Raw genomic sequence first — 55,296 nt, 5'->3', positions numbered from 1 at the left:
TTGCTGTGGTGCAGATACTGCGAAACAAGCGGAGCAGCCTGTGTCATCTGCGTCTGGCTCAAAGGCTTTCCGAGTCGAGTGATTGCGCGGCAGATTGCTTCGCTATCGTCCTGTGCCGTAGCGGATGCAAGAAACGAATATGCGTTTTGCCACGTCACGCTGCTCTCGCTACCGGGGCTTGTCCAGATTTTGCGTAATTGATCGAGCCACATCGGCATGAATAGCATTCCTTTCATCGGTAGTGATCGTAGTCTCGGTGAGGTACGACGTGATGAGGATGGGTTTGGCTGTATCTCCCGGAGGGTAGAGGACGCCGATGTCGTTGTTGGAGCCGTGGTCGCCGGAGCCGGTCTTGTCGGCTACCTTCCAGGTGGCGGGGAGGCCGGCGACGAACTTGGCTTTGCCGGTGGTGTTGGCGAGCATCCATCGCGTGAGGTGATCGCGGGAGGCGGGCTTGAGGACGTTGCCGAAGAGGATTTTCTGGAGGTTGGCGAGCATGGCGGTGGGGGTGGTGGTGTCGCGGGGGTCGCCGGGGGTGGACTCGTTGAGGGTGGTCTCGGTGCGGTCGAGACGGGTGACGGGGTCGCCGAGGGAGCGGGCGAAGGCGGTGATGGCGGGCGGGCCTCCGAAGCTGGCGAGGAGGAGGTTGGCGGCGGTGTTGTCGCTGAGGGTGAGGGAGGCTTGGCAGAGGGAGGCGACGGTCATGCTGGTGTGCTTCTCGGTCTCGGGGGAGTAGGTGACGAGGTCGGATTTGGAGTAGGTGATGGTGCGGTTGAGGCGTTCTTTGTTCTGGTCGACGCGCTGGAGGGTGAGGGCGGCGGCGAGGAACTTGAAGGTGCTGCACATGGGGAAGCGCTCGTCGGCGCGGTAGGTGGCGCGGCGGCCGTCGGGGAAGAGGATGGCTACTCCGAGGCGGCCTTTGCTCTTCTGCTCGAGGGCGGCGAGGGTGGCGGCCAGGTCGCCGGTTTGGGCGAGGAGGGCGCGCGGGCTTGCGGCTGCGGCGGCGATGGCGATGATGGCGGTCCGGCGGGTGACCATGGGTGCGATTGTAAGGAGGACGGCCTGTGGACGAGGTGTGGAAGGACGTGATGGCTGTGATACTCCCTCCCGGTCAATTGTGTGCAAAGTATTCAAATGATTCATGTTAAGTCCGTACTTCCTCTCTGGATGATGCGCAAAGTACTAAAATTGCTGGGATGGTGTTTGCAAAGTATTGAAGGCAAAGGGAAAGGCTCCCGGTGGGAGCCCTGGCCCTTTTTCCCCTGATGATTTAAGTCTAGCAGGCTGGGGATAATTAATCGGCAACTGGACCGAGTGACATAACCAATTTGTTTGTAGGTGTTTGCAGGGATTTTCGTGCTTGAAGGGCCCTTGACAGGATTTTTGGGAAGATCAGGCCGAAGGCATACCCTGAAGCCCATTGTTTTGCTGAGGAGGATGAGAGCGCCAAGCCTGAAGAGGGTGCTGAAAATGGTGCTCGCGGGCGAAAAAGCCTGACCTCAGCGGCTAAAACCGCATTCATAACAGGACGATTTACGGCACGGCTGAAGCCGTGCCGTAAAGCAGGACGGGGTTTTTCAGCACCCTCTGAAGGCTTGGCGTACCCAGAGGCATTCGCGTCCTTGCGAATGAACCCACATCTCAGACCCGAGATGTGGGGCACCCGTCACGAATGAAATGAACTTGTTCAGCGGTGAGACTGGGTTTCGTTCGTACGGCTGTGAGCCAGCCAGTTGGAGGGGGACATTCCGAGGCGCTGGGTGAAGACCCGGGTGAGAGCGGTGGCGTTGGTGTACCCGATGGCGGTGGCGATGAGTTTGAGCGAGTTGCCCTTGCGCAGCATGGTTTGGGCGATGCCGAGGCGCCAGCTGGTGAGGTAGTCGAAGGGCGTTATGCCGACGATCTTGCGAAAGTGGGCGGCGAAGCGGGCGCGTGACATCCCTGCCCGTTGCGCCAACTCTTCCAGCGACCAGGAGGTTTCCGGATGCTTGTGCATGGCCTCGATGGCCTTGCTGAGGCGAGGGTCGCTGAGGCCGAGTAAGACTCCAGAGTCGACGAGGTGCGCGTTCATGGCTGAGCGGAAGAGGAGCACTAGGACATATTCGAAGAGGTGATCGAGGGCGGTCTGGCGGCCGGGGAGGTCGGAGGAGGACTCGGAGAAGAGGAGCTGAAGGGTGGGGGCGAGTTCGGGGAGGGCGTCGAGGGGGGTGACGAATGGCTCGGGGAAGGAGGCGGTGAGGGGGTTCAACATGCCGGTACCGAATTCGACGGTTGCGCAGACGAGCTCGGTGCCATCGTCCTCTGAGGCGTGAAGGCGATGCTGGTGAGGGCGTGGAAGGAAGACGATGCTCGGGGTATCGACGACGATCGGTCGAGCGTTGGGGCGAGTGATCGTCAGGGTTCCTTTTTTGAGGACATGAAGGTAACCGACCTGTTCGTCGAGGTTGGGGGAGATGCCGCAGAAGGCTCCGGAGTAGAACATCCGGGCGGAGAGGGTGAACTGCTCGAAAAATGGGGCGAGGCGGTCCATGTGGTCTTGATGAGACTATAAGGTATATCAACGATACTCTAAACAACAATACGTATCATATTATCCGGATGGCTCTTTTTCCAGAAGAGAGGAAGCCTTCGGATACATCAGGCTAAAGGGGAATACATGATGATCAAAGGGGTAACGGTCTGTGGATAAGAGGAATACTGACCTTATGAAGCGTAGGAGTTTTCTCTCGCTTGGTGCAATGACTGCAGCAGCGACTCTCACACCGCATGTAGCCTCTGCGACAACAAAAGACATCAAGCTGCCCTCGGCGGATACGGTGCACGTCGGCGGCTCAAGACGAATCGAGATTGGCGGAGGTCATTGGGTCTGGACCAAAAAGGTCGGCTCTGGAAGCACCAAGGTGTTGCTTCTGCATGGCGGTCCCGGTGCGGATCATAGGTATTTCGAGGGATTCGAAGACTTTCTTCCACCCAATGGAATTGAGTTTTACTACTACGACCAGCTTGACTCAACCAATTCAGAGAAGACCAACGACCCTAGTCTTTGGACGATCGAACGGTACACAGACGAGGTGGAAGCAGTGCGTCAAGGCCTTGGTCTGGATCAGTTCTATTTGCTCGGGCATTCCTGGGGTGGCCTCCTTGCGATTGAGTATGCCTTGAAATATCAACAGCACTTAAAGGGCCTGGTGATTTCGAACATGGCCGCGAGCAGCGAGTCGTTCGTAAAGCATGTATCGAAGATCCGGGCGGGGTTCCCAGAAAGTGTGCGCGCTGAACTGGAACACTATGAGAACGCCAATAAGACCGACGATCCTGCGTATCAGAAGCTGCTCTTCGAGAAACTATATAAGGTCTTCATCTGCCGACTCGATCCCTGGCCTGATCCAGTGCAGCGCAGTTTGGATGGATGGAATCAACATGTCTATAACGTTCTGCAGGGACGAAGTGAATTCGAAGCCAGTGGCCGGATGAAAGGTTGGGATCGTTGGGCCGATCTGCCGAAGATCAAGGTTCGAACCCTAACCATGGGTGCACGCTACGATGAGATGGATCCGGAAGACATGCGAAAGATGGCAACACTGGTAGCGCATGGACAATCGTGGATCTCCGAGACCGGTAGCCACTTCGCCATGTATGACGATCAACAGAACTACTTCCGTGCGTTGCTCACTTTTTTACAAGGCTAAATCCGGACGGTGGTCCTGATGAGACTATAAGGTATATCAACGATATTCTATGCAACAATACGTACCATCTTATCTCTAGATGGTTCCTGATGGGCGCTGAGGCGCCACAGGAGATTGGAGAAAGAAGATGTCACGTATTGCCCCTGTTGTTTCGTCCAACGTAGACGCTAAGGTTGCCGCCACCCTCAAGCAGGTGAAGGCGAGCGTGGGGATGGTCCCGAACCTCTTTGCCACGCTTGCACATTCTCCCGCGGCTCTGGATGGATACCTGTCGCTGTCGAAGGTGCTTTCGCATGGCCGCCTTTCCGGCCGTCAGCGCGAGCTTGTGGCCCTGGCCGTGGCGCAGGAGAACGAGTGCCGGTACTGCCTCTCGGCGCATACGGGCTTGGCGAAGGCTGTCGGTGTGAGCGAGGCGGAGGCGCTGAAGGCGCGTGGAGGAGATGGCGACGATCCATTTGAGCGCGCTCTGGCGTCGTTGGCGAAGACGATCGTTCGTCAGCGTGGTCATGTTCTGGACAAGGATATTGAGCGCGCGCGGAAGGCGGGGATTGACGATGGCCTGATGATGGAGGTTGTTGCCAATGTCGTTGTGAATACGTTCACCAACTATGCCAACGAAGTTGCCGGCACGGAGATCGACTTCCCAGTGGTTGAGGTGAAGCTATGACCCGTGTGTACAGCGTTGCGGTCCCGCAGCGAATGGAGAGAACGATGGACAGGCTTATTAAGTATCTATCGAAGACAACGGCGTTTCAGGGAGACCTGGACTACAAGCTGGTTCGCGCATCGATGGTGATCATCTACTTCTTCTTTGGGTATCAGAAGTGGTTTGATTATGAGGCGCAGGGGCTGATCCCATTCTTTACCCATGGACCTCTGATCTCCTGGATGTATCCGGTCTTCGGCATCAAAGGGTCCAGCTACTTCCTCGGAGTCTCCGAGTGGCTGTTTGGAGGTTTGTTGTTCGCTGGCTTCTGGAACAAGAAAGTTAGCGTGTTGGGTTCTCTCGGGTCAGTGCTGACGTTTATCACGACAGTCACGATCATTCCGTTTATGCCGGATGGCTGGGCTCCGTCGGCGGGCGGGTTTCCTGCGATGGTTGGGAACGTTGCCTTCCTGATGAAAGACGTGGTGCTGCTGGCGGTGTCGTTCTATCTGCTGAAGCAGGATGTTGCCAGAGCGTCGGTAGCTACTGAGCTAGCTACTGAGACGGCGTGATGAGTGGGGGCCGCGCCACGCTCCCGGAGATGTGTCGGGGCGTGGCGCGGCCTGCAGTTTGGTTGCTATGGGGGTAGCGGTGAGACCGCGCCATGAATGGGCACCCGGGGGTTTGGCGCTGCGCTCGGAATGATCGTTTTGGCGGGATGAACACACATCTCAGAGTCGAGATGTGGGGCGCCCGGCGAGGGTCCTGAGCATGAGGGGATTGTTATCGCTTGTAGTTACAGGGGAGTGAGCCGCGCTTAGCTGTTATCGCTGCGCTGGAAGAATGGCTTCTTCTTTCGTGTTGAAGGTAAAGTTGATCAGAACCCAGCCATGCTCTGTTTTGTAAACGGTAAACTTGGCAAAGAGCGGCCCCTTTTCATAGTTAAGAGTTAGATAGATAACCTGAGTATGTTGCGACACATCTCGAGTCGAGACGATGTCGTATGACTGGTAAACTCCATAGAAATCCTGAACCTGTCGCAAGCTATTCGACTGGCTAAGGGCGTCCCTGCTGCCATCGATCGGACTGTCCTTGATCCACGTCCGTACCGCTTCCCCTGGACCTTTGGCCTTATACGCCTCCAGGCCAGCGACGATGACCGACGGCACACTCTCGTTGCCGTTTCTCTTGTGTGGATTTGGGTCGGCGGTCTGGGCTAGAGCGGAGCTGACGAGCAGAAGGGCGGATAGATACAAGAACATCAAGCGTTTCATGATTTGGGGGTCTTTCCTCGGAGATCAAGCTTGCCATTGGGACCTCACTCTTGCAATGAAAATCGCTGAAGTCTGGGCGGAGACGGGCAGGGCTGCGGCGAGCAGCAGGGCGGCGGCCAGGTTCTTGAGTATGAATGCGATTGTGATTGCTTGTAGTTACTGGGGGATGAAGTTACTAGGACGAATTAGTTGGGCGCATGCGCCGGCGGGCGCGGTGTACGATGTTTTCGCTCGAGATACGGGTGTTTGGTATGCACACGCCGCCTCTTTGCCGCATCGTGTCCTTCGCGCTAGCGCTCGGTATCGAGTTGCTGATTCCGGTTTGCGTTCGTGCCTTCCAGCACGAAGGCCACATGGGCGCGATGCCCGGTACGCCTGGAATGAGCAGGAACTCCGCCGGCCATGCGTGTGATGACATGAGCGGCATGGGCAACATGAACGTGATGGGCCAGAGCATGGCGGCCATGGCGAATCACATGTGCATCACGCCACTGCGGCCAAAGCAGCCCGGCGACGACGAGAAGGTGAAGGCCCTGATCGCGCAGGTGAAGGCGGCCATCGAAAAGTACAAGGACTACAAGAAGGCGCTGGCGGACGGATATGTGATCGCGAATCCGAAGCTCGAGCAGCCGCAGTATCACTTCAACAACCACGAGAATGTGCGCCTGGCGGAGAGCCGGTTCGATCCTACGAGGCCTTCTTCGCTGCTCTACCGGAGGACCCCGACGCAGCGATACAAGCTGGAGGGAGTGATGTTTACGGATCGCGTCGATGCGAGTGAAGACGAGTTGAATGAGCGGATTCCGCTGAGCATTGTGAGGTGGCACCAGCATACAAACTTCTGCGCGGCGCCCGCCGACAAGGTGAAGGAGTACCACGGCGACAAGCCGAAGTTCGGCATGTTCGGGTCGATCCACACGAAAGAGGCCTGCCATGCAGAAGGCGGAACGTTCTATCCCGTGATGTTCAATTGGATGATCCATGTCTTTCCGTATGAGGAGAATCTGAAAGATGTCTTTTCCCTGAACGACGACGTGGCCCATGTGCGTTGAGCCTGATGCGTCAGAAGAGAGACGAAGAAACTGAGAAAACCCAAGGGAAGTGCTGGAAGCTTTCCCGTCGTCGAATCGAGGAAAAGGCGGTCTCTGACGGTAAAATAGAAGGGTTGCGAAAAACGCGAAGAAGGAACGGAGTCAGATGAGCACAGTGGCGCAGACGGTTTTGGCAGGACAGGTTGAGGCGGCAGCGAAGTCGGCCGGGCTGGTTGTAGTGGCGAGCGAGGAGGGCAAGGACTTCTCGGGCGGGCCGACGGCGCGGTTTACGCTGGGGCTGGCTGCGAAGACGCAGACGCTGGAGCTGAGCGCGGCGTTTGATTTTTCGCCGGGGCCGCTGAAGAGTGTGGTGGAGAGCTATCTGCAGGAGACGGCGGTGCGGATGAAGAATCCGCGGCCGGAGTGTTATATGACGCTGCATGGATTGCCGCTGAGCTTCGGGAAGTTTGAGTGGCCGTTCCATGCTTCGACGTCTGGCGCGGACACGTACATTGTGCACGGCGAGACGCGGCTCGAGGACGGTAACGAGAGCGTGCTGCACGCGAAGGTGGCGGCGTCGATGACGGTGACGTTTGCCGAGGTGGTGGCGGCGCTGGAGCAGCCGTTTGCGGAGAGCTTTATCTATAACGCTGTGCGCAAGACGATGGATCAGGGGCAGCTGGAGCTGGTGAAGAGCGGGAATCGGCAGCCGGTTCCGGTGACGACGCGATACTACAGCTCGAAGCAGAAGAAGTTTATCTTCAACGACACGACGGAGGCGCAACGGGAGGGGTTTCTGATGGCGAAGGTGTTCTGGCTGTCGGGCGTGCTGGGCGGGGGCGAGCCGGTGTGGCTCGTGGATCCGCGCGATGCGCAGTACCTGAACACGACGGTGGAGGAGCTGAGGAAGACGGCGGCGGCGGTCGCGGGCGAGGGGATGATTCGGCTGGCGGCAGACACGGAGTTCGGGACGCCGACGGAGGCGCTGATGGGGCTGCGCGATCGCTACGAGCAGGAGCTGGCGGATGCTCTGAAGTTCATCAAGCCGAGCTTCAACGAGGAGATGCGGGCCGGGCACACCAATATGTAGGTTGTAAGGAACGGACTGCTCATCGGGAGCTGCCGATGCGACGTTTTCTGTTGCTTGTTGCTGCGATGATTGCGTTTGCCGGCGCGGCAACAGGCCACTCCGTGGCGCAGAGCTCGACGGCTCCCGATGCGAAGGCACAAGTGCTCTTTGTCTGCCAGCATGGCAATGTGAAGAGCTTGATGGCCGCCTCATACTTCAACCAGCAGGCAGAGAAGCAGGGTCTGCCCTACCGTGCGGTCGCTCGCGGGGTTGCTCCAGACTCGACTACGGTGCCGGAGCCGATTGCGGAGGGTTTGCGCGCCGACGGCGTCGACATCAGCGGATTCCACCCTGCGGCAGTCAAGGCCTCAGAGACGGCCGCTTCTCAACGTGTGGTGACAATTGGTACGACCCTGCCGGTGGAGGCCCAGAAGGCTGCTGGCACACGGATAGAGCAATGGAATGATGTGCCTCCGGCGAGCGAGAACTTTGCCGCGACGCGGGATTCGATCAAAGCGCATGTCCGCCGGCTGATAGAAGAACTTGATAAGCATTGAAGAGAAACTCGATAAGCGTTTCAGGGACTTCAACATGTAACTGCTCCAGCAACAAACGTCGCTTAGCGCCAATGTGGTAGCGCAAGTTATTTGCAACCTTTCGGGGGATTCGGCGTATCCTATCTGGCGGCTGAGAGAAGGCACACCAGGATGTGTGTCTTGGGATTCCTGAAGCCAAGAGGGATTCTGCCCTAGAGGAAGCGATGAAGATTAACCGCATGGCAATGCCACTGATGGCAGTGGCTCTGATGGGCGCGCCGGTGTTGGCGATGGCTCAGAACAACAACTCCCAGTCGGCGCAGGCGCAGGACTGGAACACTCCTCCGGCCGGTACCGAGCAGGCGCAGGGCTACAAGGATGGCATCGAGGCGGCAAAGCTGGACAAGGCTGCGAAGCGCAAGATCGACGCGAAGTCGTCGCACCTGTACAAGAATCCCCCGGTGAAGGGCCAGCAGAAGGACGCCTATCGCAACAGCTTCGAGAAGGGCTATCAGGCGCAGCTGGATCACGACAAGCCGGGCATGTAAATGCGAGTTGTTAGTTGTTGGTTGCAGGTTGAGAAGCGGAACTGACTGACAACGGCTTTCGATGCTGTTACAAAGGAATGGAAGAGAAGGGTCCCTGAAGGGGGCCTTTTTCTTTGCCTTTGGTGTGGTCGAGAGTCTTGGAGGCTTTCAGTGCGGACGGTCAGGAGTTTTTCTACAGCGGTGGTGTTGGGGATGTTTGCGGCGGGCGCGTGGGCCCAGGATGTTTCGCCTTCGGCGCAGGCGCCGGCGGCGAGGACGGCGGAGGCTCCGGTGGAGGGGCTGGTCCGGAGAAATGCGAGCACGATTGCTTTGACTGTGCCGGGGAAGCATATGGCGCAGGGGATTGAGCCGGGGCCGGAGTTGCTGCTGGGGGACTTTGAGTTTGAGGGCTCGGTGGTGCCCACCGACAAGGTGCATCTGAAGCAGCTGGCGCCGGGGGTGTTTGAGGTGTCGAGCGTGGCGTACATGGTGGGGTACTGGCGGTTTCGTGTGCGCGATGCGGGGAATTATTACGGGCTGGGGGAGCACTTCGATGCGCTGAACCATACGCACACGGTGGTGCGGAACTCGTCGACGGATAATGCGCGGGCGAAGGGCGGAGCGACGTACAAGCCGATGCCGTTCTTCATGAGCACGACGGGGTATGGGCTGTGGTTGGATACGACATCGGATGCGACGTTCGATATGAATGCCTCGAGCGAGCACGAGGTGATCGTTGATCTGGCGGCGGAGAAGCTGCGGATCGTGCTGTTCACGGGGCCGGAGTTTCCGAAGATTCTCGACCATTTCACCGCGCAGGCGGGGAGGTCGATTCTGCCGCCGTACTGGGCGTTTGCGCCGTGGATTGGGCGGGACTATCACCAGAACGACGCGCAGGTGAAGGAGGACGTGGACAAGGCTCGGGCGCTGGGGCTGCCGGCGAGCGTGATCCTGATCGATTCGCCGTGGACGACGGCCTATAACAGTTACAAATTCAACCCCACGCAGTTTGACGATGCTCCGGCGATGGTGAAGTATGTGCACGACAACGGCTACAAGCTGGTGTTGTGGCATACGTCGTGGATCAACTCGAAGTCGGACCCGCCGCGGGAGAAGGGCTTTGAGGGGAAGATGGCGGAGAAGTCGGAGAACTACGATGAGGCGGCGGGCGATGGGTTTTTCGTGAAGGGACTCGACGGCAAGCCGTATGTGGGGCGGTGGTGGAAGGGCGAGGGGTCGCTGATCGACTTCACGAATCCGCTGGCGAAGCGGTGGTGGCAGGATCAGGTGCGGAAGGCGATTCAGGCGGGGGCGGACGGCTTCAAGGACGATGACGCGGAGGGCAGCTTTGTGAGCGGGCCGGTGAAGTTTGCCGACGGCACGGACCCGCGCGTGATGCGGAACAGGTATGCGGTGCTCTACAACAATGCGATGGAGGAACTGATCCAGAAGGACCTGAAGGGCAACGGCATCTTGTACTGCCGCAGCGTGACGCAGGGTGCGAACGGGCTGGGGATGCTGTGGGGCGGGGATAACGAGGCGAGCTTCTCGGAGGAGAACGGGCTGCCGACGGTGGTGACGGCGGGGCTGGGCGCGGGGATGAGCGGGATGCCGCTGTGGACGGCGGACCTGGGTGGATATGAGAGCACGCCTTCGACGCCGGATGCGGTGGTGTTTCAGCGATGGACGGAGTATGCGGCGTTCTCGCCGGTGATGGAGGTGCTGTCGCAGCGGAATGTTGGGCCGTGGAGTTATGGGGAAGAAGCTCTTGCTACGTATCGGAAGTTTGCGGTGCTGCACATGAGTCTGTTTTTCCGTATCGCTATGCGGCGGCGCAGGAGGCGGCGAAGACGGGGATGCCGTTGATGCGTGCGCTGGCGCTGATGGACCAGAACGACGAGCGGGCGCGGCAGGTGAAGGATGAGTATCTGTTCGGGCCGGATTTGCTGGTGGCTCCGGTGGTGACGGAGGGGACGCAGCGTAGTGTCTATCTGCCGCAGGGCGAGTGGGTGGACTACTGGACGGGCTCGTATGTGACGGGAGGACGGACGGTGATTGCGGATGTGCCGGTGGACCAGATTCCGGTGTATGCGCGGGCTGGGGCGGTGATCGCGAAGATCCCTGAGGACGTGATGACGCTGGTTCCGCAGTCGGAGAGTGGGAACACGCAGGTGAAATCGATGGATGACCGGCGGGTGTATGAGTTGATCGATGGCGGCGGCGGGGCTTCGATTACAGACTTCGAGGGGAGGAGGGTGGAGCGTGGGGAGCACTCGCTGAAGATCGCGGGGGACTCGGCGGCGCATATGATTCTGCGGTGGCGGTCAGGGAAGCCATCGAAGGTGACGGTGAATGGGGCGGAGGTGAAGGTGGAGTCAGGTGAGAGTGGGGCGTTTGTGGAGTTCGATCATTTGAAGGAGAGTCTGGTGGGGTGGGAGTAGAGTTCGAGCTTCGCTCGAATGAATCCATTCATGTCGCGATGAGACCGCGCCATGAATGGGGCACCCGGCGCAGTAAAGGACTGTAGCGCTTGTATGGCTCGGTGAGAAAAATGAGTTCAACGTTGAGGTTCAGGGGCGCGAGCAGAAGGACCGGGCTGTGGGTCGGTCTTTGCGGTTCGCTAGTCTATGCTCTATTCGCACTCCAAGGAAAGATGGGCTTGGCCCGAGCCGGAAGTGTTTCTGTGGCAGTACTGCTCGTTGTGGGGTACGGGGCATGGAACTTCCGGCACCTTCGGGTGTTCTGGTATGTCATGGTGGCTCTGGCGGTCGCCCATCTTGCTCTGGTTGCGTTCGTGCAATGGGGAGATCAGCGACTACCAGGCTTCGTGCTTGTCCCGTCGGCATCCTCGATTTTGCTCTGAGTCTGTTCTGTGCTCATACGGCGCTCAAGCGGTACGCCAACTGAGTGACAGCGCTGACCGGGAAACGAGCCATGGGCGGGTGGCCCACACATAAACACACTCATACCTCGGGTGCCCCATTCATGCGGTCTCATCGCATGAGTGGGGCATTCGCGCCAAAGCGCGAACCGCTTTTCCAACGCCATCCGGCTAGGTGGCCCACATCTGGCTTCAACCACCAGTCGGGGTGACCCACGGTAACGACGGTGAACAGTGAGCCACAGATCATCGCATTCCTGAAATCAATGGTTTCCCCTCCTGCAATGCTCTCACGATCCATTCAGGCTTTGCGGCTAAGCGCCGACACTCGGCGCAGCAGCCTTTGAGCAGCTTCCTGTTTTCATCCGTGACTTCGTCGGCTGCCAAGATGGGATCGTTGAAGGTCACGGTTTCTGTACTACGTCGATGTGCGTTAGACGGCGGGTTGGATGGGGGCTATGGCGATTCCGCAGTGGGGGCAGAAGACGGCTCCGGTTTCGATGGGGCCTCCGCAGGCGGGGCAGGGGGTGGTGGGGGCGGAGGTTGGCTGCCAGGAGTAGCTGTTGGCGCGGATCTGACCGGAGATGTATGCGGCCTGCGCGGCGTTGTAGCGGCGGACGCGGGAGGGCATGAAGAAGGCCTCGATGAGGCCGAGGATGGCGGGGATTACGGTCCAGGAGAAGAGCAGGTAGAGAAATCCGAGGCCGTTGCGGCGGAGGTAGAAGTGGTGGATGCCGAAGGTTCCGAGGAAGATGGCGAGGAGAACTCCGACGATCTCGTCGCGGCGGGCGTGCTCGTACTCGGCGTAGAACCAGGCTCGCTGGTGGTCGTTCATTCCGGCGGTGTAAATGGGATCGTTGAAGGTCACGGTGTGTGCTCCCGAGTGCTGGTGAACGATACGGAGGGGCGGCGGTTGCGGTTCCGTTGTGTGTGTTGGCTCGGCTGGCTGCTTCAAAATACAGGGGTTTCTCCACTGCGCATCTCACGATGATGCTGTGAGATGCTTCGGTCGAAATGACGTTTCTTCTATTTGAATGAGATGGCGCTTGTGCGGTCGAGATGATGTTTGTTCTTCAATCCGGACGACGTTTGGCGGGAGTGATTGGGTTCTCGCGGACTAAGTTGGTCGCGATTTACAGCGGACGAGGGAGAGGCTAGAGTGTGGTCATCATGGCGGCACGAGGCAACATCGCTTGCCGTGATCGAACTCAGAACGAGCACAGGAGACGGCGATGGAACATCTTGAAAACGGTCAATGTGGACTTTGTACTCACTTCGGTGAGAGCCATCACTCGGCGCCGGCGCTGGTGACGATTCTGAAGAGTCACGAGGCTCCTCTAAACATGGTGGATGAATGCGGGCATCCGAAGCACGCCGATCTGCACCTGAAGGTGACGCCGATCAGCGGGTGTGATGGGTTTACTCCTGCGGCTGCAGCCTAGCAAGGAAACTGACAAGCGCCTCTGCTGCCGGGTGCGGCGCAGAGGCGTTTGTCATTTAACGAACAGCTACCGCGGCTAACCAACAGCTGCGGCGACTAGCGGCGTCGCTTCATGCCGAGGAGGCTGAGGAAGAAGCTTCCGAAGATGGCCTCGACGCCTAGCATGAAGCAGGTGGCGGAGGGCAGGGTGAGGCGGAGCATACGCTGGGGCGAGAGGTCGCCGAAGCTGGCGGCGTGCCAGATGTGGAGGGCGTAGGCGAAGATTCCTGCGCCGAGCAGAAGCAGGAAGCAGCCGAAGAGGAGGCCGGTCTCGAGGGTGATGTACTCGAAGACGCGCTCGAACTTCGGGTTGGGTGGGAGGAAGCCTTCCTGAGTTCCGAAGACCTTGGCGCTGACCGCGAAGACGGAGATGTGTGCGCCGATGAGGACGAGGCCGAGCGCGTAGGTGAGGGTGTCGACGTCGAAGGTGTAGGGGCCGATGGTGCGGGGTCCGGCGATGAGCGAGAGAGAGATGATGAGGCCGATGAAGAAGGTAATGACTCCGGGGAGAAGGAAGAGCCAGCGCGGGCTGTAGAGGAGAAGGAAGCGGAGGTGACGCCAGCCGTCGCGCCAGGTGCGCAGGTGCGGGGCGCGGCTGCGGCCGTCGGGCGAGAGGGTGGTGGGGACCTCGGTGATGCGGAGGCCGCCGAGGGAGGAGCGGACGACCATCTCGCTGGCGTACTCCATGCCGGTGGTGTGGAGGTCGAGGGCGAGGATGGCGTCGCGGCGCATGGCGCGGATGCCGCAGTGGAAGTCGCCGACGGGGATGCGGAAGAAGAGGCGGCCGATGAAGCTGAGGACGGGGTTGCCGAGGTACTTGTGGAGCGGCGGCATGGCTCCGGGCTTGATCTCGCCGCGGAAACGGTTGCCCATGACGAGGTCGTAGCCGTCGTTGAGTTTGGCGAGGAAGCGCGGGAGGTGGCCGAAGTCGTAGCTGGCGTCGGCGTCGGCCATCAGGACGTACTTGCCGCGTGCGTCGGCGATGCCGGCCATGAGGGCGGCTCCGTAGCCGCGGGTGGGGACGTTGAGGACGCGCGCGCCTTCTTTGCAGGCGATCTGCTGGGAGCCGTCGGTCGAGCCGTTGTCGGCGATGAGGACCTCACCGGAGATGTTGTTGTCGCGCAGTGCGGCGACGGCCTGGCGGACGCAGAAGGCCAGGGTCTCGGCCTCGTTCAGGCAGGGCATCAGGATGGTGACGGTGAGATCGCTCATTGCGGGCGAGGTGCTCCTTTTTGTTGCGTGCCGCTTTGCGTGGCGGGCTGCGTGGCGGCGGTGTTCTCGGGGGGCGTTGCGGGGTTGAGGGGGAGAGCGTAGAAGGGGGTTCCGTCGAGCTCGTGCCAGCCGGCGGTCTCGGGGGTGGTTCCGGTCATGGCGCCGGGGTTGAAGTAGCCGACGAGGACGCGCGCGCCTTCGCGGCGGACGGCTTCGACGGCCTGGTCGCGATGAGGGATGATGGCGAGCGAGGCGTCGGGGTGGGGCTCGGGCTGATAGATCTCGGAGAGGATGCGGACGCCGGCGATGCGCGCCCAGTAGTGGTCGTAGACGCAGGCGCGGGTTCCGACACAGGCGATGGTGTCGCCGGGGCCGACGCCGAGGTCGTTGAGGGCTGCGGCTGCTTTGTAGGTCTCGGGGTCGTACCATCCGCCGGGGTAGCCTGAGGGGATGTGGCGGCGAAGGTCGAGGACGATGCGTCCGGACTCACCGACGGCGAGGAGAGCGGTGAACAGGACGAGTGCGGGGGCGGTGGCGTGGAGGAGCGCGGCGGAGTGCGCTGGGCGTAGCGAGGCCACGAGCGGAAGGACGACGGCGAGGAAGCCGATGGTGACGTAGCGCTCCTCAATATTGACCATGCCGTAGATGCACCAGACGGCGATGCCGAGGAGCATGGGGGCGACCCAGAATCCGTTGCCGGAGAGGCGGCGGCAGAGGTCGGGGCGCGCGCCGAGGAGGAGGAGAACGGCGAAGAGGGCGAGGATCTCGGGGTGGTTGAGGAGGTAGCGGACGGTGAGTTCGGTGTCGCGGACGATGGCGTGGATCTGGCCGCCGGGGTTCATGTGGGGCTTGACCTGGTCGTTCCAGAAGGAGGTGTCGAACCAGTCGGGGTAGGTTCCGTAGGGGAGTTGCTTGTAGCTGACGACGAGGGGCGCGGTCATCAGGACCTGGTTGGGGTGCTTGAGGTGGACGTCGGCGGAGCCGTAGAGCTGGGGCTGGCCGTTCTGGAGGTGAAACTTCTCGGTTCCGCCGACATACCAGGCGTAGTTGAGGCCGCCGGAGTCTCCGAAGTCGAAGTGGCCTTTCTGGCGAGAGAGCGCGGCGATGTAGGGTCCGGCGACGGCGGCGAAGCAGGCGAGGGCGAGCGCGGCGGCGGGGGCGATGCGCGCGAGGGAGTGCCTCTGCCAGAGCCAGCGGAAGGCGACGAGCGCGGCGAAGCAGAGAAGGCTGAAGAGGAAGGCGAAAGACTTGGTGAGGTAGGCGAGGCCGAGCGCGAGGCCCATCAGCGCGGCGTAGTGGAGGCGCGCGGTGGCGAGGTGGCGGAGGAGAGCGGCGAGGCCGAAGAGGAGCATGGCCTGGAGGAGCGCGTCGGGGCGCACCTTGCCGAGGCTGAGCTCGCGCTGCGAGGCGACGACGAGGAGGGCGAGGCCGAGATAGCGGAGGGTGTACTTGTCCAGAATGAAGGCGCTTGCGGTGCTGCCGGTGGACGCGACACGCTCGTCGCGCAGGCGGATGATGGAGTCGGTGAAGGCGACGACGGCGAGCATCTCGAGAGCGAAGATGCCGAAGTTGACCATGTAATAGGCGTGGAGCTCGGTGAATCGCGTGGGGTGGAAGAGGCGATGGCCGAGGGCAAGGGTGGCGGGATAGAGCGGATGCCAGTAGGCGTTGACGATGCCGGCCCAGTGGTGCGAGCCGATGAGGTCGCCGATGTCCATGTAGGCGACGGCGTCGCCGTCGATCTGGTAGGGGTCCCAGAGCGCGTAGCCGAAGGTGACGAGGAGGACGAGCAGACAGTAGAGCGGCCAGAGACGTCGCAGACAGGCTTCGGGCAGCCAGCGTTGGAGCGGGGAGGACTCCGGCTGTGTTTGGGTCATACGGTAATGTCGTGTCCTTAAAAGACGCTTTCCTTTCATCATCGCAGATGAGGTTTGCATCTGGAGCAAAAAGAGGGGAAATCCGTCAGTTGTGAATGGGACAAAAGAGAATGGAGGGAGAGCCTGAATTTTCAATAGGGTTGTGTGCTTCAGGAGCGATTGCGGGAGAGAGGTCGGTGCGGGGTGGTGATGAGGTCGGCAGTGGTCACGATATGAAAAGCCCGGACCGACTGTGGAGGGTCAGTCCGGGCCAGGCATTCGGGTTGCTCTGCAGAAGGGATTAGCGAGGTGTTCTGGGTATTGTTCCGGCGATCCGATCCTGTTCGAGTGGGCGGTCGGGTGCGGTATCGGTGCCGGAGAGATCGCCATAGGTTGTGCGTGCGCCGGCTTTGGATGCCATGGGAGCCTCGGTGGAGAGTGGGACGTCGCGGCCGGCAGCTTTCGCGGACGAGCTGGCCTCGCCGGCGGAGGAGATGTCGCTGGCTCCGGTCTCCTTGAGAGCACGTTTCGCAGCGTCGATCTGATCGGAGGTGTCGCAGTGGATGGAGAGGAGGACTCCTCCGTCTTTGACGGCGCCTTCATAACGCTTGGCTTCGTACTCAGGGATTCCCATTCCTACGAGGGCTCCGACGAGTCCGCCGACTGCTCCGCCGACGCCGGCTCCGGCAAGGGTTGCCATGATGGGGCCTGCTGCGATGAAGGGGCCGACGCCGGGAATGGCGAGAGCACCGATGCCGGCGAGAAGGCCGAGCGTTCCGCCGAGAACTCCGCCGGTGGCTGCGCCGGTGGTGGTGCCTTCAGGAGCCTTGGTGGCCTTCTCGTGCGCGAAGGCGCGGGTGCTTTCGTTATCGGGGAGGAGGACGGAGATGGCCGAATTGGTGAAACCGCGCTGAATGAGGAAATCGACTGCCGTCTCTGCGATTCCGGGAGTTGCGTAGATGCCATAGACTGCTGTGTTTTTGCTGGACATTGAGTTGCTCCTTCGCCGCCTCGGCAGCGTATGGGGTAATTACTTCGCGATGGTGATTTCGTTGGTGACCTTGTCGGCAGAGACGACGTTGGCTGCGATTTCAGCGACCTTCGCTTTCTCGTCGTCCGATTTGACGGGGCCCTTGAGGGTGACTGCGCCATTCTTCGTGACGATCTTCACGTTGTGCGCGTAGGTGGAGAGATCTTTGTTGGCCATGATCTCTTTGCGGATCTTTGCGGTTATGTCGCGGTCGGATTTGGTGTTGCTCTGCGTGTCCGCGCTCTGCGTCTGGTTGTCCTGGTTCTTGTTATGGGCGGAGTTATCTGGTGCTTGTGCCATTGCGCCTGGTGCGGCGGCTGCAAGACACACGACGAGGGTTGCGGCCGAGGCCGCATGTTTCCAATGTTTCGAAATCATGTCTGTGTTGGACCTTTCCAGAAGACTGAAGCCTTCGGTTTACCGGGCCGCAAAGGTCGATAAATAGCGGCTCCGTCGAGCTGTTCTAGATAAGTGTGATGGTTTGGGGTACGAGGGAGTTGTCTTTCATCCGGAGGGGTTGCGTAATGGTTCTGTAATGAGGTGCCCTTTGCGCAAGGGAGGGCTCAGGAGAGGCGCTTTTCGCTATCGGCTTTACTCTTCGCGAACAACGCGTTATGGTCCACGGCAGAAGTATTTGCGTTTGAAAATCAGGAGCGCAACTCCTTTCTCTATGAAAGCTCTCGAAGCCGATTCGCCAGCCTTCCACACAGCGTTGCTTGAGAGTGAGCGACGCCGCATCTATGGCATCACTGCGTTTCTGTTGGTGTTTGCGATAGCGATTGCGGTTCGCATCGTGATCTTCGGGTCGCGCATGAGCCCGTGGGGCGTGTTCGTTCTGCTGGCAGTGGTGGCGTATGAGCTGTGGACGCTGGGGGCGGTGACGAGGGCGCTGAAGGGTGGAGGCGATCTCTCGAACGGGCTGCTGCTGTTCAACATCCTTCTGGAGATCGCGGTTCCTGCGCTGGGGGTTGGCTTGTTTTCAAGTCCCCGGCTGGAGTTTGAGTACAGGCCGATCGCAACGCCGTGGGTGCTGGCGTTCTTTCCGCTGATCATGCTCTCGGTGTTGCGGCTGAATCCACGGGTCTCACGGCTTGCGGGAGTTGCGGCCGTGGTGGGGTACCTGGCGAGCGCGTATTTTCTGGGATGGCGGCCGAGCCTCGAGAATCTGCAACAGCACACGGTGCAGCAGACGGCGGTGGCTTTCTACGCGGCGATCCTGCTGGCGAGCGGCTTTATCGCGGGTATGGTGAGCGGCGAGATTCGAAAGCACGTCGAGGCGGCGCTTCGCGATGCGGAGACGCAACGTCAACTGAAGCAGGTGGAGCATGACCTGGAGATCGCGCGATCGATTCAACAGTCGTTGATGCCGAGCATTCGTCCCACGATCAATGGGATGGAGATCAGCGGGTGGAATCTGCCTGCCGATGCTACGGGCGGCGATTATTTTGATTGGAAGAAGCTACGGGATGGCCGCTTCGTCGTGACGCTGGCGGACGTCACCGGTCATGGCATTGGTCCTGCGCTGCTGGCCTCGGTGTGCCGCGCTTATGCGAGGTCGAGCTTCGATACGCACGATGATGTTGTGGAGGCGATGCAACACATCAACCGGTTCTTCGGAGAGGACCTGACCCCTGGTCGTTTTGCGACGTTTGCGGCTGCGGTGTGTTCGGAGGACGGGAGCAAGGTGGAGCTGCTCTCTGCGGGACACGGGCCGCTGTTTGTGTACTCCTCGACCCGCGATGCGTTTGAGGAGCTGGCGGCGCAGGCGATTCCGCTGGGGCTGCTGCCTGAGCTGAACTCCGCAGCTCCGGTCGTCCTGAACATGGAGCCCGGCGACATGATTGTGCTGGCGACGGACGGGTTCTTCGAGTGGGAGAACGCAGAGGGTGAGCAGTTCGGCGTGGAGAGGCTGACGCAGGTTGTGCGGGAGTCGCGACAGAGATCTCCTGAGGAGATTATTGCGGAGCTTTACAACTCTGTGCGCACGTTTGCGAATGGCGCAAAGCAGATGGACGATCTGACGGCGGTGGTGATCAAGCGAGTCGCGAACGCAGCCTGAGCGACGTTGCCGGTGCGAATGGTCAGCAGGACGGACTCAGATGCCGGCGTACCACGCGTAGCCGGCTTCGGTAGCGGCGGATCCCAGACCTTTGCCGAAGTGTTTGAGCGTGTCGGTGACGGGCATCGCAAGGCCGGTCCAGATGACCAGCGGAAACAGGACGAAGATCACGGCAATATACGCGCTGCGCTGCACGACGTTGTAGGAGTGGGCTTCGGCCTCCTGTGGGGGCGCGCGGCGAAGATATCTGGCGAAGACGTCGCGGACCGCTCGCCACGTTGTGTCGGACTTCGCCGGCAGCAGGTTTTTGCGCAGATGGCCGCTCCACAGAATGAAGATTCCGTAGACGAGGCCAGTCAACACGATGACCCATGCAGCCTGGAATTGGAGGTATCGGCTCCAGCTGTTCTGATCGGGCAGCACGGTGCTGTAGCCGGTGGGAACTGTAGCTCTCGATGAAGGGATCGGGATGCTGAAGAGCGGAGAGGTGTTCACATTGCCGATCTCACCCCAGTAAAAGCGCGGATGAGAGATCACGATCTCAGCGCCGGTGACGAGCAAGGCAAGGAAGGAGAGTACGGTAAGCCAGTGGGTCACGCGGACGATGGCGGCATGACGTGGTGTCTCCGGATTGGACGCAACAGCCATGACCGAACCTCATTGCTTGCTCAAAGGTCTCAAGGCAAGACGCATGCCAGGTGCGGCTTCGAGTTCCGATGATTGGAGATCATAGTCCCGCAGATTCAGCCATTTCTATTCATTTTTTAGCCAATTGCGAGGAAGAATCGACAACGAAGGAAGCGACTGCCTCTCAGCGGGTTGCGTACTTGAGGTGGCCTTCGCGCCAGGGGACGGCGGTGCGGGCGTTTAGGTCGAAGAGGACGCGGCCGGCGCGGATGGTCATCTCGGGGACGATGCGCTGGGTTCCGGTGACCTTGCCGGCGAGGTCGGCGTAGCCGAAGGTGCCGGTGTCGACGCGGAGGACGGCGATGTCGGCGACGGAGCCGATGGCGAGCTGGCCGAGCTCGGGGTGGCCGATCTCGGTGGCTGGGTTGGTGGTGGACTCGCGGATGACCTCGTTGAGTGGAACGCCGAGGGCGAGGATCTTATTCATGACGTTGGGCAGATTGAGCATCACGCCGGTGGCGGAGCCGACGTGGAGGTCAGTGGAGATGGAGTCGGGGAAGAAGCCGCCTTTGACCATGGGCTCGGCGAGCGCGAAGGTGAAGGAGCCGCCGCCGTGGCCGACGTCGAACTTGATGCCGCGACGGCGCGCGTCGAGCATGTAGGGCGCGGGCTTGCCGTCAGGGCCGAGCAGAGGTGCGGGCATGCGGAAGACGTGGGTGCTGATGTCGCCGGGGCGCAGGACGGTTTCGATCATCTCCTTGTAACTCTTGTTGTCGAACCAGCCGAAGTCGACCATGACGGGAAGGTGGTTGCGGTTGCCGGCCTCGACGGCTTTCTGAACGGAGATGAAGTTGGGCTGCTGCCAGTGCGCGGTCTTGACGCCGACGATGATGTCGCGGTTGTCGGCGATGACCTTGGAGAGCGCGTCGAGGTCCATGTCGTGGTCGTTCTGCTCGGCGGCATCGTCGTTGGCGGCCATGCCGGCGCCGATAATGTTGATGAAGGCGAAGACGCGGGTCTTTGAATTGTCGATGACGCGGCGGCGGAACTCGGGGAAGTCGCGCCAGCCGGAGGAGCCGGCGTCGGCGACGGTGGTTACGCCGTAGGGGATGGACATGGGGTCGGGCGGGACGGAGAGGTCGCCGTTGCCCCAGGCGTTGTGGCGCAGGCCGGTGAAGACGTGGACGTGGATGTCGACGAGGCCGGGGGTGAGGTAGAGGCCGGAGATGTCGATCGCCTGCTTCGCCGCGCTGGCGGGGATGGAGGGCTCGATGGCGGCGATCTTGCCGTCGCGAATGGCTACGTCGCGCTTGGTGTCGACGTTGTTCTTTGGATCGATGACGTGGCCGTTGCGGAGGACGATGTCGTACTGCTGGGCGGACGCAGAGAGAGTGCAGAAGAGAAGGGTGGAGGACAGGATGCGGAGCATGGTTGGGAGTATAGCCACAGGGAGCGGTGCGCCGCCTGCGGCAATTTACCTAGGGGATGTGTGGCCCGAATCTAAAGCTCGAACAATCCCGCTTCATGCTTCGATGAGGCATCACGAATCGGACGGTCAATATTGCGCCCGATAGGCGTTGACATGAGCAGGGAACAACTCCTCATAGAGAGGATAGCCAATCCCGAGGACCTCTACCTCGAGGCCATCCGCTCCCAGTTCCTGCCATCAGCCGCCTACGCCGCGATCCAGCCATCGTAGTCGAGGATTCGAACGCCACCTTGAGCAGGAAACTTCCCTCCAGCAACGCCCATCGGCGGGTCTCCGGACTCCAAGTCGGAGTGACCGATGAGAACACCATTCCCGAGAACTTCAAATCGCATCGTGTTTTGGAGGCTAGCCTGTTTGCGATCCCGCTGCAACAGGTTGTTTCGTGGCAACGGATCAGATTCGGCGGCGGACCTCGATGGCAGTTCCGATGGAGGGGCGGCTGCTGATGATGTTGATCTTGTGCTCGGGCGGGCCGAGGTGGCGCAGCAGGCGCTGGGCCTGCTGCCACGACTCACAGCGAACGGGAGAGGGGTCTCCTTCGGCGTAGAGTTCGTAGCCCTCGGTGGTCTGCCGCATGACGAGGGCGGTGTGGCGGGTGAGGATGTCGGTGGCGGCGGCGGTGCGTATCTGCGAGTGCTCGGTGCTTTGCATGACGGAGTCCCTCTGGGAAGTCTTCAGCAGCTCAACGATAGGAAGAGATTTGCGGGCTCCAATCCCACAACGGTGCCAGAGGAGTGCGGGCCAAAGGATGCGATGTGCGGGCGGTTTGATCGACAGGTCGGGCCGTTTGGTGGCAGACTAGTGCGGGCGTGTACGTGGGCACCACGCAGGACTCGGGCCGACCTCGGTGAAAGAACTTCTCATCCGGGAGCGATCATGCACCGCACTCTCCGCTTTATTACAGCTATCTTGTTTCTGACTCTGGGAGTCTTCGCGGATGCCCAGATGAGCGGCTCGCTGACCTCGGGGCCGTCCTTCAACCCATCCGGTCGGGGGGGTGGCGGCAACAAGCAGCGTCCGAACATCCTGTTCATCATCATGGACGATGTTGGGATCGACCAGATGCAGATCTTCGGCTATGGCGGAGGGACTCCGCCGCTGACGCCGAACATCAACGCGATTGCACGAGCGGGCGTGCGGTTCAGGAATGTGTGGTCGATGCCGGAGTGCTCGCCGAGCCGGGCGATCTTCTTCGAGGGCCGCTATCCTCTGCGCACGAATGTCAACAACGCGATCCTGAGCAACGATCTTGCGAACTCGCAGGTGTCGCCCTTTGAGGTGACGACGCCGGAGATTCTGCGCACGAAGAACTATAAGAGCGGGTTGTTCGGCAAGTTCCATCTGGCGGGGCCGTACAACAACGAGTTCACGAATACGACGCCGCACGTGCTGGGTTGGGACTACTTCGACGGGTTCCTCGAAGGCGCGATGCATCCCATCGACACGACGCTTGGCGGCCAGTATCCTGTTCCTCCTCCAAATCCGCCCAATCCCCCACCGCCACCTCTCTACTCTTGCGGGTTTATCCCGAACAAGACGGTGGATCCAACCAATGGAGCTGACGCGGGCGCGTGTGTTCAGCCTGACAAGTCCTGTACGCAGCTGACGAGGAGTGCGAGCCTGCCGAACCCAGGCTTCTCCTGCGTGCAAAAGGGCGGCATCTTTGTGAAAGAGCAGAGCTGCGCGGCTGCGACGAAGATTGACCTCAACTTTGAGCTCCCAAATGCCTACTACGTGTGGAATCGCGTCATCAACACGGAGGACGGCCGGGCGATACAACCCTCGTTGAAGTTGCCGAGCGCGCGCGGCTATGTGTCGGACGCGACCGTGAGCGCGGCGGTGGACTGGATCAACAAGCAGAACGCGGCGAAGAAGCCGTGGATGACGACGGTGAGCTTCGCGAATGACCACACGCCGTACCAGCAGCCTCCCGAGTATCTGCTGTCGAGTCCGACGCCGGACTCGACAGGCTTCGCGTGCACGGGCAACTCGAAGGAGAACGAGATTGCGACGCGCGTGATCAGCAACCAGATGATCGAGGCGATGGACACGGAGATCGGCAACCTGATGGTGTCGTCGGGGCTGGCGCGACGGCTGGGCAACACGATCGACTATCGTCCGGAGGAGACGAACACGATGGTGATCATCGTGGGGGATAACGGCACGTTCGCTCCGGGTGTGAAGGAGCCGTTCGACGCGAATCGCGCGAAGGGCTACGTGTACCAGACGGGCGTGTGGGTTCCGCTGATCGTCGCCGGGCCGATGGTCGCCTCGCCGGACCGCGAGGTGAAGAACATGATCAATATCACCGACCTGTTCCAGCTCTTCGGCGAGATTGCGGGAGCGGACGTGCGCAAGATCGTGCCTGCATCGCACATCCTGGACTCGCAGCCGATGCTGGCTTACCTGACGAACCCGAACCAGCAGAGTATTCGCACGACGAACTTTACACAGTCCGCGAACAACATCCATATTGTGCCGCCGCCGCCGTGCGTGATTACGCTCACCGATCCGAATACGTGCGTGCAGTTGTTCAACAGCAAACAGCTGTGCAACTTCGAAGGAGGCCAGTGGTACGGCCCGAATCCTGATGTCGGTACAACGGTGTACAACTCGTGCTGCGATGTGCAACGGGGCACGAATACGACACTGGGATTCCTGCCGGTCGATCAGCAGGCAGAGCGGAACGACAATTACAAGCTGGTGCGGCAGACGCAAACGGTTTGCGGGGATTCAGACGCAACGGATACGACGAAGGTCGTGAATGAGTTCTACCAGATCGATGAGAACGCACCGATTCCGCTTATCGATAAGGCAGATCTTGCTCTTTGCGACGATACGACGAAGTGTCCCAATGGTCTCTCGCCGGAGCAGGTAACCATCTACAACCAGCTGACAGCTTCCATGAACGAGACGCTTGGTTCGGAGCCGCCTTGTCCGGGTGACGGGAACGAAGACAAGGTCGTCAATCTTGACGACGTCAGAAACTGGTTCTTCTTCGCGACGAATCCAGCGAAGCAGCCGGATACGGGAGAGCTGACGACGTCGAGCTGGTACGACTTCAACATCGATGGCAAGACGAACAGGGCGGACCTGCAGGTGATCGTGCAGCACTTCGGCACAAAGTGCGCGAAGAAGAATTGAGTTATGGGCACGGCGTGGGGCGCGAGGGAGCGTGGCCGTCCGCTTGTCAGTAGGTCTTGATGAAACTCTGGGGCGTGCCGTCGGCGGGATTGACGAAGTGAACGTCTTCGGGCGGGCGGCGCGGCGTGTCGACGGAGAGCACGGTGAAGGGGTGCTCGAGGATGTGCGGGATCGCGTGGACGGTGTTCCTCTTGAAAAAGACCAGCTCGCCGGGACGGATCAGGCGTGCAGGCGCATCGGCGATGACGATCTCGGCCTGGCCGGAGAGAACGTAGAGATACTCGTCACAGCTGGTGTGGAAGTGCGCCGGCGCCGGACGATAGACGCGAAAGATGCGGCAGCTCGCGGCCTGCTCGTCGGTGAGGCGGAGATCGGCGAGCATGGTCTCGGCGGTCTCGGGGAGGGTTTTGGCGAGTTCGGTGACGTTGAAGAAGCGGCTTTCGGCAGACATACGTGTTGGATGATGCGCGGAGGCTGTGGTTTCTGCCTTGACCTCTCTCGCGGCGAATACCGGAGCTTCTTTCTTTCAAGGCTGCTTGCTCTTATGCGAGGCGGTTCGAGCTCCGCTTGAATAATCCCGGTCCCACTCATGCCGCGATATGGCTGCGGTATGAGTGGGGCGCCCGGAAAGATGTTGCTCGTTAGGGAGGATCCGTCCCATGGACTGAGGACAGCTTCGTTTGATGATCGTTAGCTGTAAACGCCCTAATGGACTGTGGTTTCGATCGGCTTCTCAGCAGCCTTAAGCGCCTCATGCTTCTTCGCGAGGTCCGCATTCTGGGCCTCAACGCTCGTTTTCTCGGCATTGAACGCGCGGTTTTTGGCCTCAAGCTTCTTGTTTTTGGCAGCGAGCTTCTTGTTTTTCTCGTCGAGCTCCTCAGCCTGTTTCATGAGCTCCTGATTCTTTTTGAGGATTTTTTTCTGCGTATCGATCTGCTTCTCGATGACCTTTTTCTGCGCGGAGATGTCCTGACGCAGCGCGGTGGGGCTGGCGACGACAGGATCGGGGGTTGCTTTGGGCTGAGCGGTCGTGGTGCCTCCAGAAGCGGCCGCGCTGCCTCCAGGGGATACGAGGTTTGACTTGGAACTGCTCTGGGAGATCGCAGGAATCGCCGCAGAAGCTGCTAAGACGAAAATGCAGGCGGGGAGGAGTCGCACTGTTCACCTCATGGTCAGGAACTTGGAAAATTCGCGGCCATCGCTCAGTAGAACCCTCTGCCGACGGCCTTCTAATTGCTGCCATGCTACTGTGCCGATGAGGGATCCGAACCAAAAACTACACCCAACGAATGCCACTTTTGGGTTACATACGAAGCGGCAAGGCGGGTGTTTGCCCACAAGGGTCTGATAAGCGAGGTCTGTTTGACCAGAGCTAAGGCAACGACGCGCCCCTCCCCCCTCTTTCTCGTAAAATATTCATTCCTTTGTGGTTAGATAAGTACCTGTTCGCTAAAATATTGATGGTAAAGGGTTTATTGGTCAAAATATTGAAAATAAAAGAGATGGCCCCGAAGGCTTTTGTCCCGGGGTCATTGCTTTTCCTGATCTGTTTTAAGTGTAGCAAGCGGAGTGGAATTAATCGGCACTGTGGATGTTGTTTGTTTTGAATGGCTTGGGTGGTTTTCGGGCTTGACAGCGGAGTTTGCCTTTGTTTTTCGCGAAGATTTTTGTAAGTGGCTGCTGGGTGGGGAGATGCGGCTTCGAGACGGCTGTCGATCTGTTATCGCGCGGGCGCTGCGCGATCGCGAAGGGGTGAGCCAGAAGGTCTTTGCCGCGTATCTGAATGTGACTCCGAGTCTGGTGAGCAAGTGGGAGCGCGGAGAGAAGCATCCGCAGGGGGCTGCGCTGAAGCTGCTGAGTCTGGTGGAGAAGAAGGGGCTGGAGATTGTGGCTTAGAGGTTCGAGCTTGGCTCGAATGATCCGACTCATGCCTCGATGAGGCTGCGTCATGAATGGGGCGCCCGGCGAGGAATCCTCCAAAAAGAACTTGGACTCCAAACTGCTCCACGTCAGAATGGCGCAATGACAAAACACGCCGCTGTGACGGGATTCGGCGTATTCGTATTGCTGGCCATCGCCGGTTTTGCTCAACAGACGTTTTGGAGGGCGGAGCATTACGATTTTCTGCTCGTCGCACCCAATGCAACAGGAGTCCAATATGTCGATTGGCCACGTGGGGTCCATCAACTCATTTACACAGTCGAAGAGCCGTATCCGGCGTCATATGTACTTGGCGGTATCTGCGCCAACCTGCAACAGAAAGGCTGGAAGCAACAGCCTGGCGCCCCTGATGTGAACCGATGGTGGAAGACAGGCTCCGATGTGCCGGGAAAATCGCGCGCACAGTACCGATGGTCGGGAACCTGGGGAAACGAGGACAACGAAGGACTTAGCTACACGTTGGATTACACCGACTTCAAACGCGATCATCACTTGCGGACATTGCATGTGGAAGCCATCTACTCGGACGGTATCGCGGCCCGCCAAAATGCAGCCCGCTCACAGCAGGAACTCGCGAGAGCGAAAGTTTAAGAGAAACTGCACAAACAAGCGGTTCGGTACCGGTATGGCGCGGCCGCTGCGGCTTACCTTGTGGTTCTCGTGACGCCGCTGATTCTCCCGTTTACAAAATCCCGATACACGGCGTTCTATCGCGGGCCGCAAGCGTGGTGGACAAGTATCAACCTTCTTCTCTTTGGGACTCTCGCGACACCGCTCTTATGGGTTGGTGTCGCAACGATCTCCGCAGTCATTGGAGAAGGACCCTTGCTTGTCACCGGGCTGGCGGGTGTATTCGTCATGATGATGTTTGCCAGGATTGATTACATTGTTTGTGCGATCGTGCTTTTGCTGGCAGTGGGGATTTTGCGGGTCGAGAAAATTCCAAAGGCGGTGAAGATCGTACATTGCGCGCTCGCCGCGGCAACCTTTGTTTTCTTTGCTCTATGCATCCTCTTCTTCAGTGACCCCTACCATTGGTGAGGACCCCATAAAGCTGGTCAGAGGGGTGGCTCCGTGGTTCGAACTTCGCTCGAATGATCCCACTCATGCCGCGATAAGGCTGCGTCATGAATGGGGCACCCGGCTGTGCCTGACGTCGATCCAGAAGATGACGCCGAAGAAGATTCGCGCGCTGCGCGATCGCGAAGGGGCGAGCCAGACGGTCTTCGCCGCGTATCTGAATGTGACTCCGAGCCTGGTGAGCAAGTGGGAGCGCGGGGAGAAGCATCCGCAGGGAGCTTCGCTGAAGCTGCTGAGTCTGGTGGAGAAGAAGGGGCTGGAGGTTGTGGCTTAGGGGTTCGAGCTTCGCTCGAAGGACCCCACCCATGCCGCGATGAGGCTGCGTCATGAATGGGGTACCCTGCCTAGGCGGCCATCCTCGTGGCCACTCTGGTTTCAACGGCATTCCGGACCAAGCGCCGTGTCCGTTCAACAAACGCAAGGTTATCCGCTAAACAGCTTTCAAGCAGTACGCCGACGCCATAGTGGCCGGTAATATCCGCTGTCGCGACCAAAGCCATGTACTCCGCAATGCGAAGGTGAGTCAGGTGGATGGCCTTTGCCAGGATGAACAGGTGTTTTGCGGCCGGGTTTTGTATCTCGGCGACCTCCTTGCGGAAGTCCTCTACAAAGATGTCATGGATGCGCGAATTACCCGTCATGGGCCTTTCGCCGATGAGTTTGAAACATTGGTCCTGGGTGGCGAGAACTTTCTCGGAGATAAAAGCCCGCGCTTCCAGAGCCTCCTTTACGTCTGGTTCCCACGCAAGCTGGCTGAGTTCTCGATAAAATTCTACGCTCCGCTCTGTGCCTTGGCGGAGGTTGCTAAGTAGCTGGACGACGAATTCTTGTGGGTTTTGGATTGCCATAAAATTATCCTCTTTTCGGTTCTATTGACGTGCGTGGTAGTTCTCAACAGCCTGAACGATAGCCCTGTGTGAATTGCTTGTCGGTGATTTGAGTCACTAACTTTCGAGGTGTTCCGGTGCCCGATGTTCAGCACCACGCGCTGCGGCGAGTTGATCGCGTTCGCCCACGCAATCAAATGAGCCGAAAGGCCGATCCTGTGCGAGACGCTCTGCTTCATTCACGTCTTCGTATCACTGGATTGTCGGCAAACGCTTCAATGAAAAGGGTCCGGCCTCAGTGCTACTCGCCGGTTTCAGGAAAAGCGAGGAGAGAACCACAGGCCAAGTTGATGGTGAGACCGATCAGCGGGTTGCCTGAGCAAAGTCTTCGATCAGGCCGACGTTGCTGCTGCTGGCTTTGAGAGCCTGCGTGAGGAAGATCGGCAGGCGGAATCGTGGTGAGGCTGTGGCGTGAATGAGGTGCTCGGCGCCTGGTTTTGCCGGAGGAGGTATAGACTTGAATGAGAACAGGACTTGCGGGCGGTCGCCTGCGAGCGGTTCAGACGCTGCAGCTCACCTGCGACTTCAGATCAACGCCACAATCTGACGCGCCGTAACGGAACGGGAGGCATGTATGCGTTCGGAAGCCATTTTTCGCGCAAAAGAGACGATTGGGAATAAGTACCAGCTCTGCCAGACGGTGTCGAAGACGACCCGCATGCTTCATGTTTCGAACCGAAACACGCAGGAGACGATCACGAACGCGTTTACGAGGATCGCGGGTTCGAAGGAGCGGCCGGTTGGAGCCAAGGTAGCCTGATTCGCTTCCAAGGCTGCGGGAGCGTTGGAGAGACGGTTCGAGCTTCGCTCGAATGATCCCACTCATGCCGCGATGAGGCTGCGTCATGAATGGGGCACTCGGCACCCGGCGTGAGTATGCGCTCGAGCGGGCCGATTTATATGCTTGCGTCGGATTCAGGAAGAAGAGGCCGAGGGTCAAACGTTACTCTCAGGGACCTGACCTTTTCGTCCGTAACCTGAAACCAGCCGCAGGCAAATAGCGTGATACCTGACACGGTAATGTCATACATCACGCATACATCATCGCCATCAGCAAAGATCCTTTGAATATCGAATTTCAGACGAAGATGTTCAATTTCCTTAAGATATGCTTCGGCTCCAATGCGGGAGCCAAAGGGACCGACGTACTTCATATCATCGCTGACATATCTTCTGGCCTGCTCAAAACTCTCATCATTGATTGCCATCCCAAGCTTTAGCACAACTTCTTTTGCTTCGAGTGCAGATGTCTGCATCAGTGTTGTCATTCGATGATGTCCCCAATGAGAGAACACAGAACCATCGGTTATATTCCCAACTCGGTGGGAGAGCGGAGAGAAGCATCCGCAGGGAGCTTCGCTGAAGCTGCTGAGTCTGGTGGAGAAGAAGGGGCTGAAGATTGTGGCTTAGCGGTTCGAGCTTCGCTCGAATGATCCCACTCATGCCGCGATGAGGCTGCAGCATGGATGGGGCACCTGGCCACCCGGCCACCCGAAGTATGCATTGGATTTATGTGTAGGCCACCCGCCTGTATTGTTGACACCGATGATCGATCAACGTAGCATCCGGGACTTCAGGGCTCCGAGACAATTTCATTATTAAGAGGTGGTTATGCAAGCTGGGTCTATCCGCTTCGTCTCGTCTCGTCTGTTGCGTGACCTGGTCGCTGTGTGGCTTGCCGGCGCCTTTGGAGTTTTTGCATTCGCCGGCATTATGGGACTCGGCGCGTTACGCTGGGTTGCCGTTCTCCTTTCTGTTGGCGTTGCGGCTGGTGTCGGATGGGTTTCCTGGAAACGGCCGGTTGTTCCGTTGGAAGAGAAGGCGGCTTCGCGCGCCTTGAGCATAGTGTTTGTGCTCGCGGCGATTGTGTCGCTCATCCAGTTGGCGCGGTTGTGCGTCTTTATCGTGAATCCTGCAGCAGTGGGCTATGCCCTGGGCCCTTCGCGCGGAATGGGGCTTCCGACCAGCCATTTGTGCACGACGGCTTACTTCGTGGCTGCTCAATCGATAGCGACGGGGCCCAATATCTATGACGAGTTCACGCTGTATTCACTCCCACAACAGGACCCAAATGCTCGCCGGACGCCGCGGACCATCGGACCTTTCGACATCGATAAGTACGAATATCCGCCGCCGTTTCTTTTGCTGCCTCGAACGCTGGCGATGGTGGCGCCGCAGTTTTTGAACTTTCGCATGCTCTGGTTCGCGCTCAATGGTTCGCTCGTGCTTATCGGGCTGCTCGCTGTGGCGCAGATGTTTGATCCAGTCATCGGAACCCGCGTACTGCTGCTCTCCCCTCTGGTGCTCGCCGCCGACATAACGATCGGCACGTTGCAGATGGGAAATCTGCAGGCGGCAGTATTCTCCCTCGCCATGCTTGCGATGGTGTTCTTTGCGCAGCGCCGCTATGCCGCCGGCGGCGCTCTGCTGGCCTTCGTGACTGTCAGCAAGTTGTTTCCGGGCATGCTGATCGTCTACCTGGCTGTGCGACGCGAGTGGCGTGCAGTCGCATGGACGACGGCCTTCTTCGCTGCGCTGGTGGGAATCTCTTTGCTGGACACGGGGCGAGTTCCTTATGTGGCGTTTCTCGACCATCTGCCCAGACTCTTGAGCGGCGAATCGTTCGCGGCCTTCCGTAATAATCCTGGCACTGTCGCAAAAAATCTGTCCGTTCCCGGGTTCCTGTTCAAGCTGGAGTTATTTGGCTTGCCCAATGGATCGTTTGAAGTCATGAAGATCGTAGGCTCGATCTACACGCTGATTGTTCTTGCTGCCACGATTGTTGTCGCAAGGCGAACACCAGGTCGTAATGTGCAGCCGCTGATCTGGCTGACGATTCTGATCCTGGCCTCGCTGCGAAGTCCGTTTCTGCCGCGGTATGAGCTCTTCGCGGTACTCTGGCTTCTGACACTACTGGCGGCCACGATCGTACCTTCGGTCCGGACTCTGTGTCTTGTGCTGACTGCCTGGGCGGTACTGAACTTTGTGATCCCCACCAATAGCTCGGATCCAAGGCTGCTCGCAGCGATGGCCTTGGTGTCGCAGGCAATCATAGTTGTTCTGCTTGCGCTTGCGTTGCGGCACCGGCAGGAGTCATCGGTAGCTCAGCCAGTAGGTTCTCCTTCCTGATGGAGTGTTTCTGCGTTGGTGTTGGGTTAGGCCTCTTTGACTCCGTCGACAAACGCCTTTAGCTTGCGGCTGCGGCTGGGGTGGCGCAGCTTGCGGAGAGGCTTTGGCTTCGATCTGGCGGATGCGCTCGCGGGTGACCTGGAAGGACTGGCTTGTGCGGCTGTTTAGGTCGTTCTGGTGCGGGTTCGGGCTTCGCTCGAATGTTCCCACTCATGCCCGCGATGAGGCTGCATCATGAATGGGGCACCTCGCACCCGGCGTCATGAATGGGGCACCCGGCCTAGAGTTCAACCCATCTTCTTGATCGGCGGCGGATTCCAGCTCCCATTGAACGCGGCTTCCTTTGGCCAGTACATCCGCATCACCACGTTGAACGAGCCCTTGTCCGCAGGGAGCCAATTCGACTCTTTGTCCTTCCCCTGGCGAATCATGCTGAACATAGATATCCAGCGAACCATCCTTGTTGAACTTCAGCTTGTCCCTGTCTCCAATCGCATAGCGGTTGATCGGATTCGCCACAAAAGCCTGCTTGGCGTTGTACATCGTCAATGACCAGAACGCATTCACGGGCGGCATCTGCCCCTTGTCGAAGTGCACAACGTACTTGTTCGCTCCATTGAGCGGCTGGCCATCACCATCGACGCGAGCTACCGGATAGAACGCGTCTGCCACCAGATTGGCGCCTATTCCGAACACAGCAACTCCTGCCCGTGCATCGTAGTTTGTGCCAAAGTCGCCCACGACCGAAGTTATCAGCATCCATCCGTTCTCAGCTTTGCCAATTCCCGGATTTTGACCCAGCTCCAGCGCTCTCTTCTTCCCCTCATCCACACCATCGGAGATCGCCTTTGCGGCATCGCTTCCGTTCTTGTTCAGATCAAACGGCTGCCCCGGCACGATTCCAATGCTCGCCATCTTCGCTACCATTGGCCCATCCGCCGCCGCTGGAGGATTGTCCTTCATCAGCATCGCCAGCCTGTTGAAGAACGTCGCCGCATCCATCGCCGCCACCAATTCCACCGGCGCGATTTTTGCGTCGAGCTTCGGATCAACCGGCACATTCTTCGGCGGAGTGTACGGCTTCCCCCACGCACTTAGTGGAGTCAGCTTATAGCCGTCCTGAATCGTATGCACGCTGCATAATCGGCCTTGCCGTTCGTCTGCGTCCGCCCAATAGCCCATACCAGCGCAGTAGGAGACTTGATCTCCTTCATCCCGGCCGGCAGGGTGCCCGACCAGCCTGGCCCGGTGACGGCATAATCCGCCTTCGCCGTTCCGGTAGTCCGCTTTCCGGGCGATGCAAACACATCCGTCCACCCGTCCACCATCTGCACCAGGTAATAGCGGCCGTGCGTATCCGGAACGCTCAGCACAATCGGCTCCTGCTGTAGATCCAACCACGCTATCGAATACAACGTGTCCGCGTTAGGACTTACAACATCGGTAAACGTGGCGTCCGGAAACGCTCGTACACTTGCAAACTGACCCACCGGCGCATTGGTTCCAGACGGCGACGGAACATTCGTCATCTTGGCGCGGGTGACATCCATCATCACCAGGGGATACCCGTACAGGTAGGCGTCCTTCGCCGCTGCTCGCGCCGAGTTCGCGGCTTCATTTGCGCCCGTCGGCGTCTGCTGTTTGCACGCGGTCAGCGACAATACCACGGCACCAAGAACCACTGGCCAGACTCTACAGGAATAGAAGCGCATCGTTCCCTCCGTGAAAGCTCAAATTTCAGAAGGCCCGCCGTGCACTACCGAACTGTCCGACGAATTGTATACCTCTTCTGCTGCAGTTCTGATGGACAAAGAAGAAGGCCGCGATTGATCGCGGCCTTCTGGTGTTTCTGGGTTGATGTTGTTTGTTAAGCTTCTTTGACTCCGTCGACGAACGCCTTTAGCTTGCGGCTGCGGCTGGGGTGGCGCAGCTTGCGGAGGGCTTTGGCTTCGATCTGGCGGATGCGCTCGCGGGTGACCTGGAAGGACTGGCCTACCTCTTCGAGCGTGTGTTCGGAGCCGTCTTCGAGGCCGAAGCGCATCTTGATGACGCGCTCTTCGCGCGGCGTCAGGGTGCGGAGGACCTGCGAGGTGTACTCCTTGAGGTTGACGCTGATGACCGCGTCGCTGGGCGAGACGGCCATGCGGTCTTCGATGAAGTCTCCGAGGTGCGAGTCTTCCTCTTCTCCGATGGGGGTCTCGAGCGAGATGGGCTCCTGCGCGATCTTGAGGACCTTGCGGACCTTCGCGACGGGGATGTCCATGCGGCGGGCGATCTCTTCGGACGAGGCTTCGCGGCCAAGCTCCTGCACGAGCTGGCGGCTGGTGCGGATGAGCTTGTTGATGGTCTCGATCATGTGCACCGGGATGCGGATGGTGCGGGCCTGGTCGGCGATGGCGCGGGTGATGGCCTGCCGGATCCACCAGGTGGCGTAGGTCGAGAACTTGTAACCGCGACGGTACTCGAACTTGTCGACCGCCTTCATGAGGCCGATGTTGCCCTCCTGGATGAGGTCGAGGAACTGCAGGCCGCGGTTGGTGTACTTCTTGGCGATGGAGACGACGAGGCGGAGGTTGGCCTCGATGAGCTCGCGCTTGGCGCGCTCGGCGTCCATGTCGCCCTGGATCATCTCGCGCTGGGTTCGCTTGAGGTCGGCGATGGAGATGCCGGCCTCCTGCTCCAGACGCTCGAGGTCAACGCGGCAGTTCTTCTGCTGGCGCTTGTACTCCTTGCGCAGCTCTTCGGACTTGGAGGCCTCGTGCTTGGTCTCGAGGGTCTTGATCTGGCGCTCGAGGGTGCGCATGGAGTCGACGGTCTTGTTGACCTTGTCGAGCAGGCGCTTCTTCTCGGCGTTGGTGTACTTCAACTCGCGGATGATGCGGTTGACGTAGACGTGCTCGCGGCCGATGAGCCAGCGGGTCTTGCGGATCTCCTTGGCCTTGGCCTTGGCGTCCTTGCCGTGCGGGGCCTCGAGCTTCTCTTCGAGCCCAACGATCTTCTTCTGGTGCTTGACGATGTGATCGATGCGGCCGACGGTGTGCTTGACGCGGGCCTGCAGGATCTCCTCGGTGAGCTCTTCCTCGTCGAAGGTGACGACTTCCTTGATGTTGCGCACGCCGCGGCGGAGGTCCTCGCCGAGGCCGACGATCTCGCGGATGACGATGGGGGAGCGCGAGATGGCCTTCATGACGCGGAGCTGGCCTCGCTCGATGCGCTTGGCGATCTCGACCTCGCCCTCGCGGGTGAGCAGCGGAACGGTTCCCATCTCGCGCAGGTACATGCGGACGGGGTCGTTGGTCTTCTCAAGGGTTCCGGGGGAGAGGTCGAGCTCGACGTCCTCGGACTCCTCGCCGGCCTCGGGCTCGTACTTGTCGCGGTCACGGTCGAACTTGTCGCCGGACAGGACGTCGATGCCCTGGGTGTTGATGGTGGTGAGAAGGTCGTCGAGATCGTCGGGGGTGGTGATATCGCCGGGCAGCAGGTCGTTGACCTCGCCGTAGGTCAGATATCCCTTTTCTTTCCCGGTTTCGATGAGCTTATCAATGTCTTCTTCGTACTTGTCGATTTCTTCGGCCACGAGGGTGCGCGCTCCTCAAAAATATTTCTTATATATGGGATGCCGCTCAGGCGAATTTCTGTAGGCTTGGGGCGGATTTATCCCTGGGTTGATTCCGTGGTGTCAGGGAGCAGGTAGCGGTTTAGACCGCTTTGGCCAGCCGGACCCTAAAGGTCAGGGCATTCAAGGGCATACTTCCCCAGCGAATCACAGGATACCACAATATCTTTAGACGACTTTAGTGACCAAAAAGATTCGGAGCGGGGTCGCGGAGAGGCTCGCCCTTGGCGCCGTTCTGGTGGCTTGGGCAGCGGCGGAGGTGGATGTCGGTGCCGTTGGCGCCGTAATCGTGCCCGCAATGAGTGCAGCGGAGGTGGTAGATGGTCTGGCCGGGGAAGGTTTCGGAGGGGAAGCCGGTGCGGCGGATGACGATCTGGCCGTTAGGGTTGGTGTAGCCGGGGTCGGTTGTCTTGTGGCGGGGCATTGTCTCTAAAGAGTTTAAAGCCTCAGAGAGGTTCAGCGTGGGAGCGGAACCATGCGGCTAACTCGTCTTCAGAAAGAGTGCCGTCTGCCAGATGGAGGAAGGTGAAGTATTTGTCTTCAGGCCTGGATACGATCCTATAGCCATTGATACGCAGGAAGCCCTCTGAGACGACGAGAGATGTGCGTTTGTTGCCGTCTACGAAGGGATGGTTGCGGGCAACGCCGTAGGCGTACGAGGCGGCGAGACGAAAGATGTCGCAGTTGTCTTCATAAGCTTCATAAGCAAAGACATTCCTCGGCTTTGCGAGGGCGGATTCAAGCAATGTCTCGTCACGGACGCCGTCGGCGCCTCCGTGCTCGGCGAGCTGGCGGGAATGTGCGATGAGTGTCTCGGGTTTATCGATCCAGACCGGCTCGTTCACCTATTCGGCGAGCCTCTTGAGCACGTCGCGGTTCTCCCGCATGACCTGTTCCATCGCATCCAGCTTGCGCGCGAAATTGTCGTCGTATGGAGAGAGGCGAACACCGTCGGGGGATTCGGTGAGAAAGACGGTATCGCCCTTGTCGACATGGAGACGAGCTGCCACTTCTTTCGGCAAAATGATGCCGATCGAGTTTCCAATGGAGATGACTTTCGCTGCTGTCGCCATGTGAAGGCCTCCTTGTTATAACAAAAATTATAACACGCCGATTTAGCGGCAGGCGGGGTTGTTGGCTTTAGCGACTGCCAGGAAGGTGATGGTGGTGGGGGCGAGGGTAATCTTGCCTGCTGGCGTTGGGGTTCCGATGAGGGTGGGGAGGTTGCCTTTGTTGTCGAGCCTGAGGTCGACTCCGTTGAGGGCGACCTGCGTGCTGGTGAGATTGTCGGAGGCTAGGGTGTAGCGGAGCGAGGCCTCGGGCAGTGTGATCTCGCGCGGGGCGTTGCGGTCGGCGTTGATGGCGAGGATAACGACTGCGCCGGAGTTGGCCGGGACTCCGGGCTGCGCGCGGAGGCAGTGGGCGTAGAGGTAGAGGCCCGGGGTGGAGGGTGTGCCGCTGGGGGCTGCGGCGGGGTCGGCGTCGAGTACTGTGGTACCCATCAGGCGGCGCCAGACGAGGGCGGCCCAGTAATTGGGGTGCGGGGTGAAGGTCTCCTCGTCGAGCAGGGCGTAGTCGCTGGCGGCCAAGGTGTTGTGGATGACGACCTGGACGTTGTGTTTCGCCAGGGTCCCTAGCTGGTTGAGGTAGCGGAACGTGTCGATGAAGGTGATGGCCCAGGGGTCGCCACCGCAGGCTGCCTGGCCCGTCTCGGTGAGCCAGAGGGGCTTGCCGGGAAGGTACTTGTCACGGAGTGTGGCGTAGAAGGCCTCGTCGCGGTTGGTGAGCGAAAGCCATGCGTCCGTGAGGGCGGCCTCCGGAGTGTTTTTGGCCAGACCGCTTCCGGCTCCCGTGCGCTGGCAGCGTTGGGAGACGCCTGGGTAGAAGTGGTAGGAGAAGGCGTCGAGGCCGGGGCCAGAGGCGGCGAGCATGTCGGGGGTCTTGAGGGTCAGCAGCAGTGTGACGAACCCAGGCTCGCCGATGGAGCCGGGGCCGAGGACAGTCATCTTCGGCGCGGCTTTGGAGATGAAGGCGTGAAAGACGTTGAAGTCGCGCCCGTAGGCGGCGGCATCGTAGTCCTTGGGGGCTCCGCCGATGGAGGCGAAGCTGGGCTCGTTGAACATCTCGGCGGCCGCGATGGAGCCTCCGGCGGCTTTGGTGTAGTCGAGAAACTTCTTTGCCTCGGCGGGGGTCCAGAAGCTGCTGGAGTCGCGGACGCCGGCGCTGACCGCGAAGGAGGTGACGATCTGGGCGTCGACGGCCTTCGAGAAGTTGATGACACCCTTCCACTGCTTGCGGGTGAGGATGCCGCCGAAGCCCCCGGGCGGCTTGGGGGGCGCGGGGGCATCGGAGTCGTGGAAGTAGGTGGAGTTGGCCCAGGTTCCGGAGACGCGGACGTAGGAGGGCCCGAGAGCGGCGGCGAGCTTGCGAAGCTTCGGGTTGGAGAGGTCAATGGGCGGGCGGTAGCGATAGAGCGAGGGGTCCATGCCGGCGGGGATGGAGGCGCTGGAGTCGGGCTGGCAGGCGGAGGCGGGCCCAGTCTCCGTTTTGTAGGGTGCCCAGAAGCAGCCGCCGGTGACCTCGACCATCTGGATGTTGAAAGACTGGAAGCGCGGGCTGACGGTGCCGAGGCGCGGCAGGGTGGAGGGCGAGATCGTCTGCGCGGGGAGGGAGGCTGCGGCGAGCAGAGTGAGGCCGACGAGTGTCTTGCGCAAGGAGCGGCTCCGCGGAGGGGGTTCGATACAGACGATCATCCTGCTGGCGGGGTGCCGGTGCTGTCAATCTGCTTTGCTGCGGTGTGCCTTTGGCTGGGGGAGTCCTATGGTGGAGAAGCGGATCTCTCCACTCCGCGCAGCGCGCTCCGGTCGAGATGACAACATTTTGAGGCGCGTGCACGTTTTGGTGGGCGCGTGCCCAGAGCCTTCTTCGGCAGTCCGAAGATGCTAGACGGTCTCTTCGGGCGGATTCAGGCCGGGCGCGGAGGTCCGCCTCAGGCGCGCAAGCAATGAGGCGGGGCGCAGCGACTGCGGGAAGTGCGCCATGCTGGTCATGAACTCGGCGAAGGTGTCGTGCGAGAGGTGCAGCGAGGCGGGGAGAACGTACATGTTCATTACCAGCTCGGAGACGAGGAGCGACGCCGCGGCCCAGTAGAGGCCGAGGTGTTTCGCCAGCAGGTAGGTGAGGACGACCGTGATGCTGGTTGCGACGAGGTACCAGGCGGCGAGGCGCTGGTGGCGGTTGATCGCGGCAAGCAGCGTGGAGCTTGTGGACCAGAGTGCGTTGGCGATGACGACCAGCAGAAGGATCGCGAGCAGGCCGCGGCTGGGTGGAACGTGCCCTCCGGTCCAGTGGTTGAGGAACCAGGGGCCGAGCGTCATCATGGCGGCGACGACGAAGAGGCTGACGGCGAGCGCCATCTGGCAGGCGCGCCGGTGCAGCGTGCGAATGAGCGGGATGTCGTTGGTCCCGAAGGCGGCGGACATCTCGGGCCAGAAGGTGTTGTTGACCATCTGGACGATCTGGAAGGCGACGCGCGAGACGGTGCGCGCCGTGCCGAAGATGACGACGGACGTCGGGCCGAGCGCGTAGCCCACGGCCATCAGGGTCCCCTGCAGGTTCAGAGCGTTGCCGATGGGGAAGGCCATGAAGGCGAAGGCGGGTTTGGTGAGGCGGCGGATCTCGGCGAAGCTGGCGTGGCTCCAGCCGAAGCGGATCCAGGGGATGTCGCGCCGCATCATGACGGACATCACGACGGTGAAGAAGACGTTGGCCAGGGCGAAGACGAGCGCTGTGACGCGGGCTCCTCCGCCGAGCGCGACGGGGATGAGCATGGCTCCGAAGGCGGTGAGCGAGAACATGCTCTTGAGAAAGGCGCCGTAGGGATAGCGGCCGATGCAGCGGTAGGCGGACTGCAGCAACGACTCAAGCTGGGCGAGCAAAACGGCGCAGCCGAGGTAGAAGATGATCCACTTGGTGTCGGTCTCGCCGATGGCGTTGAGCTTGAGGTAGTGCGCGGCGGGGAGCCAGTAGACGGTAAGGCCGAGCAGGACGATACAGGTGGTGCAGATGAAGGTGATGAGCCACCAGCAGCTCTGGAAGACGCGCAGGGCGCCTTCGCGGTCGCCGCGCGCGGTCATCATGGCCATCTCGTTGCCAGCGACGGAGCCGAAGCCGAAGTTGCTGATCTGGAGATAGGAAGGGACGGCGGTGACGATCATCCACTCGCCGTAGAGAGGGACGCCCCAGAAGTGCAGGAAGACGGGGACCTGCACAAGCTGCACGATGGTTCCGGCAAGCTTCGCGATCCAGTTGGAGAGAAAGCCGAGGGCGAGCCGTCGCTTGGTGGAAGAGTCCATCAGACCGGCCTTCAGGGCTGCTGTGGTTCGCGGTGAAGCGCGACGCCCGGTTCAGAGAAGACGGAAGAGGACGGGGTGGCCCGTTGGATCGTTGCTGATTGCGGCAGCGAGGGAGGCATCTCCTGTGATTGTAACAAGCGGGGAGAGGCGGGCCGGCTAGTGCTCGCGGAGGCGGCGATCGAGTTGGAGCTTCTCGTGGATGAGCTTTGTGAGCATGTCGTTGTCGCCGCGTCGCTCGGCCTCGGCGATGAGGGTGCGGGTCTCGCGCTGGCGGCGTTCGAGGTGGCGGCGCTCGAGGGTGTGGAGCGCGTCGGCGACCTGGTCGGCGAGCGAGGCGGGCTCGATAACGGCTCCGTCGGCGGGTTCGGCGGGATGCTCGAGTGCGCGGGCGAGCAGGACGCGGGAGGTCTGGTCGGGCGCGGCGTCGAGAGGGTTCGGCGGCGCGGGGGCGAGGGTGAGCGCTTCGAGGACCGCCGAGGAGGGCAGGCCGTCGTACCACTCGGGGTGCTCGGCGAGGCGGGCGGAGGCGAGGGTGCGTGCGGGGTCGCTGTCGCTGAGGACGAGTGCACGCAGCAGGATGCGCTCGGTCTCGCTGGCGGGGTCGTGCTGGTGCGAGCGGACGCTTTCGACGCGCTGCGCGGCGGCCTGGCGCAGCTCCTGGCGCAGGATGGCGGAGTCGATGCCGAGCTTCTGCGCGGCGTCGGCGGCGAACTCGTCGCGCTGGAGCGCCGCGGGCATGCGGCGGATGTGCGGCAGAAGGAAGTTCATCGCCTTCACCTTGGCGTCGGTGGTGCGCGCGGGGTGAAGCTGGCGGGCGCGGTCGATCAGGTAGTCCGAGTGGCGCTTGGCGGTACGCAATGCGCCCATGTAGGCCTCGAGGCCGTTCTCGCGGACGAAGCGGTCGGGGTCGAGACCGCCTTCGAGCGTGACGATCTTCACCTCGAAGGCCTCTTCGGTCAGCAAGGAGAGCGATTTCTCGGCGGCGTTCGCGCCTGCGGTGTCGGGGTCGAAGTTGACGACAACGCGTTTGGTGAAGCGCGAGAGCAGCCGCACCTGCGCCTCGGTGAACGCCGTGCCTGAGGTCGCGAGCACGTTGCGGATGCCCGCCATGTAGACCGAGATGCAGTCCATCTGGCCTTCGACGAGGAGAGCGAAGTCGAGCGTGCGGATGTCACCCTTCGCCTTGTCGAGATTGAAGAGCACCTGGCCCTTGGTGTAGAGCGCGGTCTCGGGCGAGTTGAGGTACTTGGCGATGTCGCGGCCTTTCTCGTCCTGCGCGTCGAGGGCGCGCGCGGTGAAGGCGATGGTCTTGCCCTGCTCGTTGGCGATGGGGAAGGTGATGCGTTTGCGGAAGCGCGCGTACATCGGGCCGGGCGAGCCGTCGGCCTGCTCCTTCGCAGAGAAGAGGCCGCTGGCGCGCAGCACCTCTTCGCTGAAGTGCTGCGCGAGCGCGTTGCGCATGTGGTTGAAGTCGTCCGGGGCGTAGCCGATGCGGAACTTCTGGATCGTCTCGGCGGTGACGCCGCGTCCGGTGAGGTACTCGCGGGCGCGTGCTGCCTCGGCTGATTTGAGCGCTGCCTCGAAGTACTGGGTCGCGGCCTCGTGGATGTCGACGAGCTGGCGGCGCAGGCCGGCCTCTCGGGCCTCCTCGGGCGAGGTGAACTCGCGCTTGGGAAGTGGGATGCCGGCTTTTTGCGCGACGGCGCGCACGGCCTCGGGGAAGCTCAGGTTCTCAAGCTTCATCACGAAGGTGAAGACGTCGCCCTTCTCGTGGCAGCCGAAGCAGTAGAAGTAGCCGTGCGTCGCGTTGACCGAGAACGAGCCGGTCTTCTCTTTGTGGAAGGGGCAGAGGCCGGTGTAGTTCTGCGCGCCGGTCTTGCGCAGCTTCACGTACTCGCCGATGATGCGCACGATGTCGGCCTGCTGCTTGACGAGTTGGGCGAAGTTGTCGGACACGATGCTGCGGGGGTGCAGGATTTGAGTTTAAACGACGCGGACCGTCGCGTGTGTTCTGAAGGCTGGCGCCGGATGCAAGTGAAGGGCAAATGGTTGCGGCTTTCGCCACAACTTAAGTTGCAGTTGGAGGCGCAGATTTTGCGCTGATGGCAAAACTTCGTGGGCAGGGGTGTGTTTACCTGCTGTAGTTCTGAAGGAAATTGGGTCCGAGGGATGAATATGTACACAACAAAGAAAGTACGAGTGATGGTTCTTGCGGCCGCGGTCATGACCGCTCTTCCGGCTGCGTCGTTTGGGGCAGTCAATGTTGCGATCGGAATCTCGGTCAACACGCCTCCTCCTCCGCTGCCGGTGTACGAGCAGCCTCCGATCCCCGCGGCGGGCTACATCTGGACGCCGGGCTACTGGGCTTGGGGTTCGGAAGGCTACTACTGGGTGCCGGGCGTGTGGGTGATGCCTCCGACGGCTGGCGTGCTGTGGACGCCGGGCTACTGGGGCTGGAGCGGCGGCGCGTACCTCTTCCACGCCGGCTACTGGGGGCCGCACATCGGCTTCTACGGCGGCGTGAACTACGGCTACGGCTATACGGGACACGGGTATGAGGGCGGCTACTGGAGAAACGGCGCCTTCGCGTACAACCGCTCAGTAAACAACATCAGAATCACGAACGTGACGAATGTTTACAACAAGACGGTGGTGGTGAACAATGTGAACCGCGTGAGCTACAACGGCGGCAACGGTGGTCTGCGCGTGCAGGAGTCAGCGTCGGAGCACGTGGCCTTCAACGAGCACCACTTCCAGCCCACGTCGAACCAGATGGCGCACGAGCAGGCGATGCACGCGGATCGCGGCCAGCTGGCATCGGTAAACCACGGCCGTCCGCAGACGATGGCAATGTCGACGGTGAACGAGCGTCGCGAGGTGCAGCAGCAGAGGGTCGCCAATGGCGTGCGATCCGGCCAGCTGACGCCGCGTGAGACGCAGCACGTCGAGAACCGCGAGGCGAACATCAACCAGCAGGTGCGCGCCGACAGGCAGGCGAACGGCGGCCACCTGACCCAGCAGGAGCACCAGCAGGTAAACCGCGAGCAGAACCATGTGAACGAGCAGATTCACAACGAGAAGCACAACGAACAGCACAACGAACAGCACAACGAACAGCACAACGAACCGCATTCGCGGTAACACGGTAAGACTCTCTGGTTAGGAAGCAGGCGGTCCGGGCGGTTGCGCTCGGGCCGCCTGCTTTTTGCTCGCCTAAAATAGTGGTGTGAGTCCTGAGCAGCTACTGGATGGCGTCGTCGTCGTGCTGGTGCGCGCGCGCAATCCCGGCAACATCGGCGCGGTGGCGCGCGCGATGCACGACTTCGGCTTCCGCCATCTGCGGATTGTGAACGACTACGCCGTGCCCTTCGAGGAGGCGCGCGCGGCGGTGGATGCAGCGGGCGTGCTCGCGTCGGCGAAGAGTTTCGCGTCGGTCGCCGAAGCTGTTGCGGACTGCACGCTGGTCGTCGGGACGACTGCGGTGGGGGAGCGCGCGCTCGAGCATCCTCTGCACGCCCTGCCGGAGGCTTCCTCGTTGATTCACGAGGAGCTTGCCTCCGAGAACGCCCGCGTCGCGCTGCTCTTCGGGTCCGAGAAGACGGGGCTGAGCAACGAGGAGCTGAGCCACTGCCACTGGCTGCTCACGATTCCCATGCACGAGCACGAAGACCTGCGCCATCCCTCGATGAATCTCGGCCAGGCGGCGGCGGTGTGTTTGTACGAGCTGGTGCGGTGGCCGGGAGAGCAGGCGGCGCTGGGGATTCGCGAGGCGGCGAGCGCGGGCGAGGTGGAGCGTCTTCTGGCGCTCTTCCGCCAGACGCTCGAATCCACAGGGTACATGCGGCGGCATCCCGCGAATTGCAGCGAGGCTGATTTGCGCCGGCTGGTGCTTCGCATGGGCCTCAGCGCGGCGGACGTTCCCATCTGGATGGGCGTCCTACGCCAGATTCTGTGGAAGATTGAGGGCGAGAGTGAAGCGAATCAACGCGAATGAACGTCCTTATTGCAGAACCTGCGCGTAGCGGTAGACTGGGCGTCATCAATTTCACACACCAAACAGGCAGGAAGTAGTTGGAGGATCGAAGAATGTCGTCAGGAAAGATTGTGCGCGCGTCGGCGGTGGTTCTGCTGGCGTCGCTTACGGGAGCCGGGATCGCACAGCAGGGAAGGCAGCTCACCACCGAGGACTATGCGCGGGCCGAGCGCTTCATGAACTACAACGTGAATCCGCTGGTGTTCCACAGTGTGGATCATCCGGCGTGGATGCCTGACGGGCGTGCGTGGTATCGCGATCGCGGACCCGAGGGGACGACGTACACGCTGCTCGATCCCGCGAAGGGAACGAAGGGCCCGGCGTTTGATCATGCAAAGCTGGCCAGCGCGCTGAACGCTGCAGTCGAAGCTGAGGGCAGACCGCGCGGCGAATCGACCTTTCAGGCGAACAAGCTTCCGATTACAGAGTTCACCTTAGCCGACAACGACCACACCGTCGTCCTGGCGACCGGGCAGCGACACTGGCGCTGCGACCTCTCCGGCACGGGCATTTGCAAGTCGACCGATCTGCAGCGCGGACAGAAGGAAGGCCGTAGCGGAGCACGCGGCCGCGCGGCCTTCGAGCTCTCTCCTGACGGCACCAAAGCGGCCTTCATCCGCGACTGGAACCTGTGGGTGCGCGACACCGCGACCGGCAAGGAGACGCAGCTCACCACCGACGGCGTGAAGGACTACGGCTACGCCACCGACAACGCCGGCTGGCAGTCGAGCGACGCGCCGGTGCTGCTGTGGTCACCGGACTCGAAGAAGATCGCGACCTTTCAGCAGGACCAGCGCAAGGTCGGCGAGATGTACCTGGTGCCTGTGACCAACGGACATCCGAAGCTGAAGGCCTGGAAGTACCCGCTGGTGGGCGATGCCGACGTCACGATGATCGAGCGCGTCGTCATCGAGGTGGATGCGCCGAAGGTCGTTCGCCTGAAGATGCCGCCGGACCAGCATCGCTCGACGCTCTGTGACGACGTTCACTGCCGCGGCGGCGGGTGGGATGACGTGCAGTGGAGCGACGACGCGACGAAGATCGCCTTTGCCTCCAGCTCGCGCGATCACAAGCAGGTATGGCTGCGTGTGGCCGACGACGCGACCGGCGATGTGCACGAGGTGATGAACGAGACCACGCCGAAGTTCTTCGAGAGCGGCAACGGCCGCGTGAACTGGAAGTACCTCTGGGACACCAACGAGGTGCTGTGGTTCAGCGAGCGCGACGGCTGGGGCCAGATGTATCTCTACGACGGTGCGACGGGCAAGCTGAAGAACCAGATCACGCACGGCGAGGGCAATGTGACGCAGGTGCTGGTGGTCAACGCCGCTTCGCGCACGCTCTGCTTCCTCGCGGTCGGCAAGGAGAAGGGCCGCGACCCGTACTTCCAGCACTACTACAGCATTCGCTTTGACGGCAGCGGCATGAAGCTGCTGACCCCTGAGAACGCGGATCACAACGTCACCGCATCGCCCGACGGCAAATACTTTGTTGATGTCGCCTCGACGCCGACCGAGCCGCAGACCGCGGTCGTGCGCGACAGCACGGGCAAGCTTGCGCTCGCGGTGGCCAAGCAGGACATTACGAAGCTCGTCGCCGCAGGCTGGGTTCCGCCGGTGTCCATCACCGTGAAGGCGCGCGATGGCAAGACGGACCTCTACGGCTTCCTCTTCAAGCCGACGAACTTCGACGCGACGAAGAAGTATCCCATCGTGAACAACGTCTATCCGGGGCCGCAGACGGGCTCGTGTGGCTCCCGCAGCTTCGCGGCCGCGCACCGCGACATGCAGTCGCTCGCCGAACTCGGCTTCGTCGTCGTCTGCATCGACGGCATGGGAACGCCGTGGCGCTCGAAGGCCTTCCACGAGGCCTACTACGGCAACCTCGGCGACAACACCATCCCCGACCAGGTCGCGGGAATGAAGGAGCTGACCGCGCGCTACCCGTGGATCGACATCGATCGCGCGGGCATGTATGGCCACTCCGGCGGAGGCAACGCAACAGCTGCGGCGATGTTCAACTATCCCGACTTCTTCAAGGTCGGCATCGCCGAGAGCGGCAATCATGACCAGCGCGACTACGAGGACGACTGGGCAGAGAAGTGGGCTGGCCTCGAGGTGAAGAACCCCGACGGTACCAGCAACTACGACAGCCAGGCCAATCAGAACATCGCGAAGAATCTGAAGGGCAAGCTGCTGCTGGCGCACGGAACGATGGATAACAATGTGCCGCCGAACAACACGCTGCTCGTCGTCGACGCGCTGATCAAGGCCAACAAAGACTTCGATCTGCTGATGATCCCCAACGTGCAGCACGGCTACGCCGAGGCCTCGCAGTACATGACGCGGCGACGCTGGGACTACTTCGTGCGCAATCTCGCCGGCGAAACTCCGCCGCACGAGTACCAGATGAAGTCGTACGCCGAGACGCAGGCCGCACTCGCCGGTGGCCCCGAGGAAGACGACGAGTAGTTCGTATCAAACGAAGCAAGATGGCCTGCAGAGAACGCTGTGCAGGCCATCTTTGTGTTTGCGAACGAAGAATTACGAGCCTGAAGGCGCGGGCGCAGGTGCGATTGGTCCCGTGCGCGCCAGCTTCCAGCCCTCGTTGGTCTCGATCAGGATGGCCTGCCCGGTGTGCGTTCCCTCGAGGTCGGCGCGTATCTGCGGGTAGGCGTTCTTCGTCTCTTCGGCGGTGGCCCACGCGGGCGTGTCCGCAACGGTGTAGTGATAGCTCACCTGCGTAGTTGCTCCGCGCTCGTTGCTGGTCGGCGTCGAGCTGTCGATGCTCGTGACCCTGCGGCGGCCGTAGCAGAAGTTGCCGAAGCCCGGCTGATCCGTGTCGGCCATCCAGGCCGCGCGCCCCTTCTCGGAGAGGTCGTAGTTGTTCACCTGCTTGCTCGCCACTACCATCACCGTCTTCTGGTCAGTGGTGCGGACTAGCAGCCCCTGATCGACCAGCGCGTCATAGGGCGTGGTCTTGCTGGTGTCCGACGTGTCGGCCTGAACGGGAAACTTCACCGGCGTCTTCCACAGACACTCCGGATGCGCGGTGTAGTACGTGTTGATCGCGTCCGTGAAATGAATCGTATTGTCGACCCGCTTGTTGCACCCGCTCGCAAGTGCGACCGCCGCTCCCAGCACGACAGCGGCGCGGCACGGCATTCTCATCCTCAAAATCCTCATGCCAAATCCACTCCTTCAGCAGAGTGGGATGCAGAACCGGCGCCCCGCGTTCACGCGCCAAACATGCACAAAACATCGCCCGGAGCTAACCCCTTGTTTCGCAACGTACGGATCGCCAGCGCATCGTGCCTCTTCGCCAGCCGCATGCCACGCTCGTCGCGCAGCAACGGCGTATGAAAGTACTGCACCGCAGGCAACCCCAGCGCTCGCTGCAACAAAATCTGCCGCGCCGTCGACTTCAGCAGGTCGGCCCCACGCACCACCTCCGTAATCTGCATCGCCGCATCATCTACCACACACGCAAGCTGATAACTCGGCAGACCATCCTTGCGCCAGATCAGGAAGTCGCCGAAGTCCCCGCCGGCGGTGAAGCTCTGCGGCCCAAGATTGCAATCCACAAACCGCACCACATCGCCATCCGGCACGCGAAACCGATAGTTCATCCCCGGCGCAAGACTCTGCGGCACCGCACCCTCCGCTGGTCGGCATCGCCCCGTGTACACCGGCTCATCATCCGCATCCTCATGCGGAGCCGCAACCATCTGCGCCAGCTCCCGCCGCGAGCACGTGCAGGCGTAGGCATGACCGCTCGCCAGCAACCGCTCAAACGCCTCGCGATACAGCGGAATCCGCTCCGACTGCACCACCATCGGCGGAGTCCACGCAATCCCCAGCCAGGCCAGGTCCTCGATCATCGCATCGACATACTGCTGCTTCGAGCGCTGCGGATCGAGATCCTCATTACGCAGCAGCAGCGTGCCGTCCTGTTCCAGCGCTCGTTGATACGCCGTCCAGAAGGTCGCTGCGTGACCAAGATGAAGCAAGCCAGTTGGAGAAGGAGCGAGACGGCTGGCGTAGTGGTCTAGATCATGCTTCCTGATCGCATTCTCTTCAGTCGCCATTGTTGTATCGCCATGATCGCCGAACCGACGACAATCAGAAAAACTCCGAAGAAAAGAGAACCTGATTGCAGTATCAGTGACCCGACATAGTAGTCGCTAGCTATTTCAAAATGTGCTCTCGGATTAGTTGGAGCAAGCAATTGACTATTTTTAGTCGGGGTTATGATGAGCGTGTATCGCCCTCTCTTTACGTAAACATATCCAAACTCGGCATCAATATAGTCCTTGCTATGCCCCCCACCTAGATTGTCGCCGTATTTTCCTTGTTGAATCAGATCGCCGGATCGATATAGTTGCCAATCCAAGTCCAGAACCTGCTGAATTTGTCCGCAATCGTTGAGTGCGGTTCGTTGTCCAAGGCCAAGAAGGCAGTCCAATCTGTGGAATGCAATTGTTCGATCAGTTCGAATGCCGATTCTGTATAGACCACTCGTTCTAACCTTGAATTGGAATGTTCTTGCACTTTTCGAGCTCAGGTTAATGGGCTCATCGAGGGAAATCCAATTCCGTGTGGCGAAATATGTCCCCACACCAGTCGGAAGAAGCAGACCTATCGCGATGAGAACGAGCGCAATTTTTTCGGGGGTTGTCGCCCCGCGCCATGATCGAAGCCGTGCCAGCATGCGTGAGCAGAACTATAGCACCGCTTACATATAGTCCACGCCATACTGCACCGGAATCTGCGTAAACGCGATCCGCGTCGGCGCACTCTCCCGCGCCGGTAGCATGCTCCCGAAGTGAAGCGTCGTATGCCCGTACTTCAGGTTCAGCTTGTCCATCGTGGCTGATAGTTGAGTGCGATTGTCCGGATCCCCGAACAACTCCTCCTGGTGCTCGTCTTCGGGCACCAGATCCCGCAGCGTCACGCCCACAAAGAACGGCTTGCGAAACTCCTCGCCCTGCGGCCGCCGAGCCCACATCCCGCGCATCGCTTCGAGCAGCGTCAGCGTGTCCTGGCACTCGCGAAACCGCGCCTCCATCCCCCAGCCCGAGTGCTTGATCCCGCTGAAGTGGCGCTTCGACTTCATCCTCTCCGCCTGCTCGCGCGTCAGCTGGTAGCGGATCGCGATCGACATCGAGCCCGTGTAGAACCTCTCCATCCGCAGGCGCATCGCCGCCTTGTGCAGCAGCTTGTTGGCGATGGCCCACGCGCCCTCCTCGCTGCGAAACTCCGGCGCCATCACGTGCGAATGTCCCAGCGACTTCTGCACATCGCTCATCACCGTCGCGCCGTCGTCGCCCGTCTCGCCGCCCCTCAGCCAGTGATACATCCGGTCGCCCCACACGCTGTTCCACAGGCTGTGCATACCGTTGCGGTCCAACGCCAGCAGCTGCTCCATCGTCGTGATGCCCTTCGCGTTCAGCCGAACCTCAGTGCGTGCGCCCACGCCCGGCAGGTCGCGCAGCTCCAGATGCGCAATCGCACGCGGCAACTGCGACGGCAGCAGCCCAATCAGCCCATCCGGCTTCTGCATGTCGCTCGCAATCTTCGCCAGGTAGCGGTTCGGAGCCATCCCAATCGAACACCGCAGCGCCACGCCCACGTTCCTGTAGATCGACTGCTTGATCTCCAGCGCAATCTTCCTCGCCCGCGGAGGCTCCTGCTCCCGCCCCATCAGCTGGCACACCATCTCGTCGATCGAAGGCGTATGCGCCACCGGACAGCAAAGCTCCACCGCCTTCGCAATCTCCGCCGAGTACTTCGCATACTCCGTATGATTGCCCTCGATCAGGATGATCCCCGGACACATCTTCTTGGCCTCACCCACCTGCGTGCCCGTCTTCACCCCAAACGCCTTCGCCTCATAGCTCGCCGCGATGCAGCACGTCGTGTCCGCCATCGTCGGCACCACAGCCAAAGGCTTGCCGCGATACTCCGGGTGCAGCTGCTGCTCCACCGACGCAAAGAAGCTGTTCAGGTCGATGTGCATAAAGCTGAAGCGGTCGGGATGTGGCGCGGAGGTCATAAGTGGAGTTCGCTGAAGAGATTTTATTCGCTTTTTATTTGCCGACCAGTCGCGAGAGCCGGGTGTCCCATTTCCCGGCGCAGCTTCATTGCGACATGAGTGGGATCATTCGAGCGAAGCTCGAACCGCTTCGGGGTACGCCAGGCCTTCAGGCTTGATGAGTGACTTGGTTCCCACCCTGCAGGGTGACGAGCTGCCCTTCACGTTCCTATTTATTAGCTTGACAAATTGGACAGGCAGTATATATGCGCTTCCGCACCTGAAAGTTGACGACCCACGATCGCTCTTTCGGCCCTTTTTCCCGGTCTCTTCTAAATACATTCATCCTTCTCAGGGACACTCCATTCAGACACGGGCGGGCCGCGGGCACCCGTAACCACATAATCTCGCTAAACCCTCGCAAATTGGATTTATCCGCGCGCGATTTGCAGGGCTTAGTCTTGCGAAGTGTTTGGAGGTCAATCATGGCGGAAACGACGACGCGCCCCGAGCAGGAGCGCATCTGCAACCTTGTACCATCCCGCAATACGGAAACGGACTGGCAGTTTCACCAGGCGATCGCATCGGGTGCGCTGGCGGCACCGGCGGCACTTCCCGCCAGTGTCGATCTGCGCAAGCCATGGTGGGACATCGGCGACCAGAAGAACACCGGTTCGTGCGTCGGATGGGGCTCGACCGACGGTGTAGCGCGCTATATGTTCGCCATGGCCAACCGCCTGCCGCAGAACGCAAAACTTTCACCACGATTCACATGGATGGCATCCAAGGAGACCGACCAGTTCACAACGCGTACCGAGACGATGATCGAGGGCGCCGGCACCACGTTGAAAGCTGCAGTCGACATCTTGCGGAGGTTTGGCGCGGCACCGGAGACGATGCTGCCGTTCAATATCGTTACAGCCATGTACACCGGAGATGAGGACACCTTCTTCGCAACCGCAGCGACGCGCAAAATTGCCGCCTACTTCAACCTGCAGCGGAATCTACCCAACTGGCGGGGGGTGGCTCGCACAACACGGCCCCATCCTGGTCGGACTCAACGTTGACCATACGTGGGACAACGCAACCGCGACCGGCGGCAAGCTCGACACCTTCATGCCCAACACCGTGCGCGGTGGCCATGCAGTGGCGGTGGTCGGTTACACTACCGACCAACGCTTCATCGTTCGCAACAGCTGGAACACCGGCTGGGGCGACAAGGGCTTTGCCTATGCAAGCGAAAACTATATCAACGCGGCCTTCTTCAACGAAAGCTACGGAGTCACGCTCTGACTCTGCGTTGAGGAGCATCCTGCTGGCTGCGGTCGCCGGACTTATCCCGCTGCTCGGAGCATGTGCCCATACTCCGGGCAGCGCCGTGGCGCCCACCAGCGCGAGGAGGGCGCTGATGACAATTACGGTCACCGAACAAAACGATGGCGGGCAGGTGCGCGCGCAGGTAGGCGACACGCTCGAGCTTCATCTCGCCGAGAACGCCACCACCGGGTATCGCTGGGAGCCCGACAACCTAGACACTCACCTGTTTGAGCTTGAGGAAGCCACCGCCAACTATCCATCCGGTGTGGTCGGGTCGGGTGGCGATGCCCAGTTCCGGATCAAAGTCCTCGCGGCGGGTAGTGCCACGCTCCGCCTCAAATACTGGCGCCGGTGGGAGGGCGAAAGTGGGGTGCTTAAGCGTTTCTCGGTTAAGATCGACGCCTCCTGAGTCATTCGCGGGAAGGCGCGAACCGCCTCTTTCCCTCTGTCAGTGAGCCTGCTCCGTCAGCAAAAGCACATGGCTCCGATACTCCCCGGCCAGATGAAGGATGGCCTTGTCCAGCGTCACCAGCACCAGCCCCTCGCGCACCGCCAGCCCAAGCAGGTAGGCATCGGTGATCTGGTTGGGACCAAAGAGTCGCGGGAATAAGGGACGGCACAGCGTATGCCAGTCATCTGTCACGGGCTGGTACTGATACCCCGGAGCTTCGATGATCCGCGCTAGAATTCTGCTCGCCTCGCTCATGGTCATGTTGCCGGTCTCAGGCCTCGTCGCATAGCGCAAAAAGCCCGCCTCCGTAAACGGACAAATGCCCCACTGGAGGCCGGGCGTGTTGAACCACACCGTCACAACAGAGTGGTGGACATGCCGCTCATCCAGAAGCGCTACAAACACATTCACATCGAGCAGATATCGCGGAGCCTGTGTAACCTTAGACAACCTCATCCTCCGAGGCTGCCTTGACCATCTCGTAAGTGATCGTCTTACCCGTCCCCGCAATCACCAAATAACCGTGCTCGTTCGTCTTCAACCGTGAGGACTCACTGGCTGGAGGCTCCGGCATCTGCTCTGCGCGCCGAAGCAACTCGCTGATTGCCGCACCCAAAGGAATACCCTTCGCCCTCGCATAGGCCGAGGCAAAGTCGTAGGCATCCCTGTCGAGATTGATATTAGACCTCATAATCATAGTGTGCACCGATTTCTATATCGGTGCAATATTCAAAAACAGTGCACAAAAATGCAATTCGCACTGCTCGTCTGTCAAGCCCATCAAAACTCCAAACTACCTGTAAACCACCGCTCCTGAATCAGTTCCATCAACCACCTTGGTTGCCGATTAATTCTCTTCGACCTTCTAAAATAGAACTATCTCGACCGACCAGGATCTTCCATGGCCCAACGGTCGGGATTTCTACGAGCTGCAGAGCTAAATCATGATTAATGAATACTTTGCATAGATGCCGTCTGGGCGTACCGAATAAAATCAATACTTTACAAGCCGCCGAAATACAAGGTACCCAGCTAAGTCATAACCTTTGAATACTTTGCACCATTTTAGGGGAGGGGAGGGTACCCAAAGCAAGCACCTGAACGAGCTTGTTAGAATCGCTGGCTATGGCAGCCGCCGAACATCCCGCTCCTCCCCAGCGCAAGCTCACCCCTCACGAACAGAAGCTCGCCGAGCTGGCCGCTCGCCACGCCATCGCCGAGGAGGGCGGCGGCCCCGAGCGGCGCGCCCGGGAACACGAGATTGGCAAGCTCTCCGCCCGCGAGCGCATCGACCTCCTCCTCGACGAGGGAACCTTCGAGGAGACCGACAAGTTCGTCACCCACCGCGCCTCCGACTTCGGCATGGACCAGCAGCGCGTCCCCGGCGACGGCTTCATCACCGGCCACGGCCGCATCGACGGCCGCGTCGTCTTCGTCTTCGCGCAGGACTTCACCGTCTTCGGCGGCTCGCTCTCCGAGGCCAACGCAGCCAAGATCGTGAAGATCATGGACATGGCCATCAAGGTCGGCGCGCCCGTCATCGGCCTCAACGACTCCGGGGGCGCGCGCATCCAGGAGGGCGTCGTCTCCCTCGCCGGTTACACCGACATCTTTCTGCGCAACACGCTCTCGAGCGGCGTCGTCCCGCAGATCTCCGCCATCATGGGGCCGTGCGCCGGCGGAGCCGTCTACTCCCCCGCGATAACCGACTTCACCCTGATGACGGAAAAAACAAGCTACATGTTCGTCACCGGTCCGGACGTCATCAAGACCGTGCTGCACGAGGACGTGACGAAGGATGCACTGGGCGGTGCGACCACGCACAACGAGATCTCCGGCGTCGCGCACTTCATGGCGCACGACGACCGCGAGTGCCTGGCGATGATCCGCGAGCTGGTCTCCTTCATCCCGTCGAACAACCTCGACGACCCTCCGCGCCGCGCGACCAGCGACTCGCCCGACCGCGCCGACGCCGCGCTCGACACCATCATCCCGGACGAGAGCAACCAGCCCTACGACATGGTCGACGTCATCACGCGCATCGTCGACGACGGCTATCTCTTCCAGGTGCACGAGCACTACGCGCGCAACCTCGTCGTCGGCTTCGCGAGGATGAACGGGCGTCCAGTCGGAATCGTGGGGAACCAGCCCGCCGCCCTCGCCGGCGTCCTCGACATCGACGCCTCCGTCAAAGGCGCGCGCTTCGTACGCTTCTGCGATGCCTTCAACATCCCGCTGATCACCTTCGAGGACGTCCCCGGCTTCATGCCCGGCACGCGGCAGGAGCACGGCGGCATCATCCGCCACGGCGCCAAGCTGCTCTACGCCTTCGCCGAGGCGACGGTGCCGAAGCTGACCGTCATCACGCGCAAGGCCTACGGCGGGGCCTACTGCGTCATGAGCTCCAAGCACCTGCGCACCGACGTCAACCTCGCCTGGCCGACGGCGGAGATCGCCGTCATGGGACCGGAGGGCGCGGTCAACATCGTTTACAAGCGCGAGCTCGATCAGGTCCTCCGCCGCGCACAGGCGGTGATGCCGCAGGGCGTCTCGCTGAGCGAGGAGCAGAAGCTCGAGGTGCTCGCTGAGGCCCGCAGCGAGAAGGTGGAGGAGTTCCGCGAGCGCTTCGCCAACCCCTACGTCGCCGCCGAGCGCGGCTACATCGACGCCGTCATCCGCCCCAGCGAGACGCGCCGCCGCCTGAACACGGCGCTCGACATGCTGGCCACTAAGCGCGAGAAGAATCCGCCGCGCAAACACGGCAACATACCGCTGTAGGCAGGGAGTAGGGAGTAGGGAGTAGGGAGTAGGGAGTAGAAAGCCTCCGGCCCCCGCTCAACCCTGCTCCCCATACCTGTCTCTATGCCTGCGAAGATCATCTCGACCGCGAACGCCGAACATTACACATGGGGAGACAACTGCGACGGCTGGTACCTGGTGAAGACGCCCGAGCTTCAGATCATCGAGGAGGGCATGCCTCCCGGCGCCGCCGAGACTCCGCACCACCACGTCCGCGCGCGACAGTTCTTCTACGTGCTCGAAGGCGAGCTGACCATGGAGATCGAGCACCATGACTTCGTGGTGAAGGCAGGCGAGGGAATCGAGATCGCTCCCGGCCAGATTCACTGCGCGCACAACCGCGGCGACAAGCCTCTGCGCATCATCGTCACCAGCCAGCCTCCCAGCCACGGCGACCGCGTAGACGATAGGCTTAAGTATTAGTAGATCGACACTTACTAATTTTCCCTGCACAAACGTCAAAAGGCAATTCGTCCCTCCAGGTGGGACGTTCGTCACAAAAACTTTAATTTCGTCACAATTTTTTGTTGACGTTTGATGAATCGCCCTGTAGGTTTGCCTGCATACGAAATCTCCGGCAGGGGTGGCAGCGGCCATCTACTGTCTTCCAGCAGACACAGCAGTCGTGTGCCTGAAGGGAGCACTGTTGTCTCTGCGCCAAGGCGAACGTTTGTGTTGAAGCACTGCAATCGAGCACGAATTGCAGCTAACCGACTTACTACCCTCCACGCGGGCATGTTTTGCGGGGAGCCTTCCTTTTCGAGAGGCCAAACGTGATGATGAAAACTGCTTCAAAGCTCTTCCAGCGCCTGACAGCAGCGGTTTGTATGCTGCTGCTCGCCTTCGTTGCGACGCTGTCCACCGCCCGCGCCCAGGAGACTACTGGCGCCGTCGAGGGCACGGTCAAGGATAAAACCGGGGCCTCCGTCTCCGGTGCCACCGTCAAGGTCAGCGGCGACAAACTGATCGGCATCAAGGCGATCTCTACCGACAAGTCCGGCTACTACCGCTTCGACAACCTGCCGCCCGGAACCTATGCCATTCAGGTCAGCGCGCAGGGTTTTGCGGAGTTGAAGCGTGAGGGCCTGGTCATCCAGACCGGCCG

Annotated in this window: 58 protein-coding genes and 1 pseudogene (2 of these 59 only partly in view); 27 read left to right on the top strand and 32 right to left on the bottom strand. The window is 60.6% G+C overall.

Annotation, left to right across the window (positions count from 1 at the left end; translation table 11 throughout):
• The 3 genes from Q363_RS00775 to Q363_RS00765 all read right to left on the bottom strand — a co-directional run.
• A protein-coding gene (locus tag Q363_RS00775; RefSeq protein ID WP_035347061.1) for a HEAT repeat domain-containing protein crosses the window boundary here: on the bottom strand, positions 1 to 62 show its 5' end (the start). It extends 415 nt beyond the left edge of the window; 62 of the gene's 477 nt are visible here — the first part of the coding sequence; its start codon is at positions 60 to 62; the stop codon falls past the left edge of the window.
• 106 nt (positions 63 to 168) lie between these two features.
• Positions 169 to 1,038: a class A beta-lactamase gene (gene bla / locus Q363_RS00770; RefSeq protein ID WP_035347058.1), complete on the bottom strand. Its 870-nt coding sequence runs from the start codon at positions 1,036 to 1,038 to the stop codon at positions 169 to 171.
• Between the two features lie 649 nt (positions 1,039 to 1,687).
• Complete coding sequence (locus Q363_RS00765; protein ID WP_035347056.1) at positions 1,688 to 2,530, bottom strand: AraC family transcriptional regulator; 843 nt, start codon at positions 2,528 to 2,530, stop codon at positions 1,688 to 1,690.
• 175 nt (positions 2,531 to 2,705) lie between these two features.
• Here Q363_RS00765 and Q363_RS00760 point away from each other — a divergent pair, with 175 nt between their 5' ends.
• The 3 genes from Q363_RS00760 to Q363_RS00750 all read left to right on the top strand — a co-directional run bounded on the left by Q363_RS00760 (position 2,706) and on the right by Q363_RS00750 (position 4,907).
• Positions 2,706 to 3,689, top strand: a complete 984-nt coding sequence (locus Q363_RS00760; protein WP_035347054.1) for a proline iminopeptidase-family hydrolase — start codon at positions 2,706 to 2,708, stop codon at positions 3,687 to 3,689.
• A gap of 127 nt (positions 3,690 to 3,816) precedes the next feature.
• Complete coding sequence (locus Q363_RS00755) at positions 3,817 to 4,356, top strand: carboxymuconolactone decarboxylase family protein (protein ID WP_035347052.1); 540 nt, start codon at positions 3,817 to 3,819, stop codon at positions 4,354 to 4,356.
• A gap of 44 nt (positions 4,357 to 4,400) precedes the next feature.
• Positions 4,401 to 4,907 (top strand): YkgB family protein, encoded by a 507-nt coding sequence (locus tag Q363_RS00750; RefSeq protein ID WP_035347632.1) that lies wholly within the window; start codon positions 4,401 to 4,403, stop codon positions 4,905 to 4,907.
• A 252-nt stretch (positions 4,908 to 5,159) separates the two neighbouring features.
• On the opposite strand, the gene Q363_RS00745 is transcribed toward Q363_RS00750, so the two are convergent.
• Complete coding sequence (locus Q363_RS00745) at positions 5,160 to 5,609, bottom strand: hypothetical protein (RefSeq protein WP_035347051.1); 450 nt, start codon at positions 5,607 to 5,609, stop codon at positions 5,160 to 5,162.
• A 221-nt stretch (positions 5,610 to 5,830) separates the two neighbouring features.
• Here Q363_RS00745 and Q363_RS00740 point away from each other — a divergent pair, with 221 nt between their 5' ends.
• The 6 genes from Q363_RS00740 (at position 5,831) to Q363_RS43600 (ending at position 11,213) form a co-directional block, all read left to right on the top strand.
• On the top strand, positions 5,831 to 6,661 hold the full coding sequence (locus tag Q363_RS00740) for a hypothetical protein (protein ID WP_157466446.1): 831 nt from the start codon (positions 5,831 to 5,833) through the stop codon (positions 6,659 to 6,661).
• Positions 6,662 to 6,806: 145 nt separating this feature from the next.
• Positions 6,807 to 7,730, top strand: coding sequence for a hypothetical protein (locus Q363_RS00735; RefSeq protein ID WP_035347050.1), 924 nt, complete (start codon positions 6,807 to 6,809; stop codon positions 7,728 to 7,730).
• A 35-nt stretch (positions 7,731 to 7,765) separates the two neighbouring features.
• The gene (locus Q363_RS00730; protein ID WP_035347047.1) at positions 7,766 to 8,266 is read left to right on the top strand and encodes an arsenate reductase/protein-tyrosine-phosphatase family protein; all 501 of its coding nucleotides are present in this window, start codon (positions 7,766 to 7,768) and stop codon (positions 8,264 to 8,266) included.
• Between the two features lie 203 nt (positions 8,267 to 8,469).
• The gene (locus tag Q363_RS00725) at positions 8,470 to 8,793 is read left to right on the top strand and encodes a hypothetical protein (RefSeq protein WP_035347045.1); all 324 of its coding nucleotides are present in this window, start codon (positions 8,470 to 8,472) and stop codon (positions 8,791 to 8,793) included.
• A gap of 150 nt (positions 8,794 to 8,943) precedes the next feature.
• Entirely contained in the window at positions 8,944 to 10,638 is a 1,695-nt protein-coding gene (locus tag Q363_RS00720) for a TIM-barrel domain-containing protein (protein WP_245631961.1), read from the top strand.
• Complete coding sequence (locus Q363_RS43600) at positions 10,629 to 11,213, top strand: TIM-barrel domain-containing protein (protein WP_051978137.1); 585 nt, start codon at positions 10,629 to 10,631, stop codon at positions 11,211 to 11,213. The genes Q363_RS00720 and Q363_RS43600 overlap by 10 nt, the downstream gene beginning before the upstream one ends.
• Before the next feature lie 873 nt (positions 11,214 to 12,086).
• On the opposite strand, the gene Q363_RS39940 is transcribed toward Q363_RS43600, so the two are convergent.
• On the bottom strand, positions 12,087 to 12,608 hold the full coding sequence (locus Q363_RS39940) for an NINE protein (RefSeq protein ID WP_035347043.1): 522 nt from the start codon (positions 12,606 to 12,608) through the stop codon (positions 12,087 to 12,089).
• 277 nt (positions 12,609 to 12,885) lie between these two features.
• Here Q363_RS39940 and Q363_RS00705 point away from each other — a divergent pair, with 277 nt between their 5' ends.
• The gene (locus Q363_RS00705) at positions 12,886 to 13,095 is read left to right on the top strand and encodes a hypothetical protein (RefSeq protein ID WP_035347042.1); all 210 of its coding nucleotides are present in this window, start codon (positions 12,886 to 12,888) and stop codon (positions 13,093 to 13,095) included.
• Between the two features lie 95 nt (positions 13,096 to 13,190).
• Here Q363_RS00705 and Q363_RS00700 read toward each other — a convergent pair whose 3' ends face one another.
• The 4 genes from Q363_RS00700 to Q363_RS00685 all read right to left on the bottom strand — a co-directional run bounded on the left by Q363_RS00700 (position 13,191) and on the right by Q363_RS00685 (position 17,609).
• Entirely contained in the window at positions 13,191 to 14,345 is a 1,155-nt protein-coding gene (locus Q363_RS00700; RefSeq protein ID WP_035347040.1) for a glycosyltransferase family 2 protein, read from the bottom strand.
• On the bottom strand, positions 14,342 to 16,222 hold the full coding sequence (locus tag Q363_RS00695) for an ArnT family glycosyltransferase (protein ID WP_035347039.1): 1,881 nt from the start codon (positions 16,220 to 16,222) through the stop codon (positions 14,342 to 14,344). The genes Q363_RS00700 and Q363_RS00695 overlap by 4 nt, the downstream gene beginning before the upstream one ends.
• Before the next feature lie 280 nt (positions 16,223 to 16,502).
• Entirely contained in the window at positions 16,503 to 17,192 is a 690-nt protein-coding gene (locus tag Q363_RS00690) for a DUF3341 domain-containing protein (protein WP_245631960.1), read from the bottom strand.
• A gap of 39 nt (positions 17,193 to 17,231) precedes the next feature.
• Complete coding sequence (locus Q363_RS00685; RefSeq protein ID WP_084079805.1) at positions 17,232 to 17,609, bottom strand: BON domain-containing protein; 378 nt, start codon at positions 17,607 to 17,609, stop codon at positions 17,232 to 17,234.
• Between the two features lie 292 nt (positions 17,610 to 17,901).
• Between Q363_RS00685 and Q363_RS00680 the strand changes: the two genes are divergently transcribed.
• Positions 17,902 to 19,290, top strand: coding sequence for a PP2C family protein-serine/threonine phosphatase (locus tag Q363_RS00680; RefSeq protein WP_035347038.1), 1,389 nt, complete (start codon positions 17,902 to 17,904; stop codon positions 19,288 to 19,290).
• A gap of 36 nt (positions 19,291 to 19,326) precedes the next feature.
• Here the strand turns inward: Q363_RS00680 and Q363_RS00675 are convergent, their stop codons facing one another.
• From Q363_RS00675 to Q363_RS41930, 3 genes are all read right to left on the bottom strand, one after another.
• A complete protein-coding gene (locus Q363_RS00675) occupies positions 19,327 to 19,938 on the bottom strand; it encodes a cytochrome b/b6 domain-containing protein (RefSeq protein WP_051978135.1) in 612 nt (203 codons plus the stop codon).
• A 163-nt stretch (positions 19,939 to 20,101) separates the two neighbouring features.
• Entirely contained in the window at positions 20,102 to 21,364 is a 1,263-nt protein-coding gene (locus tag Q363_RS00670; protein WP_157466445.1) for an amidohydrolase/deacetylase family metallohydrolase, read from the bottom strand.
• A 435-nt stretch (positions 21,365 to 21,799) separates the two neighbouring features.
• Entirely contained in the window at positions 21,800 to 22,057 is a 258-nt protein-coding gene (locus tag Q363_RS41930) for a hypothetical protein (RefSeq protein ID WP_035347034.1), read from the bottom strand.
• 225 nt (positions 22,058 to 22,282) lie between these two features.
• On the opposite strand from Q363_RS41930, the gene Q363_RS00655 reads away from it, so the two are divergent.
• Complete coding sequence (locus Q363_RS00655) at positions 22,283 to 24,550, top strand: sulfatase-like hydrolase/transferase (protein WP_035347033.1); 2,268 nt, start codon at positions 22,283 to 22,285, stop codon at positions 24,548 to 24,550.
• A 46-nt stretch (positions 24,551 to 24,596) separates the two neighbouring features.
• On the opposite strand, the gene Q363_RS00650 is transcribed toward Q363_RS00655, so the two are convergent.
• A complete protein-coding gene (locus Q363_RS00650; RefSeq protein ID WP_035347031.1) occupies positions 24,597 to 25,001 on the bottom strand; it encodes a cupin domain-containing protein in 405 nt (134 codons plus the stop codon).
• Between the two features lie 254 nt (positions 25,002 to 25,255).
• On the bottom strand, positions 25,256 to 25,708 hold the full coding sequence (locus Q363_RS00645; protein WP_035347029.1) for a hypothetical protein: 453 nt from the start codon (positions 25,706 to 25,708) through the stop codon (positions 25,256 to 25,258).
• A 471-nt stretch (positions 25,709 to 26,179) separates the two neighbouring features.
• Here Q363_RS00645 and Q363_RS37380 point away from each other — a divergent pair, with 471 nt between their 5' ends.
• From Q363_RS37380 to Q363_RS00625, 4 genes are all read left to right on the top strand, one after another.
• Positions 26,180 to 26,446, top strand: a complete 267-nt coding sequence (locus Q363_RS37380) for a helix-turn-helix domain-containing protein (RefSeq protein ID WP_245631959.1) — start codon at positions 26,180 to 26,182, stop codon at positions 26,444 to 26,446.
• 126 nt (positions 26,447 to 26,572) lie between these two features.
• Complete coding sequence (locus tag Q363_RS00635; protein WP_035347027.1) at positions 26,573 to 27,082, top strand: M14 family metallopeptidase; 510 nt, start codon at positions 26,573 to 26,575, stop codon at positions 27,080 to 27,082.
• Between the two features lie 234 nt (positions 27,083 to 27,316).
• A complete protein-coding gene (locus tag Q363_RS41925; RefSeq protein WP_169746902.1) occupies positions 27,317 to 27,532 on the top strand; it encodes a hypothetical protein in 216 nt (71 codons plus the stop codon).
• Between the two features lie 25 nt (positions 27,533 to 27,557).
• The gene (locus Q363_RS00625; protein ID WP_245631958.1) at positions 27,558 to 27,845 is read left to right on the top strand and encodes a helix-turn-helix domain-containing protein; all 288 of its coding nucleotides are present in this window, start codon (positions 27,558 to 27,560) and stop codon (positions 27,843 to 27,845) included.
• A gap of 70 nt (positions 27,846 to 27,915) precedes the next feature.
• Here Q363_RS00625 and Q363_RS00620 read toward each other — a convergent pair whose 3' ends face one another.
• Positions 27,916 to 28,419, bottom strand: a complete 504-nt coding sequence (locus Q363_RS00620; protein ID WP_035347021.1) for a DUF892 family protein — start codon at positions 28,417 to 28,419, stop codon at positions 27,916 to 27,918.
• Between the two features lie 613 nt (positions 28,420 to 29,032).
• Between Q363_RS00620 and Q363_RS00615 the strand changes: the two genes are divergently transcribed.
• Complete coding sequence (locus Q363_RS00615) at positions 29,033 to 29,218, top strand: hypothetical protein (protein ID WP_035347019.1); 186 nt, start codon at positions 29,033 to 29,035, stop codon at positions 29,216 to 29,218.
• Between the two features lie 136 nt (positions 29,219 to 29,354).
• On the opposite strand, the gene Q363_RS00610 is transcribed toward Q363_RS00615, so the two are convergent.
• Positions 29,355 to 29,726: a nuclear transport factor 2 family protein gene (locus tag Q363_RS00610; RefSeq protein ID WP_064742577.1), complete on the bottom strand. Its 372-nt coding sequence runs from the start codon at positions 29,724 to 29,726 to the stop codon at positions 29,355 to 29,357.
• Positions 29,727 to 30,069: 343 nt separating this feature from the next.
• On the opposite strand from Q363_RS00610, the gene Q363_RS00605 reads away from it, so the two are divergent.
• A complete protein-coding gene (locus Q363_RS00605) occupies positions 30,070 to 31,587 on the top strand; it encodes a glycosyltransferase family 87 protein (RefSeq protein ID WP_035347015.1) in 1,518 nt (505 codons plus the stop codon).
• Between the two features lie 26 nt (positions 31,588 to 31,613).
• Here the strand turns inward: Q363_RS00605 and Q363_RS46030 are convergent.
• The 10 genes and pseudogenes from Q363_RS46030 to dnaG form a co-directional block, all read right to left on the bottom strand.
• Positions 31,614 to 31,737 (bottom strand): annotated as a pseudogene (locus tag Q363_RS46030) (sigma factor-like helix-turn-helix DNA-binding protein); the annotation flags it as partial.
• Between the two features lie 60 nt (positions 31,738 to 31,797).
• The gene (locus tag Q363_RS42605) at positions 31,798 to 32,721 is read right to left on the bottom strand and encodes a DUF1214 domain-containing protein (RefSeq protein WP_211256095.1); all 924 of its coding nucleotides are present in this window, start codon (positions 32,719 to 32,721) and stop codon (positions 31,798 to 31,800) included.
• On the bottom strand, positions 32,691 to 33,299 hold the full coding sequence (locus tag Q363_RS42600) for a DUF1254 domain-containing protein (protein WP_211256094.1): 609 nt from the start codon (positions 33,297 to 33,299) through the stop codon (positions 32,691 to 32,693). Before Q363_RS42600 ends, Q363_RS42605 begins: the two co-directional genes overlap by 31 nt.
• 155 nt (positions 33,300 to 33,454) lie before the next feature.
• Positions 33,455 to 35,164 carry an RNA polymerase sigma factor RpoD gene (rpoD, locus tag Q363_RS00595; RefSeq protein WP_035347013.1) on the bottom strand — a complete coding sequence of 570 codons (1,710 nt, stop codon included), beginning with the start codon at positions 35,162 to 35,164 and terminating at the stop codon, positions 33,455 to 33,457.
• Between the two features lie 217 nt (positions 35,165 to 35,381).
• Positions 35,382 to 35,627: a hypothetical protein gene (locus tag Q363_RS00590; protein ID WP_051978133.1), complete on the bottom strand. Its 246-nt coding sequence runs from the start codon at positions 35,625 to 35,627 to the stop codon at positions 35,382 to 35,384.
• Between the two features lie 22 nt (positions 35,628 to 35,649).
• Positions 35,650 to 36,048 carry a type II toxin-antitoxin system death-on-curing family toxin gene (locus Q363_RS00585; RefSeq protein ID WP_035347012.1) on the bottom strand — a complete coding sequence of 133 codons (399 nt, stop codon included), beginning with the start codon at positions 36,046 to 36,048 and terminating at the stop codon, positions 35,650 to 35,652.
• Positions 36,049 to 36,276 carry an AbrB/MazE/SpoVT family DNA-binding domain-containing protein gene (locus Q363_RS00580; RefSeq protein ID WP_035347009.1) on the bottom strand — a complete coding sequence of 76 codons (228 nt, stop codon included), beginning with the start codon at positions 36,274 to 36,276 and terminating at the stop codon, positions 36,049 to 36,051.
• A gap of 42 nt (positions 36,277 to 36,318) precedes the next feature.
• A complete protein-coding gene (locus Q363_RS00575; protein ID WP_035347617.1) occupies positions 36,319 to 37,917 on the bottom strand; it encodes a glycosyl hydrolase family 79 N-terminal domain-containing protein in 1,599 nt (532 codons plus the stop codon).
• A 228-nt stretch (positions 37,918 to 38,145) separates the two neighbouring features.
• Entirely contained in the window at positions 38,146 to 39,558 is a 1,413-nt protein-coding gene (locus Q363_RS00570; RefSeq protein ID WP_035347007.1) for a lipopolysaccharide biosynthesis protein, read from the bottom strand.
• A 156-nt stretch (positions 39,559 to 39,714) separates the two neighbouring features.
• Positions 39,715 to 41,514 (bottom strand): DNA primase, encoded by a 1,800-nt coding sequence (gene dnaG / locus Q363_RS00565; RefSeq protein WP_035347005.1) that lies wholly within the window; start codon positions 41,512 to 41,514, stop codon positions 39,715 to 39,717.
• Positions 41,515 to 41,760: 246 nt separating this feature from the next.
• Between dnaG and Q363_RS00560 the strand changes: the two genes are divergently transcribed.
• The 3 genes from Q363_RS00560 to Q363_RS00550 all read left to right on the top strand — a co-directional run bounded on the left by Q363_RS00560 (position 41,761) and on the right by Q363_RS00550 (position 46,062).
• Positions 41,761 to 42,699, top strand: a complete 939-nt coding sequence (locus Q363_RS00560; protein ID WP_245632000.1) for a YXWGXW repeat-containing protein — start codon at positions 41,761 to 41,763, stop codon at positions 42,697 to 42,699.
• Positions 42,700 to 42,784: 85 nt separating this feature from the next.
• Positions 42,785 to 43,552: an RNA methyltransferase gene (locus tag Q363_RS00555; protein WP_035347002.1), complete on the top strand. Its 768-nt coding sequence runs from the start codon at positions 42,785 to 42,787 to the stop codon at positions 43,550 to 43,552.
• Between the two features lie 92 nt (positions 43,553 to 43,644).
• Positions 43,645 to 46,062, top strand: coding sequence for a S9 family peptidase (locus Q363_RS00550; protein ID WP_051978130.1), 2,418 nt, complete (start codon positions 43,645 to 43,647; stop codon positions 46,060 to 46,062).
• Between the two features lie 72 nt (positions 46,063 to 46,134).
• On the opposite strand, the gene Q363_RS00545 is transcribed toward Q363_RS00550, so the two are convergent.
• The 4 genes from Q363_RS00545 to Q363_RS00535 all read right to left on the bottom strand — a co-directional run bounded on the left by Q363_RS00545 (position 46,135) and on the right by Q363_RS00535 (position 49,645).
• Positions 46,135 to 46,761 carry a hypothetical protein gene (locus Q363_RS00545; protein WP_035347000.1) on the bottom strand — a complete coding sequence of 209 codons (627 nt, stop codon included), beginning with the start codon at positions 46,759 to 46,761 and terminating at the stop codon, positions 46,135 to 46,137.
• Positions 46,762 to 46,826: 65 nt separating this feature from the next.
• Entirely contained in the window at positions 46,827 to 47,678 is an 852-nt protein-coding gene (gene gluQRS, locus Q363_RS00540) for a tRNA glutamyl-Q(34) synthetase GluQRS (RefSeq protein ID WP_051978128.1), read from the bottom strand.
• Positions 47,639 to 48,055, bottom strand: a complete 417-nt coding sequence (locus Q363_RS39935; RefSeq protein ID WP_157466444.1) for a hypothetical protein — start codon at positions 48,053 to 48,055, stop codon at positions 47,639 to 47,641. The genes gluQRS and Q363_RS39935 overlap by 40 nt, the downstream gene beginning before the upstream one ends.
• A gap of 270 nt (positions 48,056 to 48,325) precedes the next feature.
• Positions 48,326 to 49,645 carry a DNA polymerase Y family protein gene (locus tag Q363_RS00535; RefSeq protein WP_035346998.1) on the bottom strand — a complete coding sequence of 440 codons (1,320 nt, stop codon included), beginning with the start codon at positions 49,643 to 49,645 and terminating at the stop codon, positions 48,326 to 48,328.
• 464 nt (positions 49,646 to 50,109) lie between these two features.
• Here Q363_RS00535 and Q363_RS00530 point away from each other — a divergent pair, with 464 nt between their 5' ends.
• The 3 genes from Q363_RS00530 to Q363_RS41920 all read left to right on the top strand — a co-directional run bounded on the left by Q363_RS00530 (position 50,110) and on the right by Q363_RS41920 (position 51,350).
• On the top strand, positions 50,110 to 50,691 hold the full coding sequence (locus tag Q363_RS00530; protein WP_051978126.1) for a hypothetical protein: 582 nt from the start codon (positions 50,110 to 50,112) through the stop codon (positions 50,689 to 50,691).
• Positions 50,600 to 50,917, top strand: a complete 318-nt coding sequence (locus Q363_RS42595) for a C1 family peptidase (protein ID WP_211256093.1) — start codon at positions 50,600 to 50,602, stop codon at positions 50,915 to 50,917. Before Q363_RS00530 ends, Q363_RS42595 begins: the two co-directional genes overlap by 92 nt.
• A 115-nt stretch (positions 50,918 to 51,032) precedes the next feature.
• The gene (locus tag Q363_RS41920; RefSeq protein WP_169746901.1) at positions 51,033 to 51,350 is read left to right on the top strand and encodes a protease inhibitor I42 family protein; all 318 of its coding nucleotides are present in this window, start codon (positions 51,033 to 51,035) and stop codon (positions 51,348 to 51,350) included.
• Positions 51,351 to 51,389: 39 nt separating this feature from the next.
• On the opposite strand, the gene Q363_RS00520 is transcribed toward Q363_RS41920, so the two are convergent.
• A complete protein-coding gene (locus Q363_RS00520; RefSeq protein ID WP_035346997.1) occupies positions 51,390 to 51,842 on the bottom strand; it encodes a PIN domain-containing protein in 453 nt (150 codons plus the stop codon).
• Positions 51,835 to 52,083 (bottom strand): hypothetical protein, encoded by a 249-nt coding sequence (locus Q363_RS00515; RefSeq protein ID WP_211256092.1) that lies wholly within the window; start codon positions 52,081 to 52,083, stop codon positions 51,835 to 51,837. The genes Q363_RS00520 and Q363_RS00515 overlap by 8 nt, the downstream gene beginning before the upstream one ends.
• A gap of 434 nt (positions 52,084 to 52,517) precedes the next feature.
• Here Q363_RS00515 and Q363_RS00510 point away from each other — a divergent pair, with 434 nt between their 5' ends.
• From Q363_RS00510 to Q363_RS00500, 3 genes are all read left to right on the top strand, one after another.
• Positions 52,518 to 54,170 carry a carboxyl transferase domain-containing protein gene (locus tag Q363_RS00510; RefSeq protein ID WP_035346991.1) on the top strand — a complete coding sequence of 551 codons (1,653 nt, stop codon included), beginning with the start codon at positions 52,518 to 52,520 and terminating at the stop codon, positions 54,168 to 54,170.
• A gap of 84 nt (positions 54,171 to 54,254) precedes the next feature.
• Positions 54,255 to 54,614, top strand: coding sequence for a cupin domain-containing protein (locus Q363_RS00505; protein ID WP_035346990.1), 360 nt, complete (start codon positions 54,255 to 54,257; stop codon positions 54,612 to 54,614).
• A gap of 353 nt (positions 54,615 to 54,967) precedes the next feature.
• On the top strand, positions 54,968 to 55,296 hold the start of the coding sequence (locus tag Q363_RS00500; RefSeq protein WP_084079796.1) for a TonB-dependent receptor. Its footprint extends 3,160 nt past the window's final position; the window shows 329 of its 3,489 coding nt (coding positions 1-329); its start codon is at positions 54,968 to 54,970; its stop codon lies off the right edge, out of view.

The sequence above is a fragment of the Edaphobacter aggregans DSM 19364 genome, assembly GCF_000745965.1.
In the GTDB taxonomy this organism is placed as follows: Bacteria; Acidobacteriota; Terriglobia; order Terriglobales; family Acidobacteriaceae; genus Edaphobacter; species Edaphobacter aggregans.
This window is presented reverse-complemented; position numbering and strand designations above follow the sequence as displayed.

What these genes read in the sequence shown, in the direction of transcription:
- Q363_RS00745 (WP_035347051.1), bottom strand. Translation starts at nt 5,609, where the DNA reads ATGAAACGCTTGATGTTCTTGTATCTATCCGCCCTTCTGCTCGTCAGC.
- gluQRS (WP_051978128.1), bottom strand. Translation starts at nt 47,678, where the DNA reads ATGGCGACTGAAGAGAATGCGATCAGGAAGCATGATCTAGACCACTAC.
- Q363_RS00620 (WP_035347021.1), bottom strand. Translation starts at nt 28,419, where the DNA reads ATGGCAATCCAAAACCCACAAGAATTCGTCGTCCAGCTACTTAGCAAC.
- Q363_RS00760 (WP_035347054.1), top strand. Translation starts at nt 2,706, where the DNA reads ATGAAGCGTAGGAGTTTTCTCTCGCTTGGTGCAATGACTGCAGCAGCG.
- Q363_RS41920 (WP_169746901.1), top strand. Translation starts at nt 51,033, where the DNA reads ATGACAATTACGGTCACCGAACAAAACGATGGCGGGCAGGTGCGCGCG.
- Q363_RS00610 (WP_064742577.1), bottom strand. Translation starts at nt 29,726, where the DNA reads ATGACAACACTGATGCAGACATCTGCACTCGAAGCAAAAGAAGTTGTG.
- Q363_RS00605 (WP_035347015.1), top strand. Translation starts at nt 30,070, where the DNA reads ATGCAAGCTGGGTCTATCCGCTTCGTCTCGTCTCGTCTGTTGCGTGAC.
- Q363_RS00535 (WP_035346998.1), bottom strand. Translation starts at nt 49,645, where the DNA reads ATGACCTCCGCGCCACATCCCGACCGCTTCAGCTTTATGCACATCGAC.
- Q363_RS00690 (WP_245631960.1), bottom strand. Translation starts at nt 17,192, where the DNA reads ATGTCCAGCAAAAACACAGCAGTCTATGGCATCTACGCAACTCCCGGA.
- Q363_RS00750 (WP_035347632.1), top strand. Translation starts at nt 4,401, where the DNA reads ATGGACAGGCTTATTAAGTATCTATCGAAGACAACGGCGTTTCAGGGA.
- Q363_RS00675 (WP_051978135.1), bottom strand. Translation starts at nt 19,938, where the DNA reads ATGGCTGTTGCGTCCAATCCGGAGACACCACGTCATGCCGCCATCGTC.
- Q363_RS00755 (WP_035347052.1), top strand. Translation starts at nt 3,817, where the DNA reads ATGTCACGTATTGCCCCTGTTGTTTCGTCCAACGTAGACGCTAAGGTT.
- Q363_RS00680 (WP_035347038.1), top strand. Translation starts at nt 17,902, where the DNA reads ATGAAAGCTCTCGAAGCCGATTCGCCAGCCTTCCACACAGCGTTGCTT.
- Q363_RS00655 (WP_035347033.1), top strand. Translation starts at nt 22,283, where the DNA reads ATGCACCGCACTCTCCGCTTTATTACAGCTATCTTGTTTCTGACTCTG.
- Q363_RS00650 (WP_035347031.1), bottom strand. Translation starts at nt 25,001, where the DNA reads ATGTCTGCCGAAAGCCGCTTCTTCAACGTCACCGAACTCGCCAAAACC.
- Q363_RS00515 (WP_211256092.1), bottom strand. Translation starts at nt 52,083, where the DNA reads ATGAGGTCTAATATCAATCTCGACAGGGATGCCTACGACTTTGCCTCG.
- Q363_RS00550 (WP_051978130.1), top strand. Translation starts at nt 43,645, where the DNA reads ATGTCGTCAGGAAAGATTGTGCGCGCGTCGGCGGTGGTTCTGCTGGCG.
- Q363_RS00580 (WP_035347009.1), bottom strand. Translation starts at nt 36,276, where the DNA reads ATGGCGACAGCAGCGAAAGTCATCTCCATTGGAAACTCGATCGGCATC.
- Q363_RS00570 (WP_035347007.1), bottom strand. Translation starts at nt 39,558, where the DNA reads ATGGACTCTTCCACCAAGCGACGGCTCGCCCTCGGCTTTCTCTCCAAC.
- Q363_RS00505 (WP_035346990.1), top strand. Translation starts at nt 54,255, where the DNA reads ATGCCTGCGAAGATCATCTCGACCGCGAACGCCGAACATTACACATGG.
- Q363_RS00730 (WP_035347047.1), top strand. Translation starts at nt 7,766, where the DNA reads ATGCGACGTTTTCTGTTGCTTGTTGCTGCGATGATTGCGTTTGCCGGC.
- Q363_RS43600 (WP_051978137.1), top strand. Translation starts at nt 10,629, where the DNA reads ATGCCGTTGATGCGTGCGCTGGCGCTGATGGACCAGAACGACGAGCGG.
- Q363_RS00735 (WP_035347050.1), top strand. Translation starts at nt 6,807, where the DNA reads ATGAGCACAGTGGCGCAGACGGTTTTGGCAGGACAGGTTGAGGCGGCA.
- Q363_RS00590 (WP_051978133.1), bottom strand. Translation starts at nt 35,627, where the DNA reads ATGCCCCGCCACAAGACAACCGACCCCGGCTACACCAACCCTAACGGC.
- Q363_RS00530 (WP_051978126.1), top strand. Translation starts at nt 50,110, where the DNA reads ATGGCGGAAACGACGACGCGCCCCGAGCAGGAGCGCATCTGCAACCTT.
- Q363_RS00685 (WP_084079805.1), bottom strand. Translation starts at nt 17,609, where the DNA reads ATGATTTCGAAACATTGGAAACATGCGGCCTCGGCCGCAACCCTCGTC.
- Q363_RS42600 (WP_211256094.1), bottom strand. Translation starts at nt 33,299, where the DNA reads ATGCGCTTCTATTCCTGTAGAGTCTGGCCAGTGGTTCTTGGTGCCGTG.
- Q363_RS00765 (WP_035347056.1), bottom strand. Translation starts at nt 2,530, where the DNA reads ATGGACCGCCTCGCCCCATTTTTCGAGCAGTTCACCCTCTCCGCCCGG.
- Q363_RS00615 (WP_035347019.1), top strand. Translation starts at nt 29,033, where the DNA reads ATGCGTTCGGAAGCCATTTTTCGCGCAAAAGAGACGATTGGGAATAAG.
- Q363_RS41930 (WP_035347034.1), bottom strand. Translation starts at nt 22,057, where the DNA reads ATGCAAAGCACCGAGCACTCGCAGATACGCACCGCCGCCGCCACCGAC.
- Q363_RS00705 (WP_035347042.1), top strand. Translation starts at nt 12,886, where the DNA reads ATGGAACATCTTGAAAACGGTCAATGTGGACTTTGTACTCACTTCGGT.
- Q363_RS00635 (WP_035347027.1), top strand. Translation starts at nt 26,573, where the DNA reads ATGACAAAACACGCCGCTGTGACGGGATTCGGCGTATTCGTATTGCTG.
- Q363_RS00545 (WP_035347000.1), bottom strand. Translation starts at nt 46,761, where the DNA reads ATGAGAATGCCGTGCCGCGCCGCTGTCGTGCTGGGAGCGGCGGTCGCA.
- Q363_RS00700 (WP_035347040.1), bottom strand. Translation starts at nt 14,345, where the DNA reads ATGAGCGATCTCACCGTCACCATCCTGATGCCCTGCCTGAACGAGGCC.
- Q363_RS00695 (WP_035347039.1), bottom strand. Translation starts at nt 16,222, where the DNA reads ATGACCCAAACACAGCCGGAGTCCTCCCCGCTCCAACGCTGGCTGCCC.
- Q363_RS00725 (WP_035347045.1), top strand. Translation starts at nt 8,470, where the DNA reads ATGAAGATTAACCGCATGGCAATGCCACTGATGGCAGTGGCTCTGATG.
- Q363_RS00740 (WP_157466446.1), top strand. Translation starts at nt 5,831, where the DNA reads ATGTTTTCGCTCGAGATACGGGTGTTTGGTATGCACACGCCGCCTCTT.
- bla (WP_035347058.1), bottom strand. Translation starts at nt 1,038, where the DNA reads ATGGTCACCCGCCGGACCGCCATCATCGCCATCGCCGCCGCAGCCGCA.
- Q363_RS00510 (WP_035346991.1), top strand. Translation starts at nt 52,518, where the DNA reads ATGGCAGCCGCCGAACATCCCGCTCCTCCCCAGCGCAAGCTCACCCCT.
- Q363_RS00560 (WP_245632000.1), top strand. Translation starts at nt 41,761, where the DNA reads ATGGTTCTTGCGGCCGCGGTCATGACCGCTCTTCCGGCTGCGTCGTTT.